42 protein-coding genes (1 of these 42 only partly in view) are annotated in these 41,516 nt (G+C 45.4%); 30 read left to right on the top strand and 12 right to left on the bottom strand.

Annotated features, from left to right (window positions below; all coding sequences use genetic code 11):
• Positions 1-130 precede the first annotated feature (130 nt).
• From Q7V32_RS11420 to Q7V32_RS20830, 4 genes are all read right to left on the bottom strand, one after another.
• Entirely contained in the window at positions 131-439 is a 309-nt protein-coding gene (locus Q7V32_RS11420; protein ID WP_304897106.1) for a hypothetical protein, read from the bottom strand.
• 107 nt (positions 440-546) lie between these two features.
• Positions 547-2,043, bottom strand: coding sequence for a GTPase family protein (locus Q7V32_RS11415; RefSeq protein ID WP_304897105.1), 1,497 nt, complete (start codon positions 2,041-2,043; stop codon positions 547-549).
• On the bottom strand, positions 2,040-3,227 hold the full coding sequence (locus tag Q7V32_RS11410; protein ID WP_304897104.1) for a GTPase family protein: 1,188 nt from the start codon (positions 3,225-3,227) through the stop codon (positions 2,040-2,042). Before Q7V32_RS11410 ends, Q7V32_RS11415 begins: the two co-directional genes overlap by 4 nt.
• 43 nt (positions 3,228-3,270) lie before the next feature.
• Positions 3,271-3,426: a hypothetical protein gene (locus Q7V32_RS20830; RefSeq protein WP_370691457.1), complete on the bottom strand. Its 156-nt coding sequence runs from the start codon at positions 3,424-3,426 to the stop codon at positions 3,271-3,273.
• 481 nt (positions 3,427-3,907) lie between these two features.
• Here Q7V32_RS20830 and Q7V32_RS11400 point away from each other — a divergent pair, with 481 nt between their 5' ends.
• Together Q7V32_RS11400 and Q7V32_RS11395 are read left to right on the top strand one after the other, a co-directional pair.
• Positions 3,908-4,150, top strand: coding sequence for a type II toxin-antitoxin system Phd/YefM family antitoxin (locus Q7V32_RS11400; protein ID WP_304897103.1), 243 nt, complete (start codon positions 3,908-3,910; stop codon positions 4,148-4,150).
• Complete coding sequence (locus Q7V32_RS11395) at positions 4,147-4,410, top strand: Txe/YoeB family addiction module toxin (protein ID WP_304897111.1); 264 nt, start codon at positions 4,147-4,149, stop codon at positions 4,408-4,410. The genes Q7V32_RS11400 and Q7V32_RS11395 overlap by 4 nt, the downstream gene beginning before the upstream one ends.
• 168 nt (positions 4,411-4,578) lie before the next feature.
• Here Q7V32_RS11395 and Q7V32_RS11390 read toward each other — a convergent pair whose 3' ends face one another.
• Genes Q7V32_RS11390 through Q7V32_RS11380 form a run of 3 tightly spaced genes read right to left on the bottom strand, consistent with a single transcriptional unit; the run spans position 4,579 to position 7,340 of the window.
• Complete coding sequence (locus tag Q7V32_RS11390) at positions 4,579-5,250, bottom strand: ATP-binding cassette domain-containing protein (protein WP_304897102.1); 672 nt, start codon at positions 5,248-5,250, stop codon at positions 4,579-4,581.
• The gene (gene devC, locus Q7V32_RS11385) at positions 5,250-6,419 is read right to left on the bottom strand and encodes an ABC transporter permease DevC (protein WP_304897101.1); all 1,170 of its coding nucleotides are present in this window, start codon (positions 6,417-6,419) and stop codon (positions 5,250-5,252) included. Before devC ends, Q7V32_RS11390 begins: the two co-directional genes overlap by 1 nt.
• 6 nt (positions 6,420-6,425) lie before the next feature.
• A complete protein-coding gene (locus Q7V32_RS11380) occupies positions 6,426-7,340 on the bottom strand; it encodes an HlyD family efflux transporter periplasmic adaptor subunit (RefSeq protein WP_304897100.1) in 915 nt (304 codons plus the stop codon).
• 271 nt (positions 7,341-7,611) lie between these two features.
• On the opposite strand from Q7V32_RS11380, the gene Q7V32_RS11375 reads away from it, so the two are divergent.
• From Q7V32_RS11375 to Q7V32_RS11345, 7 genes are all read left to right on the top strand, one after another.
• A complete protein-coding gene (locus tag Q7V32_RS11375; RefSeq protein WP_304897099.1) occupies positions 7,612-8,172 on the top strand; it encodes a RimK/LysX family protein in 561 nt (186 codons plus the stop codon).
• Positions 8,173-8,274: 102 nt separating this feature from the next.
• A complete protein-coding gene (locus Q7V32_RS11370; protein ID WP_304897098.1) occupies positions 8,275-9,756 on the top strand; it encodes an inactive transglutaminase family protein in 1,482 nt (493 codons plus the stop codon).
• 2 nt (positions 9,757-9,758) lie between these two features.
• The gene (locus Q7V32_RS11365; protein ID WP_304897097.1) at positions 9,759-10,736 is read left to right on the top strand and encodes an alpha-L-glutamate ligase-like protein; all 978 of its coding nucleotides are present in this window, start codon (positions 9,759-9,761) and stop codon (positions 10,734-10,736) included.
• 314 nt (positions 10,737-11,050) lie between these two features.
• Complete coding sequence (locus Q7V32_RS11360) at positions 11,051-11,404, top strand: DMT family protein (RefSeq protein WP_304897096.1); 354 nt, start codon at positions 11,051-11,053, stop codon at positions 11,402-11,404.
• Between the two features lie 181 nt (positions 11,405-11,585).
• Positions 11,586-13,073, top strand: coding sequence for a RimK family protein (locus Q7V32_RS11355; protein ID WP_304897095.1), 1,488 nt, complete (start codon positions 11,586-11,588; stop codon positions 13,071-13,073).
• 9 nt (positions 13,074-13,082) lie between these two features.
• Positions 13,083-14,186: a M14 family metallopeptidase gene (locus Q7V32_RS11350; protein ID WP_304897094.1), complete on the top strand. Its 1,104-nt coding sequence runs from the start codon at positions 13,083-13,085 to the stop codon at positions 14,184-14,186.
• The gene (locus tag Q7V32_RS11345) at positions 14,179-15,327 is read left to right on the top strand and encodes a GNAT family N-acetyltransferase/peptidase C39 family protein (protein WP_304897093.1); all 1,149 of its coding nucleotides are present in this window, start codon (positions 14,179-14,181) and stop codon (positions 15,325-15,327) included. The genes Q7V32_RS11350 and Q7V32_RS11345 overlap by 8 nt, the downstream gene beginning before the upstream one ends.
• On the opposite strand, the gene Q7V32_RS11340 is transcribed toward Q7V32_RS11345, so the two are convergent.
• The 3 genes from Q7V32_RS11340 to Q7V32_RS11330 all read right to left on the bottom strand — a co-directional run bounded on the left by Q7V32_RS11340 (position 15,295) and on the right by Q7V32_RS11330 (position 17,766).
• Positions 15,295-15,753 carry a gamma-glutamylcyclotransferase gene (locus Q7V32_RS11340; protein WP_304897092.1) on the bottom strand — a complete coding sequence of 153 codons (459 nt, stop codon included), beginning with the start codon at positions 15,751-15,753 and terminating at the stop codon, positions 15,295-15,297. The two genes, Q7V32_RS11345 and Q7V32_RS11340, sit on opposite strands and share 33 nt — an antisense overlap.
• Positions 15,754-16,411: 658 nt before the next feature.
• Positions 16,412-17,197, bottom strand: a complete 786-nt coding sequence (locus Q7V32_RS11335; RefSeq protein ID WP_304897091.1) for a DUF3530 family protein — start codon at positions 17,195-17,197, stop codon at positions 16,412-16,414.
• 404 nt (positions 17,198-17,601) lie between these two features.
• Positions 17,602-17,766, bottom strand: a complete 165-nt coding sequence (locus Q7V32_RS11330) for a rubredoxin (RefSeq protein WP_304897090.1) — start codon at positions 17,764-17,766, stop codon at positions 17,602-17,604.
• A gap of 878 nt (positions 17,767-18,644) precedes the next feature.
• On the opposite strand from Q7V32_RS11330, the gene Q7V32_RS11325 reads away from it, so the two are divergent.
• From Q7V32_RS11325 to Q7V32_RS11305, 5 genes are all read left to right on the top strand, one after another.
• The gene (locus tag Q7V32_RS11325) at positions 18,645-20,894 is read left to right on the top strand and encodes a spermidine synthase (protein ID WP_304897089.1); all 2,250 of its coding nucleotides are present in this window, start codon (positions 18,645-18,647) and stop codon (positions 20,892-20,894) included.
• A gap of 81 nt (positions 20,895-20,975) precedes the next feature.
• Positions 20,976-21,506: a menaquinone-dependent protoporphyrinogen IX dehydrogenase gene (hemG, locus tag Q7V32_RS11320; RefSeq protein ID WP_304897088.1), complete on the top strand. Its 531-nt coding sequence runs from the start codon at positions 20,976-20,978 to the stop codon at positions 21,504-21,506.
• Between the two features lie 118 nt (positions 21,507-21,624).
• Positions 21,625-21,861 carry a hypothetical protein gene (locus Q7V32_RS11315; protein ID WP_304897087.1) on the top strand — a complete coding sequence of 79 codons (237 nt, stop codon included), beginning with the start codon at positions 21,625-21,627 and terminating at the stop codon, positions 21,859-21,861.
• Positions 21,855-22,163: a type II toxin-antitoxin system PemK/MazF family toxin gene (locus Q7V32_RS11310; protein WP_304897086.1), complete on the top strand. Its 309-nt coding sequence runs from the start codon at positions 21,855-21,857 to the stop codon at positions 22,161-22,163. The genes Q7V32_RS11315 and Q7V32_RS11310 overlap by 7 nt, the downstream gene beginning before the upstream one ends.
• Before the next feature lie 676 nt (positions 22,164-22,839).
• Positions 22,840-23,916 (top strand): lytic transglycosylase domain-containing protein, encoded by a 1,077-nt coding sequence (locus Q7V32_RS11305; protein ID WP_304897085.1) that lies wholly within the window; start codon positions 22,840-22,842, stop codon positions 23,914-23,916.
• Positions 23,917-23,963: 47 nt separating this feature from the next.
• On the opposite strand, the gene Q7V32_RS11300 is transcribed toward Q7V32_RS11305, so the two are convergent.
• Positions 23,964-25,091, bottom strand: coding sequence for an aminotransferase class V-fold PLP-dependent enzyme (locus Q7V32_RS11300; protein ID WP_304897084.1), 1,128 nt, complete (start codon positions 25,089-25,091; stop codon positions 23,964-23,966).
• Between the two features lie 357 nt (positions 25,092-25,448).
• On the opposite strand from Q7V32_RS11300, the gene Q7V32_RS11295 reads away from it, so the two are divergent.
• The 15 genes from Q7V32_RS11295 (at position 25,449) to Q7V32_RS11225 (ending at position 39,443) form a co-directional block, all read left to right on the top strand.
• Complete coding sequence (locus Q7V32_RS11295; RefSeq protein WP_304897083.1) at positions 25,449-25,577, top strand: hypothetical protein; 129 nt, start codon at positions 25,449-25,451, stop codon at positions 25,575-25,577.
• Positions 25,577-26,026: a lysozyme inhibitor LprI family protein gene (locus tag Q7V32_RS11290; protein ID WP_304897082.1), complete on the top strand. Its 450-nt coding sequence runs from the start codon at positions 25,577-25,579 to the stop codon at positions 26,024-26,026. Before Q7V32_RS11295 ends, Q7V32_RS11290 begins: the two co-directional genes overlap by 1 nt.
• 162 nt (positions 26,027-26,188) lie before the next feature.
• Positions 26,189-26,872 carry a chitosanase gene (locus Q7V32_RS11285; protein ID WP_304897081.1) on the top strand — a complete coding sequence of 228 codons (684 nt, stop codon included), beginning with the start codon at positions 26,189-26,191 and terminating at the stop codon, positions 26,870-26,872.
• The gene (locus Q7V32_RS11280; RefSeq protein WP_304897080.1) at positions 26,872-27,690 is read left to right on the top strand and encodes an MOSC domain-containing protein; all 819 of its coding nucleotides are present in this window, start codon (positions 26,872-26,874) and stop codon (positions 27,688-27,690) included. The genes Q7V32_RS11285 and Q7V32_RS11280 overlap by 1 nt, the downstream gene beginning before the upstream one ends.
• Before the next feature lie 150 nt (positions 27,691-27,840).
• Positions 27,841-28,878 carry a class 1 fructose-bisphosphatase gene (locus Q7V32_RS11275; RefSeq protein WP_304897079.1) on the top strand — a complete coding sequence of 346 codons (1,038 nt, stop codon included), beginning with the start codon at positions 27,841-27,843 and terminating at the stop codon, positions 28,876-28,878.
• Between the two features lie 21 nt (positions 28,879-28,899).
• Positions 28,900-29,094: a hypothetical protein gene (locus Q7V32_RS11270; RefSeq protein ID WP_304897078.1), complete on the top strand. Its 195-nt coding sequence runs from the start codon at positions 28,900-28,902 to the stop codon at positions 29,092-29,094.
• Positions 29,095-29,158: 64 nt separating this feature from the next.
• Positions 29,159-29,677 carry a transposase gene (locus Q7V32_RS11265; RefSeq protein ID WP_304897077.1) on the top strand — a complete coding sequence of 173 codons (519 nt, stop codon included), beginning with the start codon at positions 29,159-29,161 and terminating at the stop codon, positions 29,675-29,677.
• A gap of 144 nt (positions 29,678-29,821) precedes the next feature.
• Positions 29,822-30,724 (top strand): hypothetical protein, encoded by a 903-nt coding sequence (locus Q7V32_RS11260; RefSeq protein ID WP_304897076.1) that lies wholly within the window; start codon positions 29,822-29,824, stop codon positions 30,722-30,724.
• On the top strand, positions 30,709-31,224 hold the full coding sequence (locus Q7V32_RS11255; protein ID WP_304897075.1) for a hypothetical protein: 516 nt from the start codon (positions 30,709-30,711) through the stop codon (positions 31,222-31,224). Before Q7V32_RS11260 ends, Q7V32_RS11255 begins: the two co-directional genes overlap by 16 nt.
• Before the next feature lie 247 nt (positions 31,225-31,471).
• Entirely contained in the window at positions 31,472-32,386 is a 915-nt protein-coding gene (locus Q7V32_RS11250; protein ID WP_304897074.1) for a 1-aminocyclopropane-1-carboxylate deaminase/D-cysteine desulfhydrase, read from the top strand.
• Positions 32,370-33,029 carry a trans-aconitate 2-methyltransferase gene (locus tag Q7V32_RS11245; protein ID WP_304897073.1) on the top strand — a complete coding sequence of 220 codons (660 nt, stop codon included), beginning with the start codon at positions 32,370-32,372 and terminating at the stop codon, positions 33,027-33,029. The genes Q7V32_RS11250 and Q7V32_RS11245 overlap by 17 nt, the downstream gene beginning before the upstream one ends.
• A gap of 23 nt (positions 33,030-33,052) precedes the next feature.
• Complete coding sequence (gene ppk1 / locus Q7V32_RS11240) at positions 33,053-35,149, top strand: polyphosphate kinase 1 (protein WP_304897072.1); 2,097 nt, start codon at positions 33,053-33,055, stop codon at positions 35,147-35,149.
• 13 nt (positions 35,150-35,162) lie between these two features.
• Positions 35,163-35,696, top strand: a complete 534-nt coding sequence (gene def, locus Q7V32_RS11235; RefSeq protein ID WP_304897071.1) for a peptide deformylase — start codon at positions 35,163-35,165, stop codon at positions 35,694-35,696.
• Positions 35,697-35,905: 209 nt separating this feature from the next.
• The gene (locus tag Q7V32_RS11230; RefSeq protein WP_304897070.1) at positions 35,906-36,979 is read left to right on the top strand and encodes a phosphotransferase; all 1,074 of its coding nucleotides are present in this window, start codon (positions 35,906-35,908) and stop codon (positions 36,977-36,979) included.
• A gap of 52 nt (positions 36,980-37,031) precedes the next feature.
• Positions 37,032-39,443: a fused MFS/spermidine synthase gene (locus Q7V32_RS11225; RefSeq protein ID WP_304897069.1), complete on the top strand. Its 2,412-nt coding sequence runs from the start codon at positions 37,032-37,034 to the stop codon at positions 39,441-39,443.
• On the opposite strand, the gene Q7V32_RS11220 is transcribed toward Q7V32_RS11225, so the two are convergent.
• A complete protein-coding gene (locus tag Q7V32_RS11220) occupies positions 39,440-40,111 on the bottom strand; it encodes a response regulator transcription factor (protein WP_304897068.1) in 672 nt (223 codons plus the stop codon). The genes Q7V32_RS11225 and Q7V32_RS11220 overlap by 4 nt on opposite strands.
• Positions 40,112-40,745: 634 nt before the next feature.
• Between Q7V32_RS11220 and radA the strand changes: the two genes are divergently transcribed.
• A protein-coding gene (gene radA, locus Q7V32_RS11215) for a DNA repair protein RadA (protein ID WP_304897067.1) crosses the window boundary here: on the top strand, positions 40,746-41,516 show its 5' portion. The gene runs 606 nt beyond the window's last position; the window shows 771 of its 1,377 coding nt (coding positions 1-771); the start codon lies at positions 40,746-40,748; its stop codon lies off the right edge, out of view.

Below are 41,516 nucleotides of genomic sequence, written 5' to 3'. Positions count from 1 at the left end.
AAAAAGAATACTATTAATTATCAGCAGGTTACTAATATTAAGCAGTTATCAAGCCATAAAGGATTTGGCGAATCTTCAACGACCAATTATATCATAACTTGTTGTTTTTTATATGATAAAAGATTATCGTTCAGGCACTATGTAAGAAATCATCATCCTGTAAAACGAATACGGTGATGGCGGATCCATCTTGCCAGTGTCGTAAGCGCATTTTGAAGATTGCACTGATGCCGTTGCGGCTGATGATTTTTTGGGGTGAATTTTGATTGACGACAGGATAAATGATTTGTTCTGAAGCAAAAGCCGCTTGATATGTGCTATTTTCCAGTAAAAAGCCACAGACTATAAAAAATACGACTGCGCGATTTTTTAGTATGTTGGAAGGAAGGACGGTAGGCTTCAACGGGAATTTCCGGATAACGGTTAGAAGTTCATTCAAAGTGATCAGTCTAGCTGTAAAGAAAAGGAATACAACTGATGTCAAAATCAAAAATCAAGTTGCTTGAAGAGTGCAGCCAGCTTTGGCCCAAAATAGGGGTGAATGAGTTAACTTTTTTTTATTTGATCGACTGCAAAACGTCCAGCGTGTTCCAGTTGTTTGCGAATCAATGCCCATTTTTCCCGTTGTTTTCCTTCGGTCAACCTTCGTAAATGATGTGCCCTATGAATGGCCGGTTGTATTTCAACCAGTGCCGACCATATCGCATCAATGTTGTATTCATACTTTGGCTTTAAATTTATCGGTATACAATCATTTGCCGGTATATCCAGTGTGCTGGAAATGTAATCCAATGCTTCCCTGATCGCTTGTGCTTTTGCATTTTGTGGCGAATGAATATCGTAGGGTGGATCCCATTCCCGGATTGGCCGAAGTTGATCAATATGCGTCACAACAGCCAGAACCGGCGGAAAACGGCGTTTTAAATGCTGATCAAACCAGGCTCTTAGTGCGGTCATAAATTTTACATCGGCTTCCCTTGCTGCCTGATTAGCCGCGCAAACGACCAAGATTAAATCAAAGCCGCCTAGATTCTGATCGGATTCGGATTCATACCAGGCATTTTCATTATCATAACCCGGGCTGTCATAAATCAGCATTTCACCGAGGTGATCATGATTCAATTTATAGGGAGTCAGTGCGCCGGTTAGCGGTAACACATCGACCGGGGCAATCAATTTAGCTGAAAGCGCATTAACCAGACTTGATTTGCCGGATTTCAGCTGTCCGGCTATTAAAACGCGCAGGGGCTGTTTGCTTAAAGTTGAGTTGGTCAGTTCGGGTTCTTGTTTCGTTTCTGTTATGCGCAAGGGCACTGATTGACCGCCGTAAAGTTCGATTGCGTAGTAAGCGATGGTTTTAACCAGGGTCTGCAGCAGCCAGCGTTCGAATGAGCCAATGGGGTAAGCGGCGGCCTTACCGATAAAAAACTGTTTCAGTTCTCTAGGCAATGATGAAACAGGGCTAAAAAGCAGGCTGCCCATACGAAAAAGGAAGTGACCGCTTTCCAGGCGTGCTTTCCATTTCCAGATTTGCAAACCGTTGTTGACGGTTAATAAATGGCTGAAAGGAATTTTATCATCCAGCAAGCAGCGCATGTCGCGGCTCACTTTTTCGGTGATGAAAAGAATGTTTCGTAATGGAACATCCAAGCCGGTTTTATCTTGATTCGACGAATAATAGCCTGCTACCTCGAGAGTGACTTTTTTAGCCAGTTCGATTAAGCGTTGGCTGTCGGTCAGCGGGTAATCGGCCGGATTCAGTTTTTCTGCCAAGGCATTAATTCGCGCCCATATTTCTGTTGCTTCAGGCGGCCACTCCTCATTTGCAGTAACCGTTGGATAATCCGGAGTATGGGTTGTTTTCTTTTTAAGAAGCGTTTTCAGAATCACGACAAAAGCATAGAAGGCAGCAAACAGTATCAAAAAGGCCTGCTCATAGCCGGATTGCCATAGCCAGTAAGCCCCTAATCCCGATAACAACAGCAAGGGAAGCACGAGTAACAAGTTGAGAATCTTGTTTAACCAATTCGAAGGGGTTTTCATGATGATGGGGTTCGTTTAAATCGTGCGCGCAACATGAGTCGCCCTCGCTCAAATTCGGATTGATACACTTTACGCAGTAGTTCGGGGCTTACGCTGCCGCCCCGTTTTGACTGAGCAAAATAATAACAGAGTGTTTTTCCCAGGCCATAAGTAACGCCTGCGGTATAGAGTGCGGATATGCCCAGGCCAACACTTTGTCCGTAAATCGGGATGAACTTAAGCAGTTCCCGTCCGCCCAGGCCTGCCAAAACGCCGGCTCCTATCGCACTACTGATTTCGCTCAGGCTTTGCCGGGTTAACGGTAAGCCGTAGACTTGAGCAATGCTGTGAAACATTTTAGCCTGCACGGTGACAACCGTGGTGATACTCGCTGCAGGAATTGGTATCGCGGCTGCCAAACCGGCTGAAACAGCATAACCTATTATGTGGGGATGAGCCGAGTCCCAATGGATGCCGGTAAAATCTTCGGCAGAACTGTTTTGCTCGAGCATGGCTTTGATGCCATACGGAAAGACGTCTTCAATGCTTTGCCATAAGGCGTCGATGCCGTAATCGGTGGGAACATAACCTTCTTCCTCCGCTGTAAAATCAATAGGGATAAAGCTAGCCTGGATATCCTTAAAATCCTCCCGCTGTTTTAATAGCGAACACCGCAAATCAGGTGGCACAGCCGCATCAATTTTTCCGTTATCGAAGGGGTAGGGCAGCACATGTTCGTAAGCGGTATCAGGGTAGCCTTCATGTAAAGCCGTTTGAACGACAATGACCGGTTTGCCGGGGTGGGTTTTATGAATCCGGCGAACGGTATTGATGACTGTTGATTGTTGCTGATCCATGGCTTTCATCACAACGATCAAAAGATGGGTCTGCTGGTCGCACCAATGCATATCTTCACTGGGATCATAGCCGGCCTCAGCAAGTCCTCGTGTGTCCAGAAAGCGAATGAAAGCCGTGTCCTGGTCCGGATAATCAAACAACATTGCAGTGCGGGTGCATGGTCTAAAACCATTACCGATTTCGGCTTGAGTGGATCCGGTCAGTGTCCGGATCAGCGAACTTTTACCGCTCTGGGTTTTGCCCAGCAGCCATATGACCGGCGGCGGCAGTTCGGAACGTATCGCTTCCAGTTTTTCGTGGATCAAGTGCTCGGGCGGTTGAGGCCTTAGAATTTGTCTCGTTCCCAAGCTCCAGCTTGGGAATGCCTACCTTCAAGCTCTGCTTGGTATTTTAATGCAGCAAAACAATAGGCAACAAAGCGTCTTTCCCTGCATAAGCCCGCGCACTTGAATAACGCCAATGTTCTGGCAAGTCCACATAACCCCGTTTGACAGGAATGTTGTGAATGTAGGCTAATCGCTGAATCAACAACGTCTCATTATTCATTTCTTCCGGATGTGACCCTTCTTGCCAGAATTGATAGTGGCCTTCGGTTTTGTGCTTGCGTTTGTAATACGCAAATTAGCTCAGAAAGGTTGTTGCCTTGCGTTGTTCTAATAAATCAAGAATCTGTCTGCGTGAAAACGGGCTGCCAACCAGCAACCGTTAAGGTGTGGAAGTAAGGATAGGCTTCGTTCAGAATTTTATAGCGGCTACGTCCCATAGATTTAATTCGCACAGAAAGCAGCTGTTCGTCAAGCAGAGCTTGAGGGTAGGCATTCCCAAGCTGGAGCTTGGGAACGAGATATTGACTACGGCAGGCTAATGGGTGACCCTTATTTGTGCGCATTTTCAATTAGCTGCACGTCGACGCCAAACTCTCCGCTACGATCCAAATTTGCCGCAGAACGCGGCGGAAGCTATAAAAAATTATGACAATGCGTACCATTAGGCGTACGATGTTGATTTGTGAAAGCGGAGAGTAGAAATGAATATCCTTACGGCAAGTGAAGCTAGAGCAAATCTATACAGGCTACTCGATCAAACGAGCGAGACCCATCAACCAATTACTATAACCGGAAAACGTAATAGTGCTGTGTTGGTTTCGGCTGAAGATTGGGAGTCCATTCAAGAAACACTCTATTTATTAACTGTTCCAGGAATGCGCGATAGTATTCGCGAAGGCATGGAAGAGCCAATTGATTCTTGCTCCAAGGAACTTGATTGGTGATCTGGCAATTTGTTTACACAAAGCAAGCACAGAATGACGCAAAAAAATTATCATCTTCAGGACTAAAAGATAAAGCAAAGGAATTGCTAAAGATTATTGAGATAAATCCTTATCAAAATCCTCCCCCATACGAAAAGTTGGTCGGAGATTTAGCAGGCGCGTATTCTAGACGTATAAACATTCAGCATAGATTGATTTATCAAGTTATCGAAGAACATAAAACTATAAAAGTTTTGCGCATGTGGACACATTACGAATAGAAAACAAAATTGTTCAGCTAACACGGAGCTCAACTGGAGCGAGGTTATATGCGGTTTTGTTTTTAGAGCTTCCCGTGCTGCGCCCGGTTAGCTCTTCGTTAGGTTAACTAAATATGAAACAACGAATTTTTATCATCCAACTGGGAAGTGCAGAGGAGCGCGACCACATTATTTAATAATCCCGTCCTCCAGTTCGACAATCCGGTCGGCAATATCCAATATTCTGTAGTCGTGTGTTACCAAAAGAATGGTCGTGCCGGCCTCTTTAGCGAGTTTTTTTAATACACCCACGGCGTCCTGTCCGCTGTGTTTATCCAGCGATGCCGTGGGTTCGTCCGCCAGTACGATTTTAGGTTTTCCGACTAACGCCCTGGCAATAGACACGCGTTGTCTCTGTCCTCCGGAGAGTTGATCCGGTTTGTAATAGAGGCGATCATCCAGTCCTACAGAGCAGAGCATGTCGGCGGATCGTTGTAAGCGCTGGGTTTCAGACAGTCCTGGGTGCATTTCCAGGGCCATTGCCACATTTTGAACTGCTGTCAATGATTTAAGCAGGTTATGTTGTTGAAAAATGTAGCCGATTTGCTGGCGAATTTTGACTTTGGCGTATTCGGAACTATTGACCAGTTGTTGGCCGATGACGCAGACATGGCCCTCGGTAGCCTGTCTGAGCGCGCCGATAATGGTCAAGAATGTCGTTTTCCCTGAGCCGGAGGGTCCGGTCATGATGACTATTTCACCGGCATGTATCGTCAGGTCAACGTTTTTCAGTACCGTGTTTTTTAGTTCGCCACTGCCAAAACTGAAGCTTAGGTCGTTGACTTCAATCATTTTGTCCATCAGAACATATCGGCCGGGCTTGCTGCTTTAAGTTTACGCATCGCCAGTAAACCGGCCGATGCACACATTGAAAGTATGAATAGAAAGACGGTGAATACTTTATGCGGCGTCATCGGCATCGGCATAAAAGTCTGTGATTCGGCCAGTCGGTATAGTCCCAGTGACATCAGGAAGCCGGGTAAAAATCCCAGAATGGCTAGAAAAAAGGCTGAAGCAAAAACGACTCTAATAAAATAGCCATGCTTGTAACCCATGGCTTTGAGCGTCGCAAATTCATTGAGATGATTGGTAATATCGGTAAAAAGAATTTGATAAACAATCACCATGCCGACTACCAGGCCCATGATGGTGCCGAAGCCGAAAATAAAACCGATGGGCGCTGTGTTTTCCCAATAGCTTTTTTCATATTGAACGAGTTCGTCATAGGTAAAAATATTTACGAATTCATTCAGACGGGATTTTAAGTCAGCCTGAACTTTTTTGACATCGCTTCCAGGGCGGACTTTGATGATGCCGATATCAATTTGATCAGCCCTGCGGTCGGAAAAAATGCGCAGAAAATTTTGATCGCTGGTCATCACATTACCGTCTGCCGCAAACGAAACACCCAGCCGGAACAGGCCGATAATCTTCAATTTATAGTCGTTGATTTCGGTGCTGTTTTTACCGGCATCCAAAAGAGCTCGCATCGGACCGAATTCAGGGCGGGATGACTCGTCAAACAACGCCGTATCTTTAAGACGCAGTTCGGTGCGTTTTTCGATAATGGCCTCAACAGCGAGCAGATCCGCATCCGGATCGTAACCGTAGACCATGAGCGTTCTTTTGGTTTGTGTTTCGATATTTTTAAATTGAGCCAGCGATAAATACATGGGATAGGCGCTGGCAACATCGGGGTGACCCAAGGTCCGCATCAGTTCGCTGCGGTTGAATCGGGTCGGCCGCCACATCGCTTCGGTTTGTTTATGCATCAGAAACAGATCGCCGTTCATCTTCAATGGCGCTGACGCGGCGCTGTTATAAAGCGAGTCCTTAAATCCCAGTTGCATAAAAACCAGCACACAGGCAAACAAGACGCCGCAAATGGCAGCAAAGAGTTTTGTTTTGTCGAAAACCAGTTGTCGCCAGGCCAGACGTCCCGGGAAGTAAAAGTAATTGTAGGGATTCATCACTAGCTAGGGTTGAAAACGGATTTTGACTTGCCGGTAAATCTGGTGTTTCAAGTCGGTCGCTGATTGGGCGTCTAAACTGAGCCTGACCTCTATAGTTCGGTTGTCCCTGTCGGCTAAGGGATCGGTATCGTTTAAATCATTTTTTTTGACCATGAAACCGAGTTCCCTGACTTCTGCTTCGTAAATGATGGAAAAACCGTCGAGTTGTACCGTTGCTTTTTGGCCGGTGCGAATTCTTGGAAAGTCACTCTCATAGACTTCTGCAACCACATCCAGTTCTGATAAGTCGGCCATTTCCAAAAGCCCGTCATCATCTATTTTTTCACCCGGACGCGTATGAATTTTCAATACCGTGCCTGATATCGGGGCACGGATAAATGAATTTCCGAGGATGGCTTTGGCGATCGCCTGGTCGGCTTGATTCCGTTCTATTTCGGCCTCAAGTTGTTTGATCAATACTTTGGATTGATCGTAATTCCGTTTTTTTTCGTCTTTTAATGAAAGGCTGGCGGATGATTGTTCCGATAGCTTCTGATAGCGGTGGTATTCTTTTTCGTTAAACGCCAAATTGATCTGTTCACTGGCCAATTTTGCCGTGAGTTCACTGCCGGCTGCTTTTGCTGCTCTATACTCAGCCTCACGCTGAGGGCGATCAGCTAAAATAGCCAATACGCTGTTTTTGGAGACCTGTTCGCCTTCATCAAACAGCAACTCAAGAACTTGTGAGCCTTCGGGGCCGACATTATGAGATATCCGGATAACCCGCGAACGCGGCTCAATTCTGCCTAATGCACCTACGCCTGAAACCTTATCAGCAGTAAAGGCAGGCGATGCGCTTATTAAATTATTCGCAGCCTGGCAGTTCAGGCTGATCAACAACATAGCCGAAAAGGGTAAAACTTTTTTCGAGAAAGGCACACTGAATCCTAAAATGGTTTTCTATTGCAATAATGTTAAATTTATCGATTGATGTAATCTTAGTTAAAAATAGCCGCTATCCTTTTTTCGATAAGGGGCAAGTATAAACTGTTCAGTAACGGTTGTTGATGTTTCCAAAAAACAAAATCCTGGTGGCTACAAAGCTATGCGGTAATTGTTGAAGCGGGTTAAAATGGGCACTTTTTGACGGTTGGTCTGCGATGCGGCCAAGCTGATGTTTTTAATACTCAATGCTAAATTTTTTCCAGACATGAAAATTAATTTTTTGTTCAGCGTTTTTCTTTGCGCGTTTTTAATGGTGGCAGGTCAGCTTGCTTTAGCCGGTCATGGTAATCAGAAAATTGCCGCTGGTTGGGTTGAAAACGTTATTTTTGAGTCAGGGCAAACGCGGCTTAGAGCCAAACTGGATACCGGAGCCAAGACGTCCTCAATTCATGCCGAAAATGTTAAACGTTTTGAACGGGATGGCCAAACGTGGGTCAGATTTACGCTACCTGAAAGCTATAAAAAAAATGATGAGGAAAGACAGGTTGTCGAGCGACCCCTGGTAAGAACGGTACTCATTAAAAGGCATAAAATGGAATCGGCTAAACGATCCGTAGTTGAGTTAAGTTTTTGTATGTACGGACATTACTACACGACTGAATTCACACTGGCTAACCGGTCAAACTATATTTACCCCGTTTTGTTAGGCAGACAGTTTCTCAGCAATAATGTGCTCGTGGATTCTTCCGATAAACATGTTCACTCACCGATGTTAAAAGAACTTGTCTGCAGCCCCGAGTTGGCCGGCGAACCCGGTGAAAAGTAAATCAAGCAGCAGATTGGACTCATTGCTCCATTTCTTAAGAAAAGCGCGGCGGAAAATTTGAAAAACTTACATGTAAATATATTGGCGACACTGTTAATTTTAGTGAGCGCAACAATTTGTTATTACAAAGTCACTGAGCTCAAACTCCCATTGCTACCGGTTCAAGAGTCTGAGCTTTGGACTATCGAGGCAAAAGTTACTTACAAAAGAACGGCAGGCCCCTCAAAGGTTAGTATGATGCTGCCCAAGCAGGTGCCGGGTTATGTTGTTTTGGATGAGAATTTTGTGTCAGGACGGTACGGCTTGACGTTGGAAAATGAAGACCTGAACCGCGTTGCTCAGTGGGCGATTCGACGTTCTCAAGGCGATCAAACGCTGTATTACCGGATGCAATTGATTCCTGGGGAAACACCGGAATTCAAAGATAAAAACGTGGCCTATCCCGTTGAGCAGGACTATCCTGAAATCATGAGGACTGCCTTGACGGCTCTGCTTGAGCAAGTCAGAAACAAGTCTGCGGATACAAAATCATTTACCCACGAGTTGTTGCAGCGGCTTAATGCGCCTGATTCCGATGAGAATGTCAAATTGTTACGTAAAGATGCGGCCACGCCAGAGGCTTGGGTCAGCCGGGTTATCAGTATTCTGCAGGGTGCACGCATTCCCTCCCGTCAAGTCAATCTGCTGATATTGTCCGATGGTGCCCGGCACAGCCGTTTGGTTCCCTGGCTGCAAGTCTATACCGGTGAGCGGTGGGTGACGTTTAATCCTAAAACGGGCGAATCCGGCTTTCCTTCCAATGCAGTGCTTTGGAAATACGGGGATAAACCCTTGCTGGATGTCAGCGGGGGTAAATCGGCCAACGTAGACTTTTCCATTTATAAACAATCGCGCGGGATGATCGCTGTAACCCAGCAACGGGCCGGTATTATCAACGGTCCGGTCATGGAGTTTTCATTGTTTAATCTCCCCGTACAAACGCAAAATGTCTACCGGATCCTGATTATGATGCCGGTTGGCGTTTTGTTGATCGTCCTGTTGCGTAATATCGTCGGTCTTAAAACATTCGGCACCTTTATGCCTATTCTTATCGCCATGGCGTTCAGAGAAACCGAGTTAGCCTGGGGGCTGGCTTTGTTCTGCCTGTTGTTGGCTTTGGGTTTAATGATCCGGTTTTATCTCGAGTACTTGCGACTGTTGTTGGTGCCCAGGCTGGCCGCCGTTTTGATTATCGTGATTATCCTGATGACCTTCGTCAGTTTGTTGAGTCATAAACTAGGCATAGACCGAGGCTTGTCTGTAGCTCTATTCCCCATGGTCATCATTGCAATGACTATCGAACGAATGTCATTGGTGTGGGAAGAGCATGGCGCCGGTGAATCGTTACAGCAATGTGCCGGTAGCCTTTTTGTTGCGTCACTCAGCTATTTGTTAATGACAAACGAATATCTTGAACATTTGATGTTCGTTTTTCCTGAGCTTTTATTAACGCTTCTGGCCTTCACATTATGGTTAGGCCGTTACACCGGTTACCGGATTTCAGAATTGTGGCGGTTTAGATCAGTGATTGTGAAGGGTAATTGATCATGCTCTGGAAAAATCTGTTAAATCCTTCCAAACGTTTGCGGGAACTGGGTTTGTTGGGCATGAATCAGCGCAACGGTGATTACATTCTCAAATACAATCAACGGAAATTTTATCCGCTGGTCGATGATAAATTACGCACCAAAAAGCTGGCTCAACAAGCGGGCATTGCAGTACCTGAGTTGTATGCGGTGATAGAAGCCGAATATCAGGTGGCACATTTATCTGAAATATTGGCACCTTATAGTGAATTCGTCATAAAGCCTGCGCACGGAAGTGGCGGTGAAGGAATATTGATCATCAAGGGTCGGAGCAAGGAAGGCTGCAGGAAGCTGAACGGCGCTTTATTGACCAAGTCCGAAGTGGATCACCATATTTCGAATATTTTGAGCGGCATGTACAGTCTGGGGGGGCAGCCTGATGTCGCATTGATTGAATATCGGGTTGATTTTGATCCGGTTTTTGAACAAGTCAGTTACCAGGGGGTTCCCGATATACGTACCATTGTTTTTCAAGGCATACCCGTCATGTCAATGCTGCGTCTACCGACAAGAATGTCTGATGGTAAAGCCAATTTGCATCAAGGCGCTATCGGCGTGGGTATTGATATGGCTACCGGGCGAACGACCGGTGGGGTATGGCATCATGATTTAATTGATGCGCATCCGGATTCGGGACATACCATCAATCATCTGGAAATTCCCGGCTGGGATAACATCTTGTTATTGTCAGCCGGTTGTCGAGAGTTAGTTTCGCTAGGTTATATCGGTGTCGATATTGTATTGGATTCAAAATTAGGGCCATTGATGCTGGAAATCAATGCACGTCCGGGGCTTAGCATTCAATTGGCCAATAAACAGGGCTTGCTGCCCAGACTTGAGGCGGTAGAGAAAATCAAGTCTATTCCCTCGTCACCGGAAGAACGGGTCAAACTGGCCAAATCCATTTATCGTCAGACTCAAAACAGTCAGGTTTTATAGGTATACTCATCCCTGATCGAAATTCGGCACCGGGCTGCCCGTCAAAGGACGCCGTAAATACATCCCTATAGGATCTATGCGAGCATCCATGCTGGCAAAGCCTTTGACGAACAACCCGTTGCCTCCTTAAGGCACTGCCGAAATTTGAAGTGTGAAAGGTATTACGATAACGACTCAAATTTTGGCCCACAAGAAAATTCAATCCGGAAGGTTATATGAACTGGCGGCTTGTGTTGATAAAAATGCCGCGACTTGAACATAAGCGGGTTTAATGCTTGAATGCCTCATCCATAAGTCCTCACTGTTTTATTTTTATGAATCCCGTACTTGTTTCAATTTGCTTGCTGGTCTGCAGCAACGTGTTCATGACTTTTGCCTGGTATGCACACCTCAAAGAACTCAATGGGAAACCCTGGCTGTTGGCGGCTGTTTTAAGCTGGGGTGTTGCTTTATTCGAGTATTTGCTGCAAGTGCCCGCTAACCGGATCGGTTATCAGACACTAAATATTGGTCAGCTGAAAATAATGCAGGAGGTCATTACGTTGTCGATATTTGTTCCGTTTGCATTTTTTTACATGAAAGAGCCTTTAAAACTGGATTATCTTTGGGCAGCGCTCTGTATCATGGGTGCTGTTTTTTTTATTTTCAGGGAAAAGCTTTTTTCCTGATTTCAGCCAAGGCATTACCCCGTGTTTGTAATCCGCGATAAGCTTTCAGCGGTGTTGTGATATGGCCGTATCAAAGCAAGAAAAGACGCTGGTTTGGTGGGTGAGTCATTAAGCGCTGCTTCATTTAGATTTGATCTACTGTTAACTCGGTCACTCGTTTTTCACCCTTTTTTCATCCGTCATGCATTCACTTTATATCGTTGTCGACCATCTTCAGGATTGGGCTCCTTATTTTCCAAGTAGCGACCTGATTACGGTCGAAGATTATCTTTCGCTGCAAAATAAAAAAATGCAGCATAGCGCGCAGGTGATCAATCTTTGCCGCGATTACGACTATTTGGGTACCGGCTACTATTGCTCTTTGCTGGCAGAGGCGAGAGGGCAGCGCGTCATCCCCTCCATTCGCAGCATCAACGATCTCGCCAATCATCATTATTACCGCTTGTACGATAACGATCTTGATAAATATCTGGGCAAGCATCTTGAAAAATGCGGCCAGGCTGAAGCTGAAGAGCTGAAGATAAAAATATTTTTCGGCAAGACTTGCTATCCGCCCCTGGAAAAAATGGCGCGCAGGCTTTTCGAGCTTTATCCGTGTCCTATCCTTGAGGTTGATTTTAAACACACATTGCGCTGGGAAATTACCGGTATTGAGCCTGGGAATTTAGCTTCGTTATCGGAAGATGAACAGAACCAATTCGCTTCGGCCATTGACGCCTTCAGCCGCAAAATCTGGCGTAAACCCAAGTCCCGGAAACGCTATCGCTTTGATATGGCCATCTTGTGTAATGCCGAGGAAGAACTGCCTCCCAGTGACAGCAAAGCGATTAAAAACTTTATCAGGGTAGGTAATGAATTAGGCGTCGATATCGATATCATCAATAAACACGATTTTGCCAGATTGCCTGAATACGATGCTTTGTTTATTCGGGAAACCACGGCGATCAATCATTACACTTACCGTTTTGCCAAGCGCGCCGAGAGTGAAGGACTTGTGGTCATGGATGATCCTGATTCCATTTTGAAATGTGCGAACAAGGTTTTTTTGGCCGATTTGTTCGCCACCCATAGTGTGGAAACGCCAAAAACGGAATTGTTGTTGCGTAATAAGGTGATGGATTTTGACGCGCTGGAGCAGATGTTCAGTTATCCCGTCGTGTTAAAAATTCCGCATGGCTCATTTTCACGCGGCGTAGTCAAAGCGCATAATCGCGCCGATTTGGTACAGCACTGTCAGGAATTGTTCAACGAATCGGCTATCTTGCTGCTACAGGAGTATGTCTTGACGGATTATGACTGGCGTATCGGTTTTCTCAATTACCGCCCAATTTACGCCTGCAAATATTTTATGGCGCGCGGACATTGGCAAATTTATAACCACAGCAGTGACAAGCTCCAGGAAAAAAGCGGTGGTTTTGCGACTATGGCTATTCACGAAGTCCCTAAAGAAGTTATTAAAACAGCGACTAAAGCTGTCAAGTTAATCGGCGATGGCCTTTACGGCGTGGATTTAAAGCAGGTAGGTGAACGAAATGTCATTATAGAGATCAATGATAATCCCAGTATCGACAGTGGTGTTGAGGATTTGTATCTGGGTGATGATTTATATCGCATCATCATGGATGAGTTTATCCGGCGAATGGAACGCAAACACAGCGCTTACCCATGAGGAAATGCCATGCCCGTTGACTATGATATCGCTTCCTTTGGCCAGGATTATTGGCAAGCCCGGGACAAGTTTTTAATCGCGTGTCGCCTTTTGCCTGGCCGATTGACAACCTTGCTTCATCCGCTGCACTGCGAAGATCAGCCTTTGGCGACTGATTTGTTTTGGTTGGGTGACGAGAAGGCCGAGAATGTTCTGGTTATTATCAGCGCCACGCATGGCGTCGAAGGCTTTTGCGGGTCGGCGGCCCAGGTTAACTGGTTAAGGCATGAAGTATTGCCTGACAAGGTGGCCGTGCTATTCATTCATGCCTTGAATCCGTTTGGGTTTGCTCATTTGCGCAGGGTCAACGAAGACAATATCGATCTCAATCGAAATTTCATTGATTTCAATCAAGTGCCGGTCAACGAAGGTTATCGGGCCTTGGCTGATGTTCTGTTGCCCTCAGGCTGGGATGAGTCTTCTTTTTCTGATTGTCAGCAGGCGCTGGCTGAGTTCCGGAATAAACACGGTCAGCGTAAGACAGAGGAGGCCGTAAGCGGAGGTCAATATCATTATCCAGGCGGTTTATTTTATGGTGGGAAGGCGCCTTCCTGGTCTAGACATAACATTGAGCAATTGATACAGGATTATCAATTGACGGATCGGAAAAAAGTTGCCGTAGTGGATATTCACTCCGGCCTTGGCCCTTATGGTTACGGCGAGATCATTTGCGATCATCCGCCTCATACACCCGGTGCGGCGCGCGCCAGACGCTGGTTTGGCGATAGCGTGACAGAACCGGCGCTGGGAACGTCGACATCCGTTCCAAAATCCGGTTTACTTGATTACGCTTGGCAGCAGGCTTTAGGTGACAAGGTGTGTTACGTCACGCTGGAATTTGGGACTTATGCGCTGGAAGAAATGTTTGAGGTGCTGAGAGAGGAAAATTATGTCTGGCAAAAAGAGGGGGCATCAAAGAGTCTCTCTAACGCAATCAAAAGGGTTCAGCAGCGACTGCGCGGTTATTTTTATCCCGATAAAACCGATTGGAAAGAAATGGTTTTATTTCGAAGCAGTCAGGTTTTAGCACAAGCCCTTCGGGGTTTACAAGAACAGGACGGTCTCAGTGACTGAGGCCCAGGCACCCCGGTTAACTTTTCGTAACGCTGAAAAACGGGATGTTAGTCAGTTGGTCAGCATAGAAAATCAGTGCTTTATTCTGGATAGATTGAGTCATCGAAGCTTTTTGCGGATGCTGGAAAAAGGACACAGTGACATAATCATTGCTGAGCTTAATAACGTTGCGGTCGGTTATGCCTTGTTGCTGTATCGAAGAGGGGCATCGCTGGCGCGTTTGTATTCGCTGGCGGTGTTGCCGGAATACCGTGGAGCCGGATTGGGTGCGGCATTGATCAATCAAGCCGAGCAACGCGTCAGAGCTCATGATTGCGTTTATCTGCGCCTGGAAGTGCGGCCGGATAACCTGGGTGCGATCAAGTTATACAAGCATTTAGGCTATCGACAGTTTGACGTCAAGCGCGATTATTATGAAGATCACAGTGAAGCGCTGTGTTTTGAAAAAAGGATCATTTATCCTCATCCGGTTACCCGTTTGCAGGTGCCTTTTTATTGCCAGACGACTGAATTCAGTTGTGGCCCGGCTTCATTGCTGATGGCAATGGCCGGACTCAATCGGGATATTGCAATGACTCAAGCCGATGAATTGCAGTTGTGGCGCGAGTCAACGACCATTTTCATGACTTCCGGTCACGGTGGCTGTGGGCCTCATGGTTTAGGTCTCGCGGCCTGGAGGCGAGGGTTTGAAGTGGATATGTACCTGAGCCATGAGCAAGTCCTGTTCATCGACAGTGTGCGGAGCCAGGAAAAGCGGGATGTCATTAGTCTGGTACAAGAGGATTTCATGCGTCAGCTTGAAGCAACCGATGTGCGATTCCATTATTGTAATATCACGATGCAGATGCTCATCAATCATCTGGATGCAGGCCATATCCCGCTGATTCTGATCAGCACCTATCGGATTAATCGCAATAAAGCACCACATTGGGTCGTTTTGACCGCACATGATCCGCACTTTATCTATTTGCACGATCCCGATGTTGATAATGAACACCATGCCAGCGAGTCTGACAATTGTTATGTGCCTGTTTCAAAAGCCGAGTTTGTTGCAATGGCCCGTTTCGGCCGCTCACAGCTCCGGGCTGCGGTTGTGATATCCAGGCGCTCACTTGACAGTGCCAGTATCGGTCAAAGCTGATGCCGCCGCTTTATATTCAACATAATCGCCCTGCGTAATCCGTTTAAACACTTCAATCGGCCGGTTATAGCAATAAAACCAGGCATCCAGACTTTGCCCATTGGGTCTGAAAACAGGCGTTTTTATCCGCAGATATTCATGCGGGACCGAAAAATGATCGGTACATTCTTCAAATTCATCGAGCGTGCCTAAAATTTTGGCGCAGCTAAGTTCATCCTGCATACGGTAAAGGTCGCCCCAGACCTTATCTGCGCATTCAGGGACGATGATTGCGCCCGGATAGTCGCCGATGTCGAACAAGTGACCTTTGATAAAGGCGGTTTCAAGCCAGTCGGCCTGATCTTCAAGCCATGCCGCCATGGGATTTGGCATGCCTTTTCTCAAACTGCCGTAGACAAACAGATAATGACAGTTATTGATTACCATACAGTCTTTCGACGAGTTTTTTAAACCAGGGTGGCCGGCTGAGTACCACATATAACGCGATTAGCGAAGTAAATGGGAGGGGGCCTATGTCAATGACAATCAATAGCAGGATGCATAAAAAGCACTTAATGCGGACCATGATGTGACTCATTTGTTGTAATCAGGTTTTGCCATTATATGGGCATTTTTCTATTATTTTGCACCATAAAGTTGCAAATTAGGCAAACAGTGGTAAGTTTTAAATGTCGGGTTGTTTCGTTTAATTTGAATGGCTGATAGCAAAGGCTTTAATCTTCTGGTTTGACAAGAGTTGACCCGGCTATATTTTATAATTGATTTACTTTGGTATTAATATTGCCTGATATTATGTGAGTCCGTCAGTAATTGAATGTTTCTCAAGGGTTCGATTACAACGTTCTCATCGTGTTTACTTTTTACTCTTGATTTAAGGGGAACAACATGAAAACCGTAGCGGCTAAGATAAGCGTAAAGAATGATACTTCTCGCGCAAAATTTAATCTTGTCCTTTTGCAATTGGTATCGATAGCCGTTCTGGTGGCTATTAATCTTTCATAAATAGCATTAGTGAATAATGTCCCCCTAACTCGCCCGATTTGAATGAGGGTTTTAAGTAGCCAAGGATGGCCGAAGAGGTGCATTATTGCTCTAAATTATTGTAGTTTTGGCGCCTAAGCCAGCTGTAAGCCCGTTTTACAATCAATTTTTCATCATCTGGCGAATGAGTTTTTTCAAACTCCAGTCTGTCTTGTCGATAGCCCTTATTTTCTTTTGCAGCCAACCGCCTTTTATTGGCTGTGATAATGATTTCAGGCCTGTCCAACCCCCCATAAATATCTAAAACCGGAATCTCAATTTTTTTGAGTAATTCTACTGTCTGGTATTCCAGCTGAATCGTTTCGTCCATAACAGGCAAACTGATAGCGACGATCGCCTTAAATTGGTCTTTGAGCTTTGTTTCTCCATAGAGCGCCATCAGAGCGCCCAATCCGTGACCGATTAATACGATGTTTTCAATCTTTTTATCCTTAAGATATTCGTTTGCGGCTTTAAGCCTTGAAATGAGTTCAGGGAATAAACTTATATAATCATTATTGTGGGCACCTTTCTCACGAACAGGTACCTGTACTGATAGTGTTGCCCATTGATGATGGGGTAGCGTCGTTCTAAGCGAATGGATTAAGGGCTTTTGATCGGGATAGCCGTCTTTGTCATGAAGCAGGATTGCGGCATTAGTATTGTCCGGTTGAGGTGTTTCGGTATAAATGGCCAGAAACTTTTTATTTTCGGCATCAAGCCGGATGACTTCCCCGGATTCGAGCTGTTCGCCAACAAAGCGAGCGTACTCAGCTTCTCTTTCAATATCCGTTGCGAGAGAATTTGCCGGCAGTAAAAGAGCGCCCCAAAGCAGTAATTTTCCTCTCATTATTCACCCTGATGTGGACCCGTTTAAGATTCGACTTGGTTGGGCTATTTTAAACAGCTGCCAAAGGTGTGTCATGTTTGCACACAAGGTCTTGTGTCATCAAGGTTAGCGCAGTAATTTCCTGTTTGACGATAAAAAAGGGGTGGTTTAAGTTTTGCGAGGATGTCGGCAGCAGCAGGGGGATGCTGCCGTCAAGCCTCCACTCCATGGAAGGGTCTACGGCGTTCCTCACAAGGCTTACGCCACTCCTTAAAGCCATATAAAAATTCAAACTGGGAATTGCTGAGGTTAGCGATTTATGAAGTTGTTTTGTCCGAGAAGTGTTGAAAGCGCGTGTTTTTGATTGATGAGCCGGATAAGGTTTTGCCGCCTAAACTCCTTTCAGACGGCATAGTACTGGTTAATCAGATTTCTTCCATTTCAAAGTTTTCTTTCGATGCGCCGCAATCCACACATTCCCAGTCATCGGGAATGTCTTCCCAAAGCGTTCCCGGCGCGATGCCATCTTCAGGAAGTCCTTCGGCTTCATCATAAATAAAACCACATAAAATGCATCGCCACTTTTTCATCGTTATTTCCTTAAAAATTGAAAGTTGTTTTTTAAATGATATTCGATCGGAATCGCCTTGTTTATGCATGAATTCCGCCAACACTAACGATAAATTTCGATTGTCGTTAGCTTGTAAAATCGTAACTACTCGCCCGCAATAAAATCGAAGGGTGAGCAGATACGTAAAATCAATGACATCCTGTCAAGTTGTGCCGCCAGTTTGCTGAATTTCAGATGTTGCGAATTGAGCGCGTCAAGAAGACTGTCAGCAATGCTCCCTGCAGATCCGAAGTTTTAATCTATCAGCTAGTCGGAAAATCTCAAGTTGCCTGAGTATGATTGACTAAAAAATAAAGGCACCTGTAGCTCTGTATCGGCAAAAATTCGTCTTCGTGAAGTCGTGCCCCGCAATAATCTGTGCAAAAAAAGCTCTGTTTTAAATTAAAGAGCGCTTCTTGGTTAAATCAGAACCTTTTTGTGTCAAGAGTTGACTCAAATACCAGCAATTCCCAGTTTGATGATAAAAAAAGGAGTGGTAAGCTTTGCGGGATGTTGGCTGCAAGGATGCTGCCGCCAAGCCCCCATGGATGGGTTTACGGCGTTCCTCGCAAGGCTTACGCCACTCCTTAAAACTTCATTAAAAGTTCAAACTGAGAATTGCTGCTCAAATACTGTGTAAACAAATGTTATTGATTGCGGTATCAATGAGTAAACGAATCATGCTATTCGGACTATTCAGTTTGTCCAGACGCCCCCAAAATCATCCAAATGCTTTATCATTAGGCTTTTTTAAGCTTGGGTCCGATTTTTCCGGTTATTTTCTCAGCACCTACGCTGAGCTATAAGTCTGCAGGGCTCAAGAACTCAATTCTTAAAACATCTATCACACAAAATATAATGATAAATACGACAGATGAGCGTTTAGATAATCGCCGTTATTGGTTGATAGCGTTATTTGCCATAACACTGTTTTCCAGTGCTACGCTGATGTTTATTATGCAGCCCATGTACGGCAAATTGTTATTGCCCCTGCTTGGCGGCACTCCGGCTGTATGGAATACCTGCATGGTGTTCTACCAAACCATTTTATTTCTCGGTTATTTGTATGCCCATTTTATATCGGTAAGATTTAAAGCGCTTTGGCAGGTCCAGATACATGCGGTGGTCATTTTGCTGAGTTTGGCCGCGTTGCCTTTGGGTTTACCTGATAATGCCTTACCGCCCACGGACAGCAATCCAACATTCTGGTTACTGACCGTGCTGACAATGACGATAGGCCTGCCTTTTTTTGTCGTGTCTACAACAGCCCCCTTATTGCAAAAATGGTTTTCCGGCTTGGGTCATCATACCAGCCATGACCCTTACTATTTGTATACTGCCAGTAATGCCGGAAGTCTCATAGCATTATTGAGTTATCCTTTTTTGCTGGAGCCCAATATCGGGCTGGGCTATCAACAATTGGCCTGGAGCGCCGGATACAGCGTGCTCTGTCTGATGATCGTCATCAGTGCAGGCGTTGTCTGGTCCGAACACAGTAAAGTGGAGCCGGACACCCAGGTTTCTGAAACTACGACTGATAAACCTGCGCTTTTGACCCAGGTTCACTGGCTGCTTTTGGCCCTGGTGCCTTCGAGTTTATTACTGGGCTTGACTAATTTCATCAGCACCGATATCGCTTCAGCGCCTTTGCTTTGGATTATTCCGCTGACACTTTATTTACTGTCGTTTGTTATCGTTTTTTCCCGCTGGAACAGACTTGTTCATCCTCTGATGGTCAAGTTGCAGCCCATGGTTTTATTACCGTTTTTGGCTTATTCCTACATTAACCCGGCGGTCCTGCCTTACTGGTTGGATCTTTGCATCCATGCTCTGGCATTTTTTCTGGCGGTGATGGTGTGTCATGGCGAACTGGCCAATCGGCGGCCAGGAACTCAACATTTGACGCACTTTTATCTCACCATGTCATTTGCAGGCATGCTGGGCGGTATGTTCAATACGTTTGTTGCGCCTTTTGTATTTGATGCGGTCTATGAGTATCCCATCATGATTGTCGCCGCCTTATTGTTGAGGCCAGGCCTGAATATCACATCCAAGACGGATATAAGAGGCCTTCTCAAGCAAAGCCTTTTTCCTTTGCTGGTTTTGTTTTCGGGCGTACTGATATATTTTCTCGTCGATAATGTACTGACTTATCTTGATGCTTTGGGAGCCGGCTTGATCCTGCTGGCCGGGTTGACTTATGCCTTCAGGCAACAACCGCTCTCATTGGGTCTGTTGACCGGGACGCTTATTTTCTTTACGGTTGGGCTTCATGCCATGGTATCGAACACGATATTTCAGGACCGCACTTTTTTTGGCGTGCTCTCGGTGCGAGAAAGCATGCTCATTGACGAGCAGGGTAATCCTGAGCGTTACAACGAGATTTTCCACGGCACAACCAAACACGGCGCGCAACGGCGTATCGCCCGGGAAGAATTGACACCTTATACTTATTACAGCCGTCCAGGGCCCATGGGCCAGTTGTTCAAAGAGTTTGATCAGGTGAATGAGAACTGGAATATTGGTTTAGTCGGTCTCGGTGCCGGTGCAATGATGTGTTACGCAAAAAATCAGCAACACTGGACACTTTACGAGATTGACCCTCTCGTCGTGTCAATTGCCAATAACCCGGAGTATTTCACTTATTTATCCAAGTGCAGCCACAACGCCACAACGGTTATTGGTGATGCACGCCAGTCGTTGGTGAGGGAAGACGCTGAAAAATTTGATTTCTTGATCGTCGACGCGTTTAGTTCGGATTCAATTCCAACCCATCTGCTAACCCAGGAAGCCATCAAGCTTTATTTTTCGAAGCTTAAACCGCAGGGGATGCTTGCGTTTCACATTACCAACCGTCATTTGGCCCTGAAAAAAGTATTGGCCGATCATGCCAAGCAGTTGAATTACGCAGCGTTGATACAGGAATTCAAGCCTCAGGACGAGCAGCCGCTGGTGGTGGCAACCGATTGGGTGGTGATGGCTGCTAATGCTGAAACGCTTATGCCTCTGGCAAACAGTCAACTGGGTAAGTGGCAAAAAATGCCGCTTTATTTTGATATGAAACCCTGGACGGATGATTACACCTCGATTGTTAATTTATGGAAATAGCACCTACACCCTTAATTCAAAGCGGGCGAGTAGTTACCCGCTTTTTATTGAAATATAACCTTTCAGAGAAATTTATAAATTATGGCTAAGATTCTCATCGTCTATTCCTCCATTGATGGCCACACACAAAAAATCTGCCAAAGACTGCAGCAAGTGATTGAACAACAGTCTCATCAGGTTACCGTTGTTACAGTCAATGAGGAGCAGGAAGTGGACTTAACCGTGTTCGACAAGATTGTTGTCGGCGGCAGCGTTCACTATGGCAAGCACAGTCCGCTGATTATTGATTTCATTAATAAAAACAAGCCCATTCTTGAAAGCAAACCGAACGCGTTTTTCTCGGTCAATCTTGTGGCTCGAAAGCCTGAAAAATGCATACCAGGGAATAATCCTTACCTTCAGAAATTCCTTAGACGGATAACCTGGAAACCCAAAGAACTGGCGGTTTTTGCCGGCAAGATTGATTATCCCAGTTACAGTTTTTTTGATCGTTTGATTATTCAGCTCATTATGGTGATAACAAAAGGGCCTACCGATCCGAAGTCCATTATTGAGTTTACAGACTGGCAACAGGTCGAGTCTTTTGGTCTGCGCATCAGCGAGATGGAGTAAGCGCTGAGGCCTCATTCCCGTGAAGGTGCTCATTATTGCCAGGATAGGGAGTTAAATCTTGTTTTAGTGATACCCGTGTAATAACATTGTGGATACTATTTCTGGATTAGAGCGACCTATGAGAACACATTTAAGAAAAATCGGTAATTCTCGCGGAGTTATCATACCGGCTGCTTTACTGGAAACCTGCGAGTTAGGAGAAGAAGTCAACTTAAGAATTGAAGGCAAAACTTTGGTTATTGAGGCCTTGAGCGAACCGCGAAAAAACTGGTTTACCGGATATAAAGCAAAAGAAGATGTGAATGAGTGGCAGGATTGCCCGTTTGATGACGACAATGGAGATTGGGAATGGTGATGCGCGGAGAGGTCTACTGGGTCAATCTTGATCCCACAGTCGGTACGGAAATCCAAAAAACACGACCGGCCTTGGTGGTTTCGCCTGATGATCTAAATGCTGTTTTACCTAGAGTGATCATTGCCCCTTTAACCAGTAAAGGTCAGTCGCTGGGTTGTCGGCCGCAAGTCACGTTTGATGGGCGAGCAGCACTGATATTACTTGATCAAATTCGATCCGTAGACAAGCGCCGTCTGGCGGGCAAAATGGGTGTTATAGAAGAGCATCACTGGCATGCGGTCTTGTTAGAAATGTTGGCATAAACAGGCTAATTCAACACCTGTCAAACTAGAGGAAGGGACGCGTGATGGTTGCATTGCCTAACGAACCAAGCACAGTTGAGTTGTATTTTGATTATATCGTTGCTTATTCAATAGACTGGATTAAACTCGCTCACAGGGAATAAGTTTGATTTGCATAGTAAATAGCAAAAAAATGTTGCTTCTGTATCTATTTATGATAGGTAAGCGAACTTCAGGAACGATTTCCTCGCCAGCCTTAAAGCACAAAATAGAGGGGTCAGCAATTCCCTGTTTGAACTTTTAATATGGCTTTAAGGAGGGGCGTAAGCCTTGCGAGGAATGCCGTAGACCCTTCCATGTGGGCTTGACGGCAGCATCCCTGCGCCGACATCCTCGCAAAGCTTAAGCCACCCCTTTTTTATCGTCAAACTGGGAATTGCTGAGCAGGGTTATTAATAGGACAATTTTCAATAAGGTTCAATCAATTCAATTATTTATTAACTTTGGTTGGTAAATGGCTGATTAAACGGATAAAATTAAACAAGATTTTTAATATTTTTGATGTATTTTTAGCATTATAGCGCTAAAATTCGTCTATCATTCTTAAGCAAGTCTTAACGGCCTGGGTCCGTTTATCGGCAATCATTTTGTTGATAAACCGGCATACTATTTATTCTGGACACCTCCGGATAACATCATGAAGCGACACAAACTCTATATCCCCCTGATAATTGTAATACTTGCTGTGCTCAGCGCCTGCAGCAGTGCGCCAACAAAGCGGGAAAAGCAAGCTGTTGCGCCCGCCAAGCCGCAGGTTAGCCAGCAGCAGGCTTATAGATCTCCTCCTTCACAGCTTCCAGCTATGAAATCGCTGGGGATATTTCCCAAACCGGCAGCGCTTGAGCCAGCCGTAGATTTTTGGCGTAAAACTTACGGAGTATGGCGCAGATCAGAGGTTGCATTCTATGACGACCGTTACATGGATGTGATTTACGAAGTGATGGTTTTACCGGGGTCTGTTGGTGAGGGGTTGACGAATGAGCAAAAAGAACTAGTCAGCCGACGCAAAGAATATTGGAAAAGCCAATTAACAGCTTTGGATTTTAAAGTGCGTGCTCGGGTGCCGCTCAATCCGTTTGAAAAACAGTTGCACGCCAAGCTGCAGAATAGCCGTAATAAAGCTTTTGTTTTAGCTGGGGCTAGCGAAAGACTCCGTTCTCAGCGGGGCATTAAAGAACGCTTTAAGCGTGGTTTGGAAATCAGTGGGCGTTATGATTCGCAGTTCAGAAAGATTTTCCGCGAATACAGCCTGCCGGAAGATTTTGCCTTTCTACCGCATGTGGAATCCTCTTTTCAAGCCTCAGCCAAATCTTCGGCAGGTGCTGTCGGCATGTGGCAGTTTACCCGGGGCGCAGCGGAAACATTTATGCCCAATAACAACAAACCTGACCGGCGTCATGATCCAATTATATCGGCCCACGGAGCGGCCCGTTATCTTCGTCATGCCTACAATAAACTGGGCGACTGGCCAACAGCTGTCACTTCTTATAACCATGGCATCAACGGGATGAAACGTGCGCAAAATCAAATAGGTAATGATTTCGCCCGCATTGTTCAGAGTTATAACAGCCCCTTGTTTGGTTTCGATTCCCGCAATTATTATGCGCAGTTCCTGGCGGCTAGAGATATTGCCAGTAATCCGATGGCCTATTTTCGCGAAGGGGTGAGCTACGAACGGCCTATGGTAAGGGCTCAGTATCTGGCTGCAGAATAATCAGGAAGTTAATTTAGGCGCAATCCTTGGCGGTTTCAAGGCTTGCGCTATCCGCTCAACTCAGTGATCAATTTCAGTCCCCTATCCAGTTCTTCCTCAGTTTGGTAAAAGTGGGCTGACAAACGGATGCCTTCCCCTCGCATTGCGCAGACCAGCCCATTCGCTTGTAAATAATTGTAAACGAAAGAATTTTCCAGGGTTTTATGCTTAAAAACCACAATGCCGGATTTAAGCCGTGACGCTGTTTTTGAAAGTAATGTCAAATTAGGGTTTTCTTGAATCTTGCCACTCAAATAGGCGGCATTCCGAAGAACACATTGTTCGACATTGATCATGCCGGTTTCCAGTAAAAGCGATAAGCTTGCCGATAAAGCATGAATACCCATCATATTCGGGCTGCCGCATTCGAACCGGCGCGCACCGGGGTGAATTTCCCAGGGTTTGTTTTCGTAGTTATGTGCATCTTTCATCATGTGCCACCCGTATTGAGTCAATCGCAATTGATTTCTCGCGGCGGGGGTTGAATAAAAAACCCCTAAGCCTTCAGGTCCACATAACCATTTGTGACCATCGGCCATAACAAAATCGGCTTGGCAGGACTGGACGTCGAATTGAACAGCACCCAGGCTTTGAATGGCGTCAACGCAGAACAAAATCCCCCTTTGTTTACAGAATTCGCCGATTTTATCCAGGTCCATCCTGAGTCCTGATGCAAATTGAACAGAGCTGATTGTCAATAATCGGGTATCACTGTCCACCAAGGCAAATAAGGCGTCTTCAGGCGTTGTTGACGAGGTCAAATCTGCTTCTCGTAGTTCAATACCCTGATCTATCAGCGATTGCCAGGGTATTCGGTTGGATGGAAATTCTTCATTACTGGTGACGATATTCTGTCCAGTCTGCCAATCCAGTCCATAGGCGACGAATGAAAGCGCTTCGGAGGTGTTTTTGACCAGCGCGATATCTTCATCAGATGGCGCATTCAAGAGTTCTTTGAACTGACTGCGTAAACCGGTTTCTTTTTCCAGCCACTGACCGTAGAAGTGTGAGCCGTAAACACAGTTTTGGCGGGCAAAATCTATCACTGCCTGACTTGCGCGAAGCGGCCAAGGGCTTACGGCAGCATGATTCAGATAAATGAGGGTAGGCGACAATGGAAATTCGGGATGCTGCATATTATTTACCGGTCTGTTTGCTGATGAGGTTCTTCTAATTGCATTTTTATCATGACTGTGATGTAAATGGAGAAAAATCTGAGGGTGAAAAATTTACTCCCAGTGCCATTTAAAAAAGGTGGTAACGACTCGCCCGCTTTGAATTAAGGGTGTAGGTGCTTGATTTCAAAGGACGCATCAATACGTCCCTGCAGCTCTCTGCAACATCCCTGTTGCAGAAGCCTTTTCAATCAACCACCTACACCCACTAAAATTGGAGGGGGTGAGCAGATACAAAAGGTTAACCACCAGGGAAGTGGCGTTATTGCATAAAGATGGAGTCAATAACAACATGAATCCATCTATTTGAGGGGACTTATGACTAATAAAATAATAATCTTTTGTTGTGATGGTATCTGGAATTCGCAGGATCAGGCCGGGGCCAACGTCATGCTTTATGAGAGCGTTGCCTGTGGATTGAAAAACCTGCCTGTGGAGCCTTACTGATGCATGCTTTATCGGTAGGCCCATTAATTTTAGGGGTCTTGATCACTGTTTTAGCCGGTTGTGATCATCTGCAAACGGATAAGGCACTTATCCCGCAATCCTGGCAGCCTTCGCTGACAACGCTGCAGGAGTTTGTAGCGTCTGATCAGGTTAATCAAACAGTTGTTAATCAACGTCAATTAAACGATCAAAGTCAATATCTTGCCGATATTCTGGATGCGCAGTTATTCATCGTTTATGTTCAACTGCTGCAGACGCTGGACGGGCAGAATCGTGACGCACTTTTTGAGGAACAAAGGCGTTGGTTAACTGACCGGGAAAACGCATCGAAAAATGCAGTGGTCTCAAAAGAAGGTTCTTTGGCGACGCTGGAATACAATGGTGCTTTCATCAAGATGACGCAGGATCGATTGGCAGAGCTAAACGGACGTTTTCATTCTGTTCCATAGCCTTTGGGTTTGTTAAATGAGTTTTTAAACACACCCTTCGACATGATTCGATCGAAGGGTAAGTGCCTGATCAGTTCTTGGCACGTCTGTCTATTGACGGAATCAACAAAAAAAGCGCCTATTTAACGGGCGCTTGGTCATTATTTTACTCAGGAGAACACTATGAACCTGACTTCTCAGCAGAAAAAGATTTGCGAACAAATCATCAACGTTTTTGAAAGCGGCAGCATTCAGGGCGATTACAGTGCTATTTCGATTTACCGGGATGGACCTCACGGGATGAGGCAAGTGACCTATGGGCGGTCGCAGACAACTGAATACGGGAATCTGGAGACCCTGGTGCAAATGTACGTTGATCGAAATGGACTTTATAGCGCCCAGTTAAAACCTTACATCGATAAAATTGGTGTCGCTCCTTTGGCCGATGACGTCGGGTTTAAAAAATGGTTGCGCGAAGCGGCAAAAAAAGATCCTGTCATGCGTGAAGTACAAGATGACTTTTTTGATCAGCGTTATTTTCAAAAAGCGATGAAATGGGCCTCCAGTCAAGGATTTACTTTGCCGCTGTCGGCGTTGGTAATCTATGACTCGTTTATACACAGCGGTTCCATTCTCGATTTTTTACGCAAGCGCTTTCCGGAGTCTCCGCCAGTTAAAAACGGCAATGAAAAGGTTTGGATCAAACAATATGTTGATGCCCGTGAATCGTGGCTATCGACTCACCCTAATAAAATATTACAGAAGACCGTTTACAGAACTAAGTGTTTCAAACAAGAAATAGCCCGAGATAATTGGCAGTTATCCAAATTACCCATCATTGCCAACGGCATTGCCGTGACGGGTTAATGTTGGATAAGCCTGCATCTGTCGCGCGGGTGGCGGCGCTATACCGCTATCCGATAAAGGGCTTTACACCGGAGCCGTGTGACGCATTGACCGTGCTTGAAGAAGGTCGAATCGCCGGAGACCGTGTCTTGGGTCTTCGTTTTGCCGATATGGGAGGGCAGCGAGATGACTGGTGTAAAAAGCAGGCTTTTCTGAGTTTGATGAATACTTCGGGCCTCGCGCGTTTAGCTATAAAGTTTGACCCCCAGAACATGCATTTGACGATGAGTCTGGGGGGTAAGCTGATGCTTGAGGCCGGCCTCGATCAAACCGGCAGACAGCGTAGCGTCGAAATAATCACGCAATACGTGCTTGATCTGCCCGAAAATCCGTTACAAAAACATCCTGAGAGACTGCCGTTAAACCTCGTTGGCGACGGCCTAACGCCCCGTTATCAGGACAGTTCCGCCGGGCGAGTGACCTTGCATGGGCGTGAAAGTTTGCGGGCAGTCGCTGGAATATTGGGTGCTCATGATCTTGACGAAAGACGCTTTCGTTCCAATATCGCCGTTGAAGGGCTCAGTCCTTGGGAAGAACAAGGCTGGATTGGAAAATCAGTGTGTATCGGTGAAGTTCGGTTTCGCGGCTACGCTGTCAAGGAAAGGTGTCTGGCTACTCATGCCAACCCTAAAACCGGAGAGCGCGATTTGCCGGTACTAAAAGCCCTGCTTAACAGCTATGATACTAAAAAACCGGTGTTTGCTATTTCGTTAATGCCGGAAAACAGCGGAATCATCCGTGTTGGCGATCCTGTTCTTTGTTCTGATGTATACACTTAAGAAATCCAGGCAACAGCAGGTTTGTCGCTGTTTCTTAATTGCGTCATAATTTCCCGATAAACTTATCGTTTGAATCCGCTTTTAGCCACACTGGCTCAGTGATTCAGCCTGAAAATACCCCTCCCAAAAAATAGAAGAGATAAATTAAATATGGTTAACAACGTAACTTTGACTCAGTTCATCATAGAGCAACAACGGGAATATCCGGGCGTATCCGGGGCGTTTACCTTGTTGCTTAATGATATTGCGACCGCCTGCAAGCAAATCTCGCATAGAGTCAACAGGGGCAATTTGATCGGCGTGCTGGGCAGTGCCGACTCGGAGAATGTGCAGGGTGAAGTTCAGAAGAAACTGGACATTATCACTAACGAAATCATGATCAATTCACTTAACTGGACCGGTCATTTGGCCGGTATGGTTTCGGAAGAAGTCGACGATATCATCACTATTCCTGCTCATTATCCCAAGGGCAAGTATCTGGCCTTATTCGATCCGCTGGATGGCTCATCCAATATCGATGTTAATTTGACGGTGGGAACTATCTTTTCTATTTTACGTTGTCGGGAAGGCGTTGATCCCGCTCTCGAAGACTTTTTGCGCGTGGGTTCAGAGCAAGTCTGTGCCGGTTTCGTGCTATACGGGCCATCGACTATGATGATTCTAACCACAGGACATGGCGTCAACGGATTTACACTCGATCAGGATATCGGGGAATTTATTCTGACGCATTCAGCCATTAAAATTCCTGAAGATACTAACGAATTTGCGATCAATATGTCCAACCAGCGCTTCTGGGAAGCGCCGGTAAAACGCTATATTGAAGAGTGTCTGCAGGGTCAGGAAGGTCCAAGAGGCAAGGATTTCAATATGCGCTGGATTGCGTCGATGGTTTCAGAGGTTTATCGCATTCTGACCCGAGGCGGCGTGTTTATGTATCCTTATGATTTAAGAGACCCTTCCAAGCCGGGACGTTTGCGGTTGATGTATGAAGCCAATCCCATGGCCTTTATCATTGAGCAAGCCGGAGGCGCCTGTTCAAACGGCCGGGAACGAATTCTTGATATCAAACCTCAAGGCTTACACCAGCGGGTGCCGGTTATTTTAGGTTCAAAAAATGAAGTAGAGCGGCTGGTCAGTTATTACCAGGATGCGGATAAACCGGCTTCAAGTTCTTCGGCAGGGGCTTAGAGCGAACTTTAACGGCTCTATATGAAACACAGTTATAATAATATGCACAAGCAGTTACTGGAATTAGAAAGCCTTGTAGGCCGGAATAAGCGACAGCGTTTCCGGCAAAGCTTCAAGTTACCCGCAAGCCAAGCGCCAGAAACGCCTATCGGCTTATTCTGGCCTACGATTTTTTGCGTCAATGAAGGCGGCATATGGATATGTCAGGCATTTTGACCTAACATGTCGTAAACGCCGACTCTGTGTCGTGTCATTTGTTTCCAACCCAAAATGCAGTCTCATGAGCAATTATCGACGCTTGTACATTCCAGGAGGCACCTATTTCTTTACGTTGGTCAGCTATCGCCGACAAGCGATTTTTGCTGATGAACAACGAGTGATATTACTTCGCCAGGCATTCCGAGAGGTGAAAAACAAACGTCCTTTCGAGCTTTTGGCGGCGGTGGTGCTACCCGATCATTTGCATTGTTTGTGGACTTTGCCTTATGGCGATGCCGATTTTTCCACGCGCTGGCAAATGGTGAAAACGGCTTTTTCTCGGCGTGTTCCTTCCGAGGTCAAAGCCAATGGCTCGAAAATGCTTTGGCAGCCAAGGTTTTACGAGCATTGCTTGCGCTGCGCTAACGACTTTCATAAGCATCTGGATTACATTCATTACAATCCGGTCAAACACGGTTTAGCGACAAAGCCTGGCGAATGGCCGTATAGCTCGTTTAGACGATTCGTGAATCTTGGTTGGTATACATCGAATTGGGGCGAAATGGCTCCAAGCGATGTGGACGACCTCTTTCATGAATAGCGATTTGACCGAGACGCTGCGCTTTTTTCGGCCTACAAAACATAAAATTCAATAAATTAATTGATCAACCTCATTGGATAACTCATGCTGACATGACGTTTTTGTATTTATAGCGACTGCAAAATATACAAATCAGGAACAGAGATGGCTCCAAGCACCAATGAACAAGCTCTGGACGCAGGGATCGAAAAACAATTGACCGACAGGTGCCTGGAAGCCCTAAAGACTATCGCTATCAAAGCGGAAATCATGCTCGATCATTTCATTCCGCAGGTGGTCAACAGTAAAAAACTCAAGGGTAAAGCCAAGGGCATGGTGATTACCCAGAATATCGAAGCGGCCATTCGTTATTATCAGGCGATTAGCCGGGTATTAAATGACCGAGGCAATCCGTTCAAAGTGGTCATCGCCTTTTCCGGCACTAAAGAAGTGGATGCCATCGAGTACAGCGAAGCAAAGATGAAAGGCTTTGTCGAAAACGAGACCTGCGATTTTTTCGATAAGGACGAGTACCGATTGTTGATTGTGGCCAACAAATACTTGACCGGATTCGATCAACCCAAGCTATGCACCATGTATGTCGATAAAAAGCTGCAATGGGTTTTGGCGGTGCAAGCCTTATCACGGTTAAATCGAGCCGCGGCCAAGTGGGGTAAGAAAACTGAAGATTTGTTCATTCTGGATTTCTTTAATTCGGTGGACGACATTAAAACGGCCTTCGACCCTTTCTATACCGCGACGCGTTTGTCAGAAGCCACGGATGTCAATGTCTTGCACGAATTAAAAGACTCACTGGACGTTGAAGGTGTCTATGAGTGGCATGAGGTTGAGCCGTTTGTCGAACTGTATTTCGACAATGCCGATGCCCAGCAACTAAGCCCGATTATTGTTACAGCAGCATTTCGTTTTAACAGTGAATTTGCGTTAACCGATCTGCAAAAGGCTGACTTCAAGATCAAGGCTAAACAGTTTGTCAAAATCTATGACCAAATGGCCTCTATCATCCCGCTTGAATTGTCGTTTGGGAGAAATTGTTCTGGTTCCTGAAATTTCTGATTCCCAAACTGATTATAAAAGACCCGAATGCAAATCAGATTGACGCATTGCTGGAATCGGTGGATTTGTCGTCTTATGGTTTGGAACGGGTCAAACTCAATCACAGCATTGGTCTGGATGCCGGCGAAACTGAACTGGAGCCGCAAAACCCCAATCCGTGTAGTGCGTATGGCGGCAACGAGGAGCATGCCCCATTGAATGAGATCATCCTCAGTTTTAACGAACGCTGGTTCCAGGATTGGGGGGCAACGCCGGAAGAGCAGCGTATCAAGTTCATCACTATTGCAGACGGCATTAAAGCGCATCCTGATTTCCCGGAAAAATACCAAAAGAACCCCGATGTTCATACCCGGATATTGGCTTTTGAGAAGAAATTTGAAGACGTGATGCTTAAGAGTCAACGCAATGGACTAGAGTTGTATAAACGGCGAACCAACGATCCTGCATTTAAAGCCGCTATGCAGCAGAGTCTCCGGCAAATGGTGGCTTGATCCTATAAAATACGCTTAACTTTTAACGGGATTGCCGTCAATCTCCCTTTTGTAAAGAGGATGTTATTCTTGGCGATAGTTAGCCAATATTCAATGTCATGCCGGTAATTGCCGGATTTAAAAAGCAAACAATCCAAACTACGCAGTTATTCCATAGAGGGTAAAATCATGGCTTGGCTCAAAGAACACATGCCTTACAGATTTATGTTTTTGTTCATTTCGGTTTTTAGGATCAAGCAGCTTTAACATGCACAAGCAGTTACTGGAATTAGAAAGTAGTTTTAACCGTTCAGTTTTGACTCAAGTTAATGATCCTTTTCTGGCTGCTCATGACATCCAGTTGTTTTTAAAGCGTGACGATTTACTGCATTCAGTTATTTCCGGTAATAAATGGCGTAAGCTCAAATATATTCTGAATCATGCGCTTTCTTTAGACGTTCAAAAAATCATCAGTATGGGCGGTCCTTTTTCCAATCATCTTCATGCTTTGGCGTATGTTGGAAAAAAATTGGGTTTGGCAACCGAAGGTTTCATAAGAGGGGAGCCTCATGCCAATCCTACGCTGGACGATCTGACGGACTGGGGTATGAAACTGACCTTCATATCAAGGTCAGATTACCGAGAGCTTAGGAATTATGCTGAATGGAATGCGTTACCTGGCTTGAAACAAGGTGAATATTGGTTGCCTGAGGGCGGGGCTTTAAAATGGGCGTTGCAAGGGGTGGCTGAATCGGTTGCCGAAATTGATCAGGCCTATGACATGATTTGTGTGCCCTGCGGAACCGGAACAACGTTGGCAGGGGTAATTGAATCGGCACCCTTGACGTCTCAAATCCTAGGCTTTTCAGCCTTGAAGGGCGGTCATTTTTTAGTTAATGATGTTACAAAGCGGCTGTCAGTCCCACGCTCGAATTGGCGTGTCAACACTGATTACCATTTTGGTGGTTTTGCTAAAACGACGCAGGAGCTGACTGATTTTATGTCGGCTTTTACTAAAACAAATGGCATTGAGCTGGATCGGGTTTACACGGCGAAAATGCTATTTGGTCTTTATGATTTGATAAAAAAGCGTAACATTCCTCCCGGTCAAATAATTATTGCCATTCATACCGGCGGAATACAAGGGAACAGAGGATTTACAGTTGATGCTACGACAAACTGAACCGGAATTGATGCTGGATCCAGCGCAAGTGGAAGCTTATGCATTGGCCGACTTTTCGATCCCTCACAATCGGTTTATCGAACTGTTGCAACAACGGGTTTCAGCTGAATCATTTTGCGGAATGGCGCTGGATTTAGGCTGTGGTCCCGGCGATATTGCCGTCCGTTTCGTAAAAGCCTTTCAACATGCGAGTCTGCATGCGGTTGATGGGTCGCTTCCAATGCTGAGCTTTGCAGCGCATCATTTACCTGCCGAAGTATTAAGCCGTATTGAATTTATTCAGGCAAAATTGCCCCGGGTTTCACTGCCTTGTCCGTATTACGATCTAATATTTAGTAACAGTCTTTTACATCATTTGCCGGAACCTCAAGCGCTTTGGCGTGTCATTAAAGATTACTCTCGGCCCGGAACGCAGGTGGCCGTCATGGATCTGGTCAGACCAGCCAGTCAAATGGCGGCATCTGAATTAGTTGAACACTATTCTGCGGACGAACCTGCTATTCTGAAACATGATTTTTATCATTCTTTATTGGCCGCATTTACCCTTGAAGAAATAGAAGAACAACTGAAACAAGCGCGATTGAATTTAAATATCGAGCTCGTCAGCGATCGACATGTGTTTATTTCCGGCCTTGTTGCCTGACCGTTTGCATAAAGAGAAAAAAAATGGAACACGAAAAAGTTAGCGAGACTCAGACCCCTGTCAATCTTGATGCGTATGAGTTGTACATCAACCGCGAATCGAGTCTGCTTGAATTCAATGTCCGGGTATTAGCGCAGGCAAAAGATGAACGGGTTCCCTTGCTTGAGCGCTTAAATTACTTGTGTATTTCCTGTTCGAATCTGGATGAATTTTTTGAAGTACGGGTCGCTAGCTTGCTGGAAATGACCGGTATGAATCCTAAGGCTATCGGGTTGGACGGCGTGACACCGCATGAGCAGTTGGATCGTATATCGGTAAAAGCCCATCAACTGGTTGACGAGCAATACCGTGTGCTCAACGAAATTCTGATTCCTGCACTAAAAGATGAAAATATTCGTTTTATCCGCCGCAAGGATTGGACGTCCAAACAGCACAAGTGGCTGGAAAATTATTTTAATGAAGAATTATTGCCTATTTTGACTCCGGTCGGTCTGGACTCGGCGCATCCTTTTCCGCGCATTTTGAATAAAAGTTTAAATTTTATTATTTCATTAACCGGGAAAGATGCCTTCGGTAGAAACAGCGGCAGGGCAATTCTGCAGGCACCCCGAGCGTTGCCGCGCATAATTCAGTTTCCTCCGGAAACGGACAGCGGACAGCACGAATTCGTTTTTTTGTCGTCGATTATTCATGCGTTTGTCGAGCATTTGTTCAATGGCATGAATGTCAAAGGGTGTTACCAATTCAGAGTGACGCGTAACAGTGATTTTTTTGTGGACGATGACGCCATCGATGATCTGTTATTGGCCGTTGAAGGTGAACTGGCCATGCGCAATTACGGCGATGAAGTGAGGCTTGAAATTGATGCCAATTGTCCTGAGGAAACTGTTAATTTTCTGATGGCTCGATTCGAGCTGACTCGCGATCGCTTGTATCTGGTCGATGGTCCGGTAAATCTTAACCGCTTGCGTGAAATTATCGATCTTGTCGAAAGGCCGGAGCTTAAATTTACGCCATTCAAACCGTCTGTTCCGCCGCAATTGGCCAGAAACAAAGAAATATTCAGTGCGATTGATAAAAATGACATTTTACTTCACCATCCGTTTGAATCCTTTTTACCGGTAGTCGAATTTATCAGGCAGGCAGCCACTGACCCAGATGTGTTGGCGATCAAACAAACGCTATACCGTACCGGAGTTGATTCGCCGATCGTCGGTGCGTTGGTAAAGGCGGCCAGAGCTGGAAAAGAAGTGACGGTGGTTATTGAACTAATGGCCCGGTTTGATGAAAAAGCCAATATCAATTTGGCTTCAAAGCTTCAGGAAGCCGCCGTTCATGTTGTTTATGGTGTGGTGGGTTACAAAACACATGCAAAAATGTGTTTGGTACTGAGAAAGGAAGGAAAAAAACTGCGTAATTATGTCCATTTGGGCAGCGGCAATTACCATCCTAAAACCGCGTTGCTTTATACCGATTACGGTTTGTTTTCCTGCGATAAAGAGTTGGGTGAAGATGTCAGACGCATCTTTGCGCAATTAACCAGTTTGGGTAAAGTCACTAAACTCAATAAACTATTGCAGTCGCCTTTTACGCTGCACAGTGGCTTGATGGAAAAAATTGAACGGGAAATTCATCATGCCAATAAAGGCAAGGCAAGCGGCATCATCATTAAGGTTAATGCCGTCGTAGAAGAGCAACTGATCAAGGCGCTCTATCGCGCCTCTCAAGCCGGTGTCAAAGTGCAATTGATCGTTCGTGGTATTTGTTGCCTGCGTCCGGGCATACCCGGTGTCTCGGATAATATTGAGGTTCGTTCGATTATCGGCCGGTTTCTGGAGCATGCCCGGGTTTACGCGTTTGAAAATGACGGCAATCAGGAAATTTTCGTATCCAGTGCCGATATTATGAATCGCAACATGTTCCGCCGGGTTGAAGCTTGTTTCCCAATTGAAAATAAAAAACTGCATCAGCGTATTCGTAACGATTTGGCACTTTATTTAAGCGATAATTCCCAAGCCTGGCAACTCCAATCGGATGGGCATTATGTCCAATTGGCCCCCGGTGATGGTCAAGAAGAAGTTCGGGCACAAAGTGAACTTTTGCATACCTTGCAACATTAACGAGGGATAAAGAATGAAAACCGCAGTCCAGATCAGAGAGATTGTTCAATTGGGTGCGCCGGTGTTGCGCGAAATTGCAGCACCTGTGGACAATGTCTCCGATCCCAATGTTAAAAGATTGATTGATCAGATGCTCTGTACCCTGGCTTCCACACAGGGGGTGGGACTTGCTGCACCGCAAATCGGCGAGCCGTTGAGAGTGGTTATAATAGCTTCGCGGCCAACACCACGCTATCCAAATGCGCCGGATATGGAGCCCACAGTCATGATCAATCCGGAAGTCACTGATTGCTCTGATGAAATGGAAAAAGGTTGGGAAGGGTGTTTAAGCATCCCCGGTATTCGGGCCCAAGTACCTCGCCATTTGAGTTTAACCGTTCGCTTTCTTGATGATCAGGGTTGCCGGAAAATAATGAACCTGGACCATTTTGTTGCGCGCGTTTTTCAACATGAATATGATCATTTGAACGGGACGGTCTATCTTGACCGTGTTGAGAACAATCGCGATATTTATAGCGAACAGGAGTACCTCAAGCTGATGGCTTAGCTTTTATTCTAAACGCAATTCCTTACAAGCATTTTGCCTAAAGGATGCCAACATCCCTTTGTTTTTTTGAATAGCATCACGAAACATCCAAGTTTTTTTCTGGTTTTCAGAAAAATAATGCTATTCAAATATACTTTTTATTCTTGAAATCAAGTTACAACGTTTTACCCCCAAATACATTTCGTCAATAAGAAAAATAATTAATCATCATGGAAAAAGATATCATTCTTCGTAATCCCAGCGATTTAACCGTTGCTTGGGCTCAAACGATACTTAACAAGCATCATCAAAACAGAGAGGTGAATGACGTTAAGGTTGTTTCGGTAGAAACAGGGACCACCACTCGCATGCGAGTTGCTGTGGATCATAATGGCCCTGAATCTTTTCCGAGGCTTTGGTTTGTTAAGTTTCCTTCTTTAAATTGGCGAGCACGACTCATTACAGCGTTACCCCAGTTATTACAAACAGAAGTCCGCTTTTACAAAGAAATTGCTCATACGCTACCGGTTAATCGTCCCTGTGTTTTGGCCGGACAGAGTAAACCCGGTAAAGGTGCAACTCTGGTTTTAACGGATGTGACTGAAGCCGGATCTATTCCAGGGAATCCCGAAGATACTTTAAGCCCTGAACAAGCCGAATTAGTGGTTAAACAACTGGCTCATTTTCATGCACATTTTCACAATAAAATCAATGTTAATCCTCATGGTTACCGATGGCTGGCCGGTTCGGTAAGACGATTGGAGGACTGGCTTGGCTCTGCGCTGGCAGTGCCTTTAATGAAGCGTGGTTTAAGGTTGGCAGCTGATGTTGTGCCTCCCCATTGCCATCCTTTGGCGCTTAACTACGCTAAAAACCGGCGTAAAATCATGAAGTTTCTTAATCAAGGGCCTCAAACTCTCATTCATCATGACTGCCATCCCGGTAATTTATTTTGGCACCAAACTTTTCCCGGTTTTTTAGATTGGCAATTAGTTCGAATAGGCGAGGGGGTCAGTGATATTGCCTATTTTCTCGCGACCGCTCTGGAGCCCAAGATTAGACGTCGCCATGAAGCGTCACTGTTGTTTTGTTATTATCAGGTCCTTCAAGAACAAGGCGGTATTTCGATGAATTTTAATCAATTACTCAATCGCTACCGGGCTCATCTGGTCTATCCTTTCGAAGCCATGGTCGTAACCTTAGCGGTCGGCGGGATGATGGATAAAGCGATCAATCTTGAGCTGATCCGGCGAAGTGTTATTGCGATGGAAGAGCTGGATTCATTTGAGTCCTTGCCGGTTTAGATCATAAAATTCAATTATTCAATGCGATTAGGCTATTCGTGGTGAGTTCTTGATGTTAAGGAACAGTGCACTCACGCTGCTTTTTTTTCTGTCGGGAACCGCTGCACTGATTTATGAAGTCTTATGGCTTAAAGAGCTGGGTTTACTTTTCGGCAATACCAGCCAAGCGATGGCGGCAACTCTGACTGCATTTTTTTTGGGATTAGCCCTGGGTGCAAAGTTTTGGGGGCAACGGGCCGGTCAATTTCACAGTTCGCTAAAATCCTATGCCGGCTTGGAGTTGGGCATTGCGTTCTTTGCCTTAGGCTATTTTGTACTGTTAAAAATCTACACCTGGATTTATCCCATCCTATTTGAATGTTGCGGACAATCAGCCGCATTATTTCTAGGCCTGAAGTTTATTTTGGCAATACTTATTCTGACGCCTCCTGCCTTTTTTATGGGGGGCACTTTACCTGTCATCACTTCGGTGATCGCCTCTGATTTCGGCTTTAAAAGTCATGTCGCTTTTTTGTATGGCATCAACACGCTGGGCGCGGTTGTTGGTGTTTTACTCGCCGGATTTTATTTGCCGCCGTTGATCGGCTATCGGTGGTGTTATGCGCTGGCAATGCTGATTTCTGTGGGCGTAGGATTGATTGCTCTGGCCTTGTCCAAACATCGGCATTTTAACCTGCCCGGCTCTGCAAAGACACATTCACTTCACGAAGTGCTTCACTTCAGTACATTCACTCAATTTGCGTTTCTATCCGGCTTTTTGTTACTGGGATTACAGGTTCTATGGGGCCGGATGTTTTCTCAAGTTTTGCAGAATTCGGTTTATACATTTTCAATTGTGTTGATGGTTTTTCTTTTTTGTCTTGCCTTAGGCGGATTTATAGCAAGACAGTTGTTGAAATCGAGGTTCGATCCTGGTTTTTCTCTGTTGTCTGCATTACTCGCCGGAGGCCTATGGGTCAGCGCTACGCCATTTGTATTTATGATGTGGACCGATCAATTGAGATACATCAGTTCCGATTTTGGCTGGGGCGGCTACGTTTGGCGCGTAGCTGAACTGGCTCTGGTGGTGATGGGTCCTCCGGTTTTGATAGTAGGCATTGTTTTCCCTTTGCTGATGGGCATGGCCGGCGGTGAGAAACAATCCAGTCAATTGATTGGGCGGCTGGTCAGCAGTAATACAGTGGGGGCGATAGCCGGTTCTTTATTGGCCGGGTTTGTCATGCTTGATTTAATGGGCTTATGGGCAAGTATTCGTTTTTGTGCGGTTGTATATTTACTGATGGGGCTTTATTGGTATCAGCGACTGAAGATAGAACATCATTTCGTCCAGTTATTCACGTTGGCGGCAATAGCGTTGACGGTATCGGTGTTTGATACAGCAAAACTGCCTGTGGTCAGTGTCGATCCAATCAATGAAGATGAAAGTCTGATGGCTTATTGGGAGAGTAGCGCAGGAACCGTGGCGGTGGTGAAACAGGGCGAACAGTTAAAGCTTAAGGTTAATAATCACTACACATTAGGCGGAACTGCTTCGATGCCCTTGGAGCAGTTTTTGGGCTACATGCCTTTGTACCTGCATGAACAACCTCGCGATATTTATATGCTGGGCTTGGGAACCGGTATCAGCGCCGGCGGTACTTTAAATTATCCACTACGCAGTCTGATTGTGACAGAACTGTTGAGCGGTGTTATCCAGGCAGCGGATAGTTTTTTTGGTCCCTATACACAAAATCTGTTTTACGATCCTCGTGTGCAAATTCTGAATGAAGATGGACGGCATTTTTTAAGGGCAACTTCTAAAAAGTTTGATGTGATTATCAGCGATTTGTTTGTGCCCTGGGAAGCAGGAACGGGCAGCTTATATGCCGTTGAACATTATCAGGCTGTTGCCGGGCGCCTTGATGATAATGGCTTGTTTATGCAATGGTTACCGGCCTATCAATTAAGCCGTACTGACTTTGAAGTGATTGCGCGTACCCTGCAGGTTGTCTTTCCACAAGTGACGGTATGGCGGGCTGATTTTTCGGCGTTGAGGCCGGTTATCGGCTTATTGGGGCACAAAACGTCCCAATCGTTATCAAGCTCGGCTCAACTTTTTCAGCATGATAAAGAACACCTCCTGCACTATTACGTCGGCGATTTGTCTAGTATTAAAAACGACCTGTCAAAGGTGGCTATCAACAGTGACGATCATCCGCTTATTGAGTTTGCAGCGCCCATCCGTCAGCGCCTGATCAAGTCCGGGAAGGAGCATTGGCTGGTGGGAGTCGAATTAATCGACGTTATGCAGAAACTGAATAATGGGCAGGATGCCTATTTATCGCAGATACCGGAACATTTAAAAAGCTACCCCAGGGCTGGTTTGCATCGGCATAGCGCAGAAGTTTTTAAGTATGAAGGGCGTTTAAATGCTGCTCAAGATGAAATGTTAAAATACGAGGCCTTAACAGGACGCGGGGATTAATTAGAAGATTGTTTGTCGGTAACTTCTTTTATATACAAAGCCAAGTGCAGTCTGTCCAGAATTTTCAATTTACTAAAAATAGACGTCAGGTGGGCTTTGACCGTTCTTTCCGAGATATTGAGCATAGCCGCAATGCGTTTATTGTTTTCACCTTTCGCAATCAATTGTGCAACCTCCATTTCTCGTGCTGTCAGCACATTGAGTGGATGGCTCGCATCAACTGTTTTGGTTAGCTCAGCTGAGTGATGATTTTGTTTGAATTTTGTCAGTTCCGAGATGACTCGAGGGACCAGATGACGCGGTATCCAGGTGTCACCTTTCGATAAACAATCAATGGCCTTGATAAGCAATGTTTCGTTTGAGTTGACATCACAGTAGCCGGAACAACCGTTTATGAGTGCTTCAATCTGCAAGTTTTCCGGCCAATGCTGACCAAGAATCAGTATTTTAAGTTGAGGTTGGAAGACATTATTCAGGCTTCTCAGGCTATTTTTGAAAGGCTCGCCATGTATCATCAAAACCGTTTGAGTATCAGGTGTTAAATACGAAGTCAGGTTCTCTAATTCCGATACTTGGCATACGGTAAATTTTGTTTGAACTTGTGCCTCCCATCTGCTGGCGAGCAAGGGGTCATGGGTGCAAATGATTACTTTAGATAAGTTAGCCATTTTTAATAAGTTTTTGCCGACAGCATGAATGCTTCAAAACGAAAATAGTGGGTCAAGCAGCCCTACCATTGTTGAGAAATAGGATGTATTTCTTATGGGTCGTTTCATGCTTTGTTTTCGTGATGCTGAATAACGGTTTGTTGCATAAATTTAAAATTAAAAGGTAATTGAATTTATAGGTTGAATTCGCCATAGTTGAAATTCAATTATTTTATGTAGATTGGTTTAGCGTAGTTACTATGCACTGTCTTAAATTGCTAAATCAAGGAAAGATTCCAGCTGAAGCGATAACATTCAGGTCAATGCGCTTAGTTTAGTTCAAGTTTAGCTTTTAGAATCAGGGAAAATAAATTTCGCTGGGTATTTTGATTAAACAGATACCCTATTTCAAAGGACGCATCAATACGTTCATGTAGCTCTCTGCAACATCCCTGTTGCAGAAGCCTTTTCAATCAACCACCTGCACCCAATAAAATAGCAGGAGTGAACAGATACCTTTTACCTTTATTGTAGCTTTTGTACTGCAATCGGCCGGATATCGCTAATATCCGGTAAGTTTCAATGGCCTGGCCTTAATTTTGTATAAAAATGACCGGCTTTTTCAGAATAATAAAAGAAACATTAAAAGACGGATATGACTAAAAAAATTAAAACCGGGTTTGTCTGTGATGATTGTGGGGCTGATTATCCGCGCTGGAATGGACAGTGCACGGTGTGTGGTGCGTGGAACACCATTAAGGAAGTGCGGTTGGGTAGCGGTAAAAATGATAGAGCAGGCGCAAATGAAGGTTATGCAGGCAGCAAATCCACGGTAAAGTGGTTATCGGATGTTGATTTGGCCCAAGCTGAACGGCTCTCTACCGGAATTGCTGAATTTGACCGTGTGTTGGGAGGAGGGGTAGTTAAAGGGAGCGTCATTTTGATAGGTGGCGCTCCGGGAGCAGGAAAAAGTACGATTCTATTGCAAGCTATTGCCAACATTGCGCAAAGAGAAATCAGCGTGCTTTATGTGTCAGGCGAAGAGTCCTTGCAACAAATAGCGGAAAGAGCCCATCGGCTTGGGTTGGCGGCCAATAAAATTAAAATGCTGGCAGAAACGTCGGTGCAGCAGATCTGCGAAATACTCGATGAAATAAAACCTCAGGTCGTCGTAATCGATTCAATTCAAGTCATGTTCAACGAATCTACCGAATCCGCACCCGGTGCTGTATCTCAGGTGAGGGAATCAGCCAGTTATTTGACCCAGTATGCCAAACGGCACAATGTTTCGATTTTTTTAGTGGGTCATGTTACCAAGGATCAGTCTTTGGCCGGGCCTATGACGCTCAGTCATATTGTGGATACACAAGTGGTGTTGTCATCAACAGACGATGCCCGTTTTCGAGTGTTGCGAGCCGATAAAAAC

This window comes from Methylicorpusculum sp. (genome assembly GCF_030651835.1).
Taxonomy (GTDB): domain Bacteria; phylum Pseudomonadota; class Gammaproteobacteria; order Methylococcales; family Methylomonadaceae; genus Methylicorpusculum.
This window is presented reverse-complemented; position numbering and strand designations above follow the sequence as displayed.

What these genes read in the sequence shown, in the direction of transcription:
- Q7V32_RS11415 (WP_304897105.1), bottom strand. Translation starts at nt 2,043, where the DNA reads ATGAAAACCCCTTCGAATTGGTTAAACAAGATTCTCAACTTGTTACTC.
- Q7V32_RS20830 (WP_370691457.1), bottom strand. Translation starts at nt 3,426, where the DNA reads ATGAATAATGAGACGTTGTTGATTCAGCGATTAGCCTACATTCACAAC.
- Q7V32_RS11400 (WP_304897103.1), top strand. Translation starts at nt 3,908, where the DNA reads ATGAATATCCTTACGGCAAGTGAAGCTAGAGCAAATCTATACAGGCTA.
- Q7V32_RS11390 (WP_304897102.1), bottom strand. Translation starts at nt 5,250, where the DNA reads ATGGACAAAATGATTGAAGTCAACGACCTAAGCTTCAGTTTTGGCAGT.
- devC (WP_304897101.1), bottom strand. Translation starts at nt 6,419, where the DNA reads ATGAATCCCTACAATTACTTTTACTTCCCGGGACGTCTGGCCTGGCGA.
- Q7V32_RS11375 (WP_304897099.1), top strand. Translation starts at nt 7,612, where the DNA reads ATGAAAATTAATTTTTTGTTCAGCGTTTTTCTTTGCGCGTTTTTAATG.
- Q7V32_RS11365 (WP_304897097.1), top strand. Translation starts at nt 9,759, where the DNA reads ATGCTCTGGAAAAATCTGTTAAATCCTTCCAAACGTTTGCGGGAACTG.
- Q7V32_RS11360 (WP_304897096.1), top strand. Translation starts at nt 11,051, where the DNA reads ATGAATCCCGTACTTGTTTCAATTTGCTTGCTGGTCTGCAGCAACGTG.
- Q7V32_RS11355 (WP_304897095.1), top strand. Translation starts at nt 11,586, where the DNA reads ATGCATTCACTTTATATCGTTGTCGACCATCTTCAGGATTGGGCTCCT.
- Q7V32_RS11350 (WP_304897094.1), top strand. Translation starts at nt 13,083, where the DNA reads ATGCCCGTTGACTATGATATCGCTTCCTTTGGCCAGGATTATTGGCAA.
- Q7V32_RS11340 (WP_304897092.1), bottom strand. Translation starts at nt 15,753, where the DNA reads ATGGTAATCAATAACTGTCATTATCTGTTTGTCTACGGCAGTTTGAGA.
- Q7V32_RS11335 (WP_304897091.1), bottom strand. Translation starts at nt 17,197, where the DNA reads ATGAGAGGAAAATTACTGCTTTGGGGCGCTCTTTTACTGCCGGCAAAT.
- Q7V32_RS11330 (WP_304897090.1), bottom strand. Translation starts at nt 17,766, where the DNA reads ATGAAAAAGTGGCGATGCATTTTATGTGGTTTTATTTATGATGAAGCC.
- Q7V32_RS11325 (WP_304897089.1), top strand. Translation starts at nt 18,645, where the DNA reads ATGATAAATACGACAGATGAGCGTTTAGATAATCGCCGTTATTGGTTG.
- hemG (WP_304897088.1), top strand. Translation starts at nt 20,976, where the DNA reads ATGGCTAAGATTCTCATCGTCTATTCCTCCATTGATGGCCACACACAA.
- Q7V32_RS11315 (WP_304897087.1), top strand. Translation starts at nt 21,625, where the DNA reads ATGAGAACACATTTAAGAAAAATCGGTAATTCTCGCGGAGTTATCATA.
- Q7V32_RS11310 (WP_304897086.1), top strand. Translation starts at nt 21,855, where the DNA reads ATGGTGATGCGCGGAGAGGTCTACTGGGTCAATCTTGATCCCACAGTC.
- Q7V32_RS11305 (WP_304897085.1), top strand. Translation starts at nt 22,840, where the DNA reads ATGAAGCGACACAAACTCTATATCCCCCTGATAATTGTAATACTTGCT.
- Q7V32_RS11300 (WP_304897084.1), bottom strand. Translation starts at nt 25,091, where the DNA reads ATGCAGCATCCCGAATTTCCATTGTCGCCTACCCTCATTTATCTGAAT.
- Q7V32_RS11295 (WP_304897083.1), top strand. Translation starts at nt 25,449, where the DNA reads ATGACTAATAAAATAATAATCTTTTGTTGTGATGGTATCTGGAATTCG.
- Q7V32_RS11290 (WP_304897082.1), top strand. Translation starts at nt 25,577, where the DNA reads ATGCATGCTTTATCGGTAGGCCCATTAATTTTAGGGGTCTTGATCACT.
- Q7V32_RS11285 (WP_304897081.1), top strand. Translation starts at nt 26,189, where the DNA reads ATGAACCTGACTTCTCAGCAGAAAAAGATTTGCGAACAAATCATCAAC.
- Q7V32_RS11280 (WP_304897080.1), top strand. Translation starts at nt 26,872, where the DNA reads ATGTTGGATAAGCCTGCATCTGTCGCGCGGGTGGCGGCGCTATACCGC.
- Q7V32_RS11275 (WP_304897079.1), top strand. Translation starts at nt 27,841, where the DNA reads ATGGTTAACAACGTAACTTTGACTCAGTTCATCATAGAGCAACAACGG.
- Q7V32_RS11270 (WP_304897078.1), top strand. Translation starts at nt 28,900, where the DNA reads ATGAAACACAGTTATAATAATATGCACAAGCAGTTACTGGAATTAGAA.
- Q7V32_RS11265 (WP_304897077.1), top strand. Translation starts at nt 29,159, where the DNA reads ATGAGCAATTATCGACGCTTGTACATTCCAGGAGGCACCTATTTCTTT.
- Q7V32_RS11260 (WP_304897076.1), top strand. Translation starts at nt 29,822, where the DNA reads ATGGCTCCAAGCACCAATGAACAAGCTCTGGACGCAGGGATCGAAAAA.
- Q7V32_RS11250 (WP_304897074.1), top strand. Translation starts at nt 31,472, where the DNA reads ATGCACAAGCAGTTACTGGAATTAGAAAGTAGTTTTAACCGTTCAGTT.
- Q7V32_RS11245 (WP_304897073.1), top strand. Translation starts at nt 32,370, where the DNA reads ATGCTACGACAAACTGAACCGGAATTGATGCTGGATCCAGCGCAAGTG.
- ppk1 (WP_304897072.1), top strand. Translation starts at nt 33,053, where the DNA reads ATGGAACACGAAAAAGTTAGCGAGACTCAGACCCCTGTCAATCTTGAT.
- def (WP_304897071.1), top strand. Translation starts at nt 35,163, where the DNA reads ATGAAAACCGCAGTCCAGATCAGAGAGATTGTTCAATTGGGTGCGCCG.
- Q7V32_RS11230 (WP_304897070.1), top strand. Translation starts at nt 35,906, where the DNA reads ATGGAAAAAGATATCATTCTTCGTAATCCCAGCGATTTAACCGTTGCT.
- Q7V32_RS11225 (WP_304897069.1), top strand. Translation starts at nt 37,032, where the DNA reads ATGTTAAGGAACAGTGCACTCACGCTGCTTTTTTTTCTGTCGGGAACC.
- Q7V32_RS11220 (WP_304897068.1), bottom strand. Translation starts at nt 40,111, where the DNA reads ATGGCTAACTTATCTAAAGTAATCATTTGCACCCATGACCCCTTGCTC.